Below are 48,569 nucleotides of genomic sequence, written 5' to 3'. Positions count from 1 at the left end.
TTTCCGTGACCCGGAGCGCAGCCTACTCAAAGTAGGTGAGCACCGGAAGCACGGAAAAGCGTCATTTGCAGGCCGTCAGGGCTGAATGTCGATTGGCTCTAAGCCATGCCCGCCGAAGTCTCGCACAGAGCCTTGAACTGCTCGGCCATCTGGTCCCAGCCGGGGTGGAATCCCATCTCCTCATGCTTCGCCATCGCTCCGGCATCCCAATGCCGGGCCGTCGCGGTGAAGCGCGTCCCCTCCCCCTCCACGGCAAAGCTCCAGATCGCCGTCATGAAGGGCGTCTGCGGTATCCAGCCGGAGGCATAGGCGTCGGTCGTCACCACCTTCTCCTGCGGCACCACCTCCAGCACGATGCCTTCCATCGGCCCCGTGTCCTCGCCATTCGGGCCGAACATCCGCACCGCGCTCCGCCCGCCGGGCCGCAGATCCTCCTCGATCACCTCGGCGCGCCAGGGCTTCGGGCAGAACCATTGGTCCTTGAGGTCCGTCCATACCTTCCACACGATTTCGCGCGGGGCGGCGATGTGACAGGTCACCGATAGTTCGAATTCCGCCGCGCTCATGCCGGCCTCCCCTCGAACGCCGCCTTCATCCGGGCGGTATCCAGCTTCTGCATGGTCATCATCTCGTTCATCATCCGCTGGATGCCCGGCCGGTCGCCGGTCTTGTAAAGGTCCATGATCTCCTGCGTCACCAGCTGCCAGGACAGGCCATATTTGTCCTTCAGCCAGCCGCACGGGCCCGGCGAACCGCCATCCGCGGTCAGGGCATCGAAATAACGATCGATCTCCGCCTGATCCCGACAGGCGACGGACAGCGAGACCGCCTCCGTGAAAGGAAATTTCGGCCCGCCGTTCAGCGCCTGATAGCTTTCCCCGAACAGGGTGAATTCCACCAGCAGCACATCCCCGCCCTTGAACGGACTGGGGCTGGGATTATCGTCGGGATAGCGGCTGATGAAATCCACCGATCCCCCGAACAGGGATGTGTAGAAGCGCGCGGCCTCCTCCGCCTGCCCGTTATACCACAGGCAGGGTGAAATCTTCGACATGATTCCTCTCCTTATGCCGTGCCGGATCGCATGCCCACCAGCGCGAACATCGCATCCTGGGGGTCGGTCGCCTGGATGATCCAGGCCCCGCCCGGCACCTCCATCGGGCCGTTCAGCACGGTTCCGCCGCCGGCCTTCACCTTCTCCGTCGCGATGTCGATGTCCGGCACGACGAAGTAGAAGAGCCAGACCGGCACCGGCACCTCCGGGGGACGGGCCATGATGCCGCCCGTCATGCTCTGGAAATCAGTGCCGCCGGTCTGGGAGACGAGCTGATAGCTGCCCATTTCCCCCATATCCATGGCCTCGCCCTTCGCCCAGCCGAACTGCCCGGTGTAGAAGGCCAGGTCGGCGTCGAAAGCGCCGCTGTAAAGTTCATGCCAGCCGACATGACCGTTCGCCATCGGTGGCGCGGGCTCCATCCCGTCGGGACTGGACCCCTTGAGCAGCATGAACGCCGCCCCGCCCGGATCGCTCATCACCGCGAAGCGCCCGACGCCCGGAATGTCCTCCGGCGCGCGCTTCACGCTGCCGCCCGCCCCGGCCAGCCGCTTCGCATCCGCATCCACATCGGCCGAACCGACATAGCCGCCCCACCAGGGCGACATGCCGCGATCCTTCGCTTCAGCCGGAATGGACATGATCCCGCCCATCGGCCCGGCGCTGCCCGACACGACATGATAGGGATCATCGGTCCGCTCCCCGCCAAAGGGTTGCGCGGTCCAGCCGACGATGTCGCCATAGAAGGCGATCGCCGCCTGCGGATCGCTGGTCATCAGTTCATACCAGAAGAATTTGCCGTTCAGGTCGGTCATTTCCAGCCTCCCTCAAGCCCAGTTTTCGATCCCCGCCCTCAGGCCCTTGCGTCGAGCAGCACCTCGAACCCGCCATAGATCAGCCGCGCACCGGCGAAAGGCATGTCTTCCCCTTCCTTCGGCTCCATCCGCGGATCGTTCATGACCTTCTCCGCCCCTGCATCGCGAGTCGCCTTGTCGGGCCATTCGATCCAGGAAAAGACGACCTCCTCATCCTCCTCCGCGATCACGGCGGTGCGGAAATCGTTGACCTTGCCTAGCTTGACGTCGTTCGCCCAGCATTCCACGACCCGCAGCGCGCCATGTTCGATGAAGATCGGCGCGGCATAGGCCGCCACTTCCCTGTACCGCTCCTTGTTGCCCTTGGGCACGGGGATCACGAAACCGTCCATATAGCTCATCGTTTCTCTCCTTAAGGAAAGGCGGAGTTCAGGCAGCGGCTTCCTTGTTCACCGCCAGCGCCGCTTCCATATCCATCCACGCCACTTCCCAGATATGGCCGTCCAGGTCGGCAAAGCTGCGGCCGTACATGAAGCCATGGTCCTGCCGGGGATTGGGCTCCGCACCGCCCGCCGCCAACGCCTTCTCCGTCGTCCGGTCGACATCGGCGCGGCTCGCCTCGCTAAGGGCAAGCAGCACCTGCGCCGTTTCATGCGCGTCCGGAATGCGACGCGGCGTGAAGCCGGCAAACCGCTCCCGCGTCAGCAGCATCACGTGGATATTGTCGGAAAAGCTCAGCATCTGCGCGCTGTCGTCCGCAAAATCATTGTTCCGGACCGCGCCCACCGCCTCGTAAAAGGCGATCGAGGCAGCCAGATCCTTCACCGGCAGGTTGACGAAAATCATTTTCGGAGCGGGGGCGTTCGGCATCACACATCTCCTTGGGATCATCCTGGCCTGTGGCCTTTTCCCGACTCACCGGCTTGAACTTTATGCACTGGTAGATTATATTATACAATCTATAAGTTAGGAAAAATAACTAAGGATTTCCTCTCGTGAAAAAGCGGGCCTATCAGGATGGTTGTGCAACGGCCCATGCGCTGGACCTGATCGGGGATCGCTGGGCCATGCTGATCATGCGGGAATTGATGCTCGGCCCCAAGCGTTTCACCGATTTGCGCGCCAGCCTGCCCGGAATCAGCGCCAATGTGCTGACGCAAAGGCTGGAGGAGCTGGAAGCGGCCAGCATCCTCATCCGCCGCCGCCTGCCCCCGCCCGCCGCCAGCCAGATTTATGAGCTGACGGAATGGGGCCGCGAGTCGGAGATATTGTTCCAGGTGCTGGGACGCTGGGCATCCCGCTCTCCCACGATGCAGCCCGGCATGCCGATGAGCAATGCGTCGGTGATCCTGTCGATGCGCACGATGATCGACCGCGACCGCATAGGCGATCTGGACGCCACCATCGGCCTGCGCTTCGGGGAGGAGGAGTTCCGCCTGACCCTGAAGGATGGCGATTTCACCGCCGTGCGCGGCGAAGCGGGCGGTGCGGACGCGATCTTCTGCGGCGACCAGAATGGGCTGGCCGCCGTGATCTATGGCGGCCTGACGTTCGAGGACGTGGCCGACTCGCTTCAGGTGGAGGGGGACATGGCCCTTGCGGCACGCTTCGTCCGCCTCTTCCCCTTGCCGCCCAAGGCGCCTTCGACCACGCCAGCTTCATGAGGCCAGATGAATCCTCCCCATGCCGGGCATGGGGAGGATTCATCTCCGCTCAATGCCCGGCGTTCAAAATCCCGAACACCTGCTCAAACTCCCCGCACCGCTCCGCTTCGCGCAGGAACTTCACCCGTTCGACGCAGATTTCCTCCAGCGGCGGCTGCTGCGCCAGCAGCCCCATGACTTCCGCTATGAATTCGTCCAGCGGCATCATCTGCGGATTTTCCGCATGGCCGGGCATCAGGTCGGTCTGCACTCCCGGCGGCGCCAGTTCGATCACCTCGACATTGCTGCCCCTGAGCTGATGCCGCATCGACTGCGACCAGCTATGGAGCGCCGCCTTGGTTGCGCTGTAGGTGGGAGTGGCCGCCAGCGGGACGAAGGCCAGACCCGACGTCACCGTCATCAGCGTCGCCGCCTCCAGCCCCAGCAGATGCGGCAGCAACGCATGGGTCAGGCGGATCGGCCCCAACAGGTTCGTGGCGACGGTGGCCTCCGCTATGGCAAGGTCGATCCGCTCCTCCACAACCATGATCCCGGCATTATGGATCACGACATTGAGCGCGGGGAAGTCCGCGACCAGCTTTCCGGCGAAGGCCGCGATCGCCGCCGCGTCCTCCATGTCGATGGTCAGGGCTGCCATGCCCGGATGCTCCGCCGCCACGGCGTCCAGCGCCGCCTGCCGCCGCCCGGCGATGATGACCTGATTGCCGGCCGCATGGAATTCATGCGCCAGCGCCGCGCCGATGCCGGAACCGCCGCCGGTGATGAGGATGGTGTTGCCGCTCTTACGCATGGTCTTCTCCTTTTGCGATGGTGTGACCGGCAATCTAGAGCTACACTCTCTTTTTGAAAGAAGGCACCGAAAAGTGCCATACGCACCAAGAAGTGAGAAATGGAAAATCCGTTGCAAAAACGTTTTGCCCCGGCTGAAATCGCCGAAGCGGAAGCCTTTATCGACACCAATCCCGAAGCGCCGCTAGACCCTCGGATCGAACGACTCGTCAACGATCTGATCGGCCGGGTCGCGGATAAATGGACGCTGCTGGTCCTCGAACTGCTGGAGGAAAGGGGCACGCTCCGCTTCACCCGCATTGCCGAACAGGTGGAAGGCATCAGCCAAAAGATGCTGACCCAGACATTGCGTCAGATGGAGCGCGACGGCCTCGTCATCCGCACCGTCCATCCCGTGGTGCCGCCGCGCGTCGAATATGCGCTGACGCCGCTCGGCAACAGCCTCAGCGCCGCCTTTTGCGGCGTCTGGGTCTGGGCGGAGCGCAATCTGGAAGCGGTGGAGGAAGCCCGACGCCGTTTCGACACGCGCGACTGAGGGATTATTGCGCGGGAATGAAGGTTTCCCGCATGGGCGTCAGCGGGAATGTCGGCACCTCTACCCGTACCGGAGCGCCGGGCACCAGAGCCGATGGCGGCGTCCCCGGCGCACCGGGCGCAAAACCGGCCGCGATCTCCCTGGGCGGGGTCGGCGGGGGCGGTAGCGGCGTTGGCGACACCACCACACTCACCGTCCCGCCGAAGCGCGACTGCCATTCGGCCAACCGCCGCAGATAATCGGCATAGGCGGCGTAAAATTCCTGGAACGGCTTTTCCAATTGGGTGAGCGCTTCGGGCGCATAGGCCAGCAGCTGGTTCGACGGCATGGCCAGTATCTTCGCCCCCACCTCTATGGCCACGGGGCAGAAGCTCTTCGTCACCGGCGGCAGCGCAAAGAAATTATAGACGACGGTGTTGAGCAGTTCCCGCGCCTTCAGCCCGCCCTGACCGTAAGCGACATAATAATTGCGGTCGACCGCCGCGTTCGCTTCGCGCAGGGCCGCCTCATGCACATGCAATATCCGGTTATACTGGATGCGCGCCGGCTCGTTCACGCCATGACAGGAAAGCGCCGCGACGTTCAGCGCCATGCGCACGTGCCACAGCGCCGTATTGGCCGTCACGCCGCGATTGGGCGTCAGATATTTGCCGTCCTCGCCCACTTCCGGAATGCCCATTTCCTCGACCGCCCCCATCGGCGGCAGGGGCTTTATCGTCGGCACCACCGGGGGTGGCGGCGTGGGCGGCGCCTTCTTCTCGGGCGTGGAACAGCCTGCGATCAGCGCGAGCGCGGTGACAGATGCAAACTCACAGAAACGGCGAACGACGGTACGCGGCGGCACCCTGGCATCCCTTTGATCATTATCCGGACGTCACAACTCATCGCAGAGCGAAGCGTTCCTGACGACCAAAGCGGGCTCGGCTCGTCCGGGGAGGGATTCGGTTCGTCCGATTTGCCCCCGACGCGCACCTGCGAAGGGAATGCGGTATGCCCCGGGCCGCTGCGTCAAAATCGGACGCTGGTCGCGCGCTCCAAGTTTTTGTTGCGTATCCTTTGAAGCAGAAAACCGGTCCCGCTTTTCTGCACGATATCCTAGATGCGCCGTTCCAGCGCCGCCGCCGCTTCGTCCATCAATTGCGCGATGATGTCGGCCACCGGCTCCTCCTTCGACACCATGCCCACCGACTGCCCGGCCATCAGCGAACCGCCCTCGACATCGCCGTCGATCACGGCGCGGCGAAGCGCACCCGCCCAATAATGTTCGATCTGGAGCTGCGCCTCGCCCATGTCGACCACGCCGCTGTCGAGCAGATTGGCGACCTCCCGCTGCTTGGCCGTAAAGGCCTCGGTTCCCGCATTTTTCAGCGCCCGCACGGGGATGACCGGCAGGCGTGGGTCGATCTGCACGCTGGCGATCGCATCGCGGGCCGATGCACGGAAAAAGGCCTTCTTGAAGTTCGGATGGGCGATGCTCTCGACCGCGCAGGCAAAGCGGGTGCCCAGCTGCACGCCCGCCGCACCCATTTCCAGATAGCCGGCGATCAGTTCACCACGCCCGATGCCGCCGGCGACGAAGACGGGAAGCTGCGACGCCATTTCCGGCAGGATTTCCTGCGCCAGCACGCTGGTCGACACCGGGCCGATATGTCCGCCCGCCTCCATGCCCTCGATCACCAGCGCATCCACCCCGGAACGCGCCAGCTTCTTGGCCAGCGCCAGCGCGGGAGCGAAGCAGATCAGCTTCGCGCCCTTCTCCTTGATCGCCTCGATACTGCCCTTGGGCGGCAGGCCGCCGGCGAGGACGACATGTCCGACCTCATGTTTCGCGCAAACCTCGATCAGCTCGAAAAGCTGCGGGTGCATGGTGATGAGGTTGACGCCGAAGGGCTTGCCCGTCAGCGCCTTGGTCGCCGCGATCTCCCTGTCGAGCAGCTCGGGAGTCATGGCCCCGCAGGCGATCACGCCGAAGCCGCCCGCATTGGAGATGGCCGCAACCAGATTGCGCTCCGACACCCAGCTCATCGCCCCGCACAGGATCGCGACCTCGCAACCCAGAAATTCAGTGCCGCGGGCCATCAGGGAAGCGAGTTTGGCGTTGGTCATGTTCAAGCCCTTAGAATCATAAAGCCCCTCCCCTTCAGGGGAGGGGTTGGGGTGGGGGTTCTCCCCACGCGCTATTTTGTGGGGCAGTCCCCCACCTCCGGCCCTTCAAACGAGTCACGTGCCTCGTTTGAACCTGAAGGGCAGGGAAGGAAAGGTCAAGCGACCGGCGCGTCCAGGCCATAGGCCGTGTGCAGCACACGCACCGCCAGTTCGGTCTCATCCTCGTCGATCAGCACCGAAACCTTGATCTCGCTGGTCGAGATGGCGAGGATATTGATGCCGCGATCGGCCAGCGACTTGAACATGGTGCTGGCGACGCCCGCATGGCTCTTCATGCCGACGCCGACGACCGACACCTTCGCCACCTTCGTATCCGGGATCACCCGGTTGAAGCCGATCACGTCCTTCTGGCTTTCCAGCACGTCCAGCGCCCGTGCAAGATCCGCGCCCGGCACGGTGAAGGTCACGTCCGTCTCGCCCTTGTCGCGGCCGACATTCTGGATGATCATGTCCACGTTGATCGCGGCATCGGCCAGCGGCCCGAAGATGTGCGCCACCGCGCCCGGACGGTCCGGCACGCGGGTCAGGGTGATCTTCGCCTCATTCTTGTCATGGGCGATGCCGGTGATGAGCTGACGTTCCATCTTGTCTTCCTTGAGCTTGGCTTCCAGTTCCTCTTCGCTGACGATCAGCGTGCCGGGGAGGTCGTCCTGGGTGGGATCATCGAAGGAGGAAAGCACCTGCACGACCACGCCTTCCTTCATGGCGAGGCCGACCGAGCGGGTCTGGAGCACCTTGGCGCCGACCGAGGCCAGTTCCAGCATTTCCTCATAGGTAACGAGGTCGAGCTTGCGCGCCCGCGCCACGATGCGCGGATCGGTGGTATAGACGCCGTCGACGTCGGTATAGATGTCGCAGCGGTCCGCCTTCACCGCCGCCGCGACGGCAACGGCCGAGGTATCCGACCCGCCGCGGCCGAGGGTGGAGATGCGGCCATCCTCCATCATGCCCTGAAAGCCGGGGATGACCGCCACCGTGCCCGACCGCATCGACGCCAGCAGGTCGATCGTGTCGATGTCCCCGATGCGCGCCTTGGCATGGGCTTCATTGGTGCGGATCGGAAGCTGCCAGCCGAGCCAGCTCCGCGCATCCACGCCCATCGCCTTCAGCGTCATGGCGAGCAGGCCGCTCGTCACCTGTTCGCCGGAAGCAACGACGACATCATATTCCGCCGGATCGTAGAGCGGCGAGGCTTCCTTGCAGAAACCCACCAGCCGGTCGGTCTCCCCCGCCATGGCGGATACGACGACGGCAACCTCATGCCCCTGTTCGACGACATGTTTGACCCGTGCGGCCACGTTGCGAATTCGCTCCATCCCCGCCATGGAGGTGCCGCCGAATTTCATCACGATGCGCGCCATTTGCCTGTCGAACCCGCCTGCTGAAAAGAAATAAAATGCCCCGGAGGGGCGCGAAAACGGCGCTCCTATTAGCAGCAGCGGCGAATATGGCAAGCAAAGCGACAGAGTCGCGGGAGCAGCGGAAGGAACCGACCCGCCTGCCGGTCATTGCCCGTCCGGGGACCAGGAACGGAGGATGCGATGGAAAGCAGCTTATGGGCGATGGTGACGATCGGCGGGCCGATCCTGCTCGGGATCGTGCTGATCTTCGTGATGCTCAGCAACCGCAGGCACCGGACGCCGGAAGAGATGCGCCGCACCGAGGATGCGACGCGGGACCTCTACCGTCGCCTCGACCAGGAGGACAAGGCGCGCGAATCCGGATCGGCGGCGCCGGGCAATGCAAGACAGGCCGAAAAACAGCCATAGCCTGCACCCCCGGACACTGGTAGCAGGAGGCCATGGAGAATATTGCGTCCAGCACCATCGACCCGCGCGAAGCCGCCCATTTCGGCACCATGGCCGCCGACTGGTGGAATCCCCATGGCAGCAGCGCCATGCTGCACAAGCTCAATCCGGTCCGGCTGCGCTATATTCGCGATGCCGTCGACCGGCATTGGCCGGGGCGGAGCCATGATTTCCGCCCGCTGGCGGGCCGCCGCGCCCTGGACGTCGGCTGCGGCGCCGGCCTGCTGGCCGAACCGCTGGCGCGCCTGGGCGCTAGCCTGACCGCGCTGGACGCGGCGGAGGAGAATATCGCCGTGGCGCGCAACCATGCCGCGGGGCAAGGCCTCGCCATCGACTATCGCGCCACGCCGGTGGAACGACTGGAGGAAACAGGTTTCGACCTCGTCACCTGCATGGAGGTGATCGAACATGTGGCGGACCCGGCAGCCTTCGTCGCCGCGCTGGCGGAAAAGATGGCCCCGGACGGCCTGCTGATCCTTTCGACGCCCAACCGCACCCCCCTCTCCCGCCTTGCCATGATCACCATCGGGGAAAGCATCGGCGGCATCCCCAAGGGCACGCATGACTGGCACAAATTCCTCAATCCCGAGGAACTTGCGAAGCTGCTGGAGAATGCGGGACTGGAGGTGATCGACAGCAGCGGGCTCAGCTTCTCACCGGCCAGGGGCTTCATCCTTTCGCCCAACAAGGCGATCAACTATCTGCTGACCGCCCGGCACCGGCAGGGCTGATGGCGATGGCGGTCGATCCCCGCATCGACGCCTACATCGCCCGGCAGGCCGATTTCGCACAGCCGATCCTCCGCCATTTGCGCGGTCTGATCCACGCGGCATCGCCGGACATTGCGGAAACCGTCAAATGGGGCATGCCCTTCTTCACCTATCGGGACAAAAACCTCTGCAACATGGCCGGCTTCCAGGGGCATGTCGCCTTCGGCTTCTGGCATGACAAGGTTGCGCCGGACGGCAGCCGTGGCGAAGCCATGGGCCAGTTCGGCCGGATTCGAAGCCTGCACGATCTGCCGGACGATGCCACGATCGCAGCTCTTTTGAGGAAAGCCATGGCGTTGATAGAGGCCGGCGACGAGCCACGCAGCGGCGTGAAGACGCCTCGCGCACCGCTTCCCCTGCATCCCGCTTTCTCAGCGGCCCTCGACGCCGATCCTGCTGCCGCGGCAACATGGGCAGGCTTCCCGCCCGGCAAGGTGCGCGACTATTGCGAGTGGATCAACGATGCGCGAACGGATGCCACCCGCGACAGGCGCATCGCACAGGCGGTCGAATGGATCGCGGCGGGCAAGGGCCGCAACTGGAGATATGAAAAACGCTGAGAAGCGGTGGGCCGGGGATGGAGACCGGAGGAACGCAGCGGGGACTGAAAAAGCGTTCCGGGGCTCGCATTTCCCCGTGCCGCGCTCCCCAAAGGCGCGGCACCCATGACACCCTCAACTCACCGGCTTCGCCACAGCCACCATCGTCGGCTGGGCATCCGACACGGCATCCTTCGGCGCCACATCGGCAGCCGGAGTCTTGAGGCTCGCAGCAGCCGATTGTAGCGCAATGGCCGCCGCCTCCAGCGCTGCGGCCGCCGATTGCGGCGTGACGGCGGGCGGTGCCGCTTCCGCCACGGCAACCGGCGTCGCGGGTTCCGCTACCGGCGGCGTCGCGGCCAAAGGCGCCGCAGCAGCCGTCTTCAGTTCACAGACATCGCCCACGCCAGCCGGCTTTTCCGAAAAATTCCGCGCCAACACAGGCAGTTCGTCCTGACCGGCGTTGGTGGCCAACGTCATCAGCGTGTCGGCCATTTGACAGAAACCCGCCGATTGCACGCCATCCGTATGACTGTTGGCCATTTTCGTGATGAAGTCGTCATAGGCACGTTGCCCGTCGGCAATGCCGTTTTCACGCATGAAACGCAGTTTCAATGCATTATTATATTTGTCCGCATTTCCCATCCTCTCATAGAATTTATCGTATTTCGCGGTGATTTCGCTATTGGTCGATCGGCATTTCAGCGATCCCAGCATCAACATGATCTGAAGATCTCTGACACGCGCCGCCTCTATTTCATAAGGCTGCCAGCACTGTACCTCCCCCGCGGACGCAGCGCCGCCGAAAAAGAGCGCAACGATACAACTGGCGGCACTCGCCGCCATCCTCAACCTGGACATGATGGACCTCGCAGAATCTCCGACCCCGCAAATCAAACATTAACATTTTGCCATAAAAATGCCATTAATTTTTATTTGACAGTGACATTTATGACGCATCCGGAAACATCGCGGATTCACGCCCTTTCCCTGATTTTATGACCGTTGCACCTGGTTATCCATGCGGATATTTCAGTTCCGGCATCGGCTATGCCGTCACGGCGTCGGCCCGCGCGATCAGCGCCCTCGCCTCCTCGACGTGCATGCTTTCGATCATTCGCCCCTCGAACCGCTCGGCCCCGCCCGTCGCCGCCTCGACCAGCCGTCGTGCATCGGCGACGGCCTGGGGGTCGGGACCGAACACCTGATTGGCGACCGGCACCTGGCTCGGATGGATCAGCGTCTTGCCGTCGAAGCCCAGCGCATGTCCCGCCGCGCACTCGCTTTCGAAACCCGCTTCATCGTCCAGCCGGTTGAAGACGCCATCGAACACGGCGATCCCCGCCGCTCGCGCCGCAAGGATGACGGATTGCAGGGACAGGGCCAGCCCTTCCCGCCCGGCCGACGGCGGTATCCCCAAATCCTGCCGCAGATCGTTATTCCCCATGAACAGCCCCGCGCAGCCCTCCGCCGCCGCGATCGCCTGCGCCGCCAGCACGCCCGTCGCGCTCTCGATCATCGCGATCACCGGCTTGTGGCAGACGCTGAACACATCCTTCACCTGACGGGGATTTTCCACCTTGGGCAGCACCACATAATCCGCGGCCGATGCCTTGAGCGCGACCATCTCCCGCCCATGAGAGGGCGCGCCCTCGACATTGATGCGCACTGCCGAGAGACGACTGCCAAATCCCTCCGCAACCGCTTCGACCGCATTGGCCAGCGCTTCTTCCTTGCGGCCGTCGGGCACCGCATCCTCCAGATCCAGTATCACCATGTCGCAGGACAGCGTCCGCGCCTTGGCAATGGCGCGCGGGTTGGACGCGGGAAGGAACAGCAGCGATCGGGCGTGGCGCAACAACATGATGGAACTCCTATCACTTTGCCTTTTCCCATTCATGATTTCGCGTCATAGTCCAAGCGGATTTCGGGGGAGAGGCAGAGATGCTGACGACATTCGCGCTGACGGTGACATTATTGGTGCTGTTCTACCTGGCGGTGAGCGTCAAGGTCGTGCGCCAGGGCTATCAATATACCATCGAACGCTTCGGCCGCTTCACCGAAGTCGCGCGCCCCGGCCTGAATTTCTACCCTGCCTTCTTCTACGCCGTCGGGCGGAAGATCAACATGATGGAACAGGTGGTCGACATTCCGGGGCAGGAGATCATCACCAAGGACAACGCCATGGTCTCGGTCGACGGCGTCGTGTTCTTCCAGGTGCTGGACGCGGCCAAGGCGGCCTATGAAGTGTCGGAACTCTATGTCGCGATCATGCAGCTCGCGACCACCAACCTGCGCACGGTCATGGGGTCGATGGACCTGGACGAAACCCTGTCCAAGCGCGACGAGATCAACGCCCGCCTGCTCTCGGTGGTCGACCATGCCACCAATGCATGGGGCATCAAGATCACCCGCGTGGAACTCAAGGACATCCGCCCGCCCGCCGACATCGTCAACGCCATGGGCCGCCAGATGAAGGCCGAACGCGAGAAGCGCGCCCTGATCCTCGAATCGGAGGGGCTGCGCGCATCGGAAATCCTGAAGGCCGAAGGGCAGAAGCAAAGCCAGATCCTGGAAGCGGAGGGCCGCCGCGAAGCCGCCTTCCGCGACGCCGAAGCCCGCGAGCGCGAGGCGGAGGCCGAAGCCAAGGCAACGCAGATGGTTTCCGAAGCGATCGCCAGCGGCAACGCGCAGGCGATCAACTATTTCGTCGCCCAGAAATATGTCGAGGCGGTGAGCCAGTTCGCCACCTCCCCCAACGCCAAGACGATCCTTTTTCCGGTGGAGGCGACTCAGCTGATCGGCACATTGGGCGGCATCGGCGCGCTGGCCAGGGAGGCTCTGGGAGACGCCGCGCCTCCACCGCCGCCCCCTGCCCCGTCGCGGCGCGGGCCGTTCGGACAGGGGCAGGCATGACCGACTGGCTCGCCATGCTGGACGACCATTGGGGCTGGCTGGTCTTCGCCGCGCTGCTCGCCATGGGTGAAGTGGTGATACCGGGCGTATTCCTGATCTGGGTCGCGCTGGCCGCCGCGCTGACCGGTCTGGTCGCTCTCGCGTTTCCGGTCTCCATCCCCCTTCAGTTGCTGCTTTTCGCGGGCCTTTGCCTGCTGTCGGTCTGGGGCGGGCGACGCTGGTACACCGCCAATCCGGTGGACTCGCAAGACCCGCTCCTCAACGACCGCACCGCCCGGCTGGTGGGAGAGGTCGTCACCGTCGTCGAACCCATCGACAATGGCCGGGGCCGGGTGAAGGTGGGCGACAGCGTCTGGTCGTGCAGAGGCCCCGACTCGCCAGTCGGTGCAAGAATGAGAGTGACGGGCGCGGAAGCTGCGGTGCTGACCGTGGAACCGGCTTGATGGCGATGACCCAAGTTGCGGATCGCATCGAGGATGTTCTGAAGGCGAACCATCCCGGCGGTTGAGATCACCGATGACAAGCTTGGTCGCCGCGCGGGAAACAGATGTTCAGCCACGAAGCCCCAAGATGAAGCGCTTCTCTCTTCCCAAAACCCGACCTCTGAAAAGCCATGGCTCCACGCCGTTCAGGCGGATCTCCGACAGAGGACGACAATATCGACAGCAAGCGAATGCTGATCCGGGTCGAACAGGGCAAGGGCGGCATGGACCGCAAGGCCATGCTCTCGCCGCAGTCGCCCGAACCGCTTCGGCATTTGGCGCCGTTGCGGAAAAGCGCTCGATCATTTCTGCCTTGACATTCGGGCCGCCGCTGCGCGCTTATTTGGGGGCCATCCTGATCGCTCCGTCCAGGCGAATGACCTCTCCGTTCAACATCGGGTTGGTTATGATGCTTTCGACCAATTGCGCATATTCGCCGGGCTGCCCCAACCGGCTGGGGAACGGCACCTGCTTTCCGAGGGAGTCCTGGGCCTCCTGGGGCAGCCCAGCAAGCAGCGGCGTCCAGAAGATGCCCGGTGCGATCGCCATGACCCTTATGCCATAACGCGCAAGCTCTCGCGCTATCGGCAGTGTCATTCCAACGATTCCACTCTTCGACGCGGCATAGCCGGCTTGACCGATCTGCCCATCATAGGCGGCAACCGACGCCGTGTTGACGATGACACCGCGCTCCTCGCCAACAGGTTCGGCGGTGTGAAGCCGCGCGGCGAAGGCGGAGAGCACATTGAACGAACCTATGAGATTGATCGTCACGATCCTGGAGAAGTCGGCAAGCGGCATCGGACTGCCGTCGCGATCTATCACCTTGCGCGGCGTGGCGATGCCGGCGCAATTGACAAGGATGCGAGCGACGCCGTGCCGCGCCTCAGCTTCCGTGATCGCCGCGTGAACGGCGACTTCGTCCGTCACATCCACAGCCAGGAAATGTCCTCCCAACTCCTCAGCCTGTGCGGAGCCGAGCTTCGAATTGAGGTCGAAGATCGTGACCCTGGCTCCTAAGCGGGCAAGGCGCAGTGCCGTGCCAGCCCCGAGCCCCGATGCGCCTCCCGTGACGATTGCCGCAACGCCATCGATGTTCATCGCTTGTCTCTCCCTCAAATCAGTTCAATTGCCATTGCGGTCGCTTCGCCGCCGCCGATGCACAGGGCCGCAACGCCGCGCCGACCGCCACGGCGTTGAAGCGCCGCAAGCAAGGTCGCCAGAATGCGCGCGCCCGACGCGCCGATCGGATGGCCCAGCGCTGTCGCTCCGCCATTTACATTGAGGCGGTCATCGGGGATTGCCAAATCGCGCGCCGCGATCATCGCTACCGCGGCAAAGGCTTCGTTCACCTCGAACAGGTCGACATCCTCAACCGACCAGCCTGTTCTGCCGAGCAACGTCCGGATGGCGTGAACGGGAGCGGTGGTGAAGAGCGCGGGAGCATGCGCATGCGCCGCGGACCCGCTCAAGCGCGCTATTACCGGCATTTTGAGCCGCTCGGCAACGCTCCGCCGAGTCAATATAATGGCCGCCGCGCCATCGGAGATCGATGCCGAACTCGCCGCAGTGATCGTGCCGTTTGACGCGAATGCAGGCTTTAACGTCGGTATTTTCTCCGGCCGCGCCCTCCCCGGCTGCTCGTCCGTTGCGATGAATTGCGAGCCTGACCGCGTCCTTACAGGCACCGGCACGATTTCTTCGGCGAAGGCGCCCGTTTCGATTGCCGCCCGCGCGCGCTCCAGCGACCGAAGCGCATAGGCATCCTGCATCTCGCGCGTGAACCGATAGGCATCCGCCGTATCCTGCGCGAACGCGCCCATCGGCTTGCCCACGCTATAGGCATCCTCGAGACCGTCCATCATCATTGTGTCGATGACGCGGTCATGTCCGATCCGAGCGCCAGAGCGATGTTTGGGAAGGGCGTAGGGCGCATTGGTCATGCTTTCCATGCCTCCGGCGACGATGACGTCGGCGGCGGCCGCTCGCAGCGCTTCGGCCGCCATGATGATTGCCTGCATGCCAGAGCCGCACATTTTGTTCACTGTCGTGGCCTGAACGCTCTCCGGAAGCCCGGCGCCAAGAGCGGCCTGTCGGGCCGGCGCCTGGCCCAGCGCCGCCGGCAGCACGCATCCCATGTAGATGCGGTCGATTGCTTCGCCCGGCACCTTGGCCCGTTCGACTGCCGCGCGGACGGCGATAGCGCCAAGCTCCGTTGCGGTTACCGATGAAAACGCGCCTTGAAAGCCGCCCATCGGAGTGCGGGCATAACTGGCAATCACGATAGGGTCGGTCTGCATAAATTTCCTTCAGCTTCAGGCGGAAACGTCCGCTCCTGCTCCACGGATCTGGACAGCGCCTTCCTCGAATGATTTGAGGAAGAACAAGCGCCCCCGGCACTTGTCATGATCAACTGCACAGCAGGATCGGCGTTTCGACAAGGCCGCGGAATGACTGCATGAACCGGGCCGCCAGGGCGCCGTCGATTGCGCGATGATCGAAGCTCGCCGTCGTCGCCATGATCGTCGCGAGCCCCACGGCACCATCGACCTTCCACGGCTGCTCAACCCCTGCGGCCGTCCCCAGAATGAGAGCCTGGGGCGGATTGATCACCGGAAACATCTCATCGATCCCGAACATGCCGAGATTGGAGATCGAGCAGGTGCCGCCCTGATATTCCTCGGGCAGCAGCTTGCCATCGCGCGCCTTCGCGGCGAGCGCCTTCGTCTGCGTCGCTATGGCGGAAAGCGACAGCGCCTCAGCGCCCTTGATCACCGGAGTGATGAGGCCGCCGTCGATCGCCACCGCCATCGATATGTCGACGCGCCCGAAGCGATGCAGCTCCTCGCCGCCGAACTGGACGTTCGCGTCCGGCACTTCGACGAGCGCGAGCGCCAGGGCCTTGATCAGCATGTCGTTGACGCTGAGCTTGATGCTGCGCGGCGCGAGAGAGGCGTTCAGTTCTCTGCGCAGCTTCAACAGCGGATCGAGGTTGCAGCGTGCCGTCAGGTAGAAGTGCGGCACCGTCTGCTTGGATTCGGTGAGGCGCCGCGCGATGGTCTTTCGCATCGAGCTGAGCTTGACCGTCTCGACAGGAACGCCGGAAGGCGGTGGGGCGATGGTCGCGACAGGGAACGGCACGGCGTCGATCGACCGTGCGACCGGGTCGTGGCGCGGGGTGACCAATGGCCCGATGCCAAGATCGGCGCGAACGATGCGGCCGTTGGGGCCGGTACCGGCGATGCCGCCAAGGTCAATGCCTTTCGCCTCCGCAATGCGCAATGCAAGCGGGCTAACCTTCACCCGCTCGGCGGGCGACACACGGGCGCGCGGCGCCGGCACCTCTGGCGCGGGCTTTGGCCGGACCGACTCTGGAGCGGATGGAGCGGGCGCTTGCGCGGCCTCGACAGGTCGGACGATCATCGGCTCCGCGCCCGCCAGCACCGGCCTGGGCGCGGTCTCGCCATTCTCCGCCATGACGGCAATGACCGTGCCGACCGCGACGTCTGCCGTTCCTTCGGGAACCACGAGGTTCGTTATCCTCCCCTCGTCCACGGCTTCGAATTCCATCGTGGCCTTGTCGGTCTCGATCTCGGCGAGGAGATCGCCGGCCTTCACCAGATCGCCCTCGGCGACCAGCCATTTTGCCAGCGTGCCCTTTTCCATCGTCGGCGACAGCGCCGGCATCTTCAGTTCGATGGCCATGTCAGTTTCCCAGGAACAGTTCGGCGGCGGCTTCGATGATGGCGTCGCTGTCCAGCCGATAGGCGTGATAGAGATCGGGCAGGTCCCCGGTCTGGCCGAAACGGTCGGTCCCGAGCGGGCTCACCCGCATGCCCTTGACGCCGCCGAGCCAGGACAGCGCGGCGGGCGAGCCGTCGAGCACCGTCACCAGGCCCGCGCCCGGTGCCAGCGCGGATAGCAACGTCTCAGCATGGCAGGGCGCGGCCGTTTCATCGGTCCAGCGCGCGGCGCGACGGGCCGACCAGCCGCGATGGAGCAGGTCAGGTGAGGTGACATTGAGCAGGCCGAGGCCAGGAATGTCGTCGACAAGCTTTTCCCACGCCGCCAACGCTTCGGGCGCGACGACGCCGGTGAAGGCAATCGCGGCTTCAGCCCCTTCGGAAGGACGACGCAGCCAGTATCCGCCCTTCAACAGGTCGGCTTGCCAACTGGCATCATCGCGTGCGACCTGCGGGATCGATCGGGTCGTCAGGCGCAGATAGACGGAGCTGCCGTCGGGCTGCTGCATATGGTCGAAGGCATAAGCCATCATCACGGCCAGCTCGTCGGCATAGGCCGGCTCGAAATAGGTGAGATTGGGCTGACCCATGCCGATCAGCGGGGTGTTGATCGACTGGTGCGCGCCGCCTTCCGCTGCCAGCGTGATTCCCGACGGCGTGCCCACCAGGAGGAAGCGGGAGTCCGAATAGCAGCCATAGTTCAGCGCATCGAGACCGCGCGCGATGAACGGGTCGTAGACGGTGCCGACCGGCAGCAGCCGTGTACCGAAATGTGGTGCGGCAAGGCCCAGCGAGGCCAGCATGAGGAAGAAGTTGTTCTCTGCAATGCCCAGCTCGATATGCTGACCCGCCGCATGCTGCGCCCATTTCTGTGCCGAGGGAATCTTCGCCTTGTGGAACACGTCGGCCAGCTCCTGCCGGCGAAACAGGCCGCGCTGGTTGACGAAGGCGCCGAGATTGGTGGTCTGGGTGACGTCAGGCGCGGTGGTGACAATGCGATCGGCCAGCTCCTCGCCCGATTTGGCGAGGTCGAGGAGGATGCGTCCGAAAGCGGCCTGGGTGGATTGTTCGGCGCCCTCGGGCGCGCGGATCGCCGGAACGGCGACTGCGGGCGCCAGCGGTTCCGTCTTGACCTTCGCGATCGGGCTGTCGGCGATGAAAGCCTTCAGCTCTGTTGCGGCATTGTCGCCAAGGCCGCCCCAGGGTTCCCACTCCTCGCCTTCCCTGATGCCCAGGCCGGTGCGGAACTGCTCCATCTGGGCCGGGTTCATCATGCCCGAGTGATTGTCCTTGTGGCCCGCGAGCGGCAACCCGTGGCCCTTGACCGTATAGGCGATGAACAGGGTCGGCCGGTCGTCCTGCGCGCTGTCGAACGCGTTGACCAGCGTTTCGATGCAATGGCCGCCCAGATTGGTCATGAGCCGCGCCAGAGCCTCGTCGTCATAGCTGTCGAGCAGCTTCCGGGCGTTCGGTTTCTGGCCGATGTCGGCCATCAGCCTTTCGCGCCAGGCAGCGCCGCCCTGATAGGTGAGCGCCGCGAACTCGGCATTGGGGCAGCTGTCGATCCATTCTTCAAGCGCCTTGCCGCCGGGGCGCGCAAAGGCCGCGAGCTGCATCTTGCCATATTTGAGGGTGACAACGCGCCAGCCACATGTCTCGAAGATATCGTCGAAGCGCCGGAACATGCGATCCGCCGTGGTCGCATCCAGCGACTGGCGATTATAGTCGACGATCCACCAGCAGTTGCGCAGATCGTGCTTGTAACCCTCGATCAGGCATTCGTAGATATTGCCCTCGTCGAGTTCCGCATCGCCCATCAGCGCGATCATGCGGCCCGCATCCTCCTCCCGCACTTGGCCGTGCGCGATAAGATAGTCCTGGACGAGTGAAGAGAAAGCCGTGACCGCGACGCCCAGACCGACCGAGCCCGTGGAGAAGTCGACGGGGATAGTGTCCTTGGTACGGGAAGGATAGCTTTGCACACCCCCCAGACCGCGGAATTTCTGCATGCGATCGAGGGTCTGGTTGCCGAGCAGGTAATGGATGGCATGCAGCACCGGCCCCGCATGCGGCTTGACCGCCACTTTGTCCTGCGGACGAAGGGCATGGAAGTAGAGCGCCGCCATGATCGCGGTCATCGACGAACAACTGGCCTGATGGCCGCCGACCTTCAGGCCATCACGTTTCGGCCGAAGATGATTGGCGTTGTGAATCATCCAGGAGGAAAGCCATAATAATCGCGCATCGAGATGCTCGAGCGCGTTGACGATGTCGCGTCGCGACTGGCTGCTCGCGGCTTCCATGCACTTGATCCTTCGAATTCGATCGGCGGTCGATAAATTGAGGAGGGCCGCTGCGGGTGTCACACCCTCCGCGGCTTCTTGCGCGATCAGATGAGCGTCCGGTCGGCGCCCTTCAGGCCCAGCATTTCGCGCGCTTCGGCGGGTGTCGCGGGCTCATGGCCGAGTTCGGCCAGGATGCGCTTGATCTTCTCGACCTGCTGGGCGTTCGATGCGGCGAGTTCGCCACGTCCGATATAAAGACTGTCCTCAAGCCCGACGCGAACATGCCCGCCCAGCAGCGCCGCCTGGGTTATGAACGGCATCTGGTGGCGGCCCGCCGCCAGCACCGACCATTTATAGCTCTCCTTGCCGAAAAGCCGGTCCGCGGTTTCCTTCATGAACACGAGGTTTTCGAGGTGCGCGCCCACTCCACCCAGAATCCCGAAGACCATCTGGACGAAGAATGGCGGCTTGATCAGGCCACGATCGATGAAATGCGCCAGCGTGTAGAGATGCGAAAGGTCATAGCATTCATGTTCATATTTGGTGCCCATGCCGCCCAGCGTCTCGAACATATAGGCGATGTCACGGAAGCTGTTGCGGAAGACATAATCGTCCGAATTGGCAATATAGTCCTTTTCCCACGGATATTTCCATTCCGTGATCTTGCCCGCCACGGGAAATAGCGCGAAGTTCATGCTCCCCATGTTGAGCGAGCATATCTCGGGCTGGAACCGGAGCGCGGCCGCGATGCGCTCCTGGACGGGCATGGTCAGACTGCCGCCAGTGGTAAGGTTGATGACCGCGTCGGTGCGCTGCTTGATCACCGGCAGGAAACGCGCGAACACCTCCGGATCGCCGGTCGGGTGGCCATCCTCGGGCCGACGTGCGTGCAGGTGGATGATCGCGGCCCCTGCTTCGGCGGCGGCAATCGACTCCTCAGCGATCTGTTCGGGGGTAATCGGCAGCGCATCGGACATGGTCGGCGTATGGATGCCTCCCGTGATTGCGCATGAAATGATGACTTTGGCCATGAAGCTCTCCATTAATAGGCCACCGCGCAAACCTCTCGGATCGCTTGGATTATTGCCTCGCCTAGCGGACGGCATGAGCCTCCCAATAGGCGCGCCCCCATGGCATGGGCAGATGGCGCATCCCGCCCTGAGATGCGTGGCAGGCATCGCTCAGGTCCTTCGATTGCGCTTGCTGCGGATGTGCGGATGACAGGCAGCCGATAGGTGCCAGCTATCGCCGGCAAGTTTCTGCCATATCGGTTTTATAGCTTTGGGCGACTAAACTCCCGCGATGCGGAGCGCGCAATCCTGCGGGTTTGTTCGGCGAAGGACGGCACCCGAAGGAAACAAGGCGCGCAAATGATGGGCGGGGTGGCCGTCCCGACGGGAAAAGAGAGACTAAGGAGAAGACAATGCAGATGCTTGATGAACGCCGATCCGAGATCGCGGCGAAAATTGTTCCGCCTTCGAAACTCGCTCATTTTGTTCTCCGCACGTCCCGCTTCGCGGAGATGGTGGATTGGTACAAGCTCGTGATGCATGCGACGGCCGCCTACGAAAATCCGGGCTTGTCTTTCCTGTCCTACGATGAAGAGCATCATCGCATCGCGATCGTGGCCGTTCCCGATCTGCTCGACCAGGACAGTTCCGATGTCGGCCTGCATCATATCGCCTTCACCTATGACTCGCTTCACGACCTGCTGGAAAATTATCAGCGCCTGAAAGATCTTGGGATCGCGCCTGCATGGGCGATCAATCATGGCCCCACCACCTCGCTCTATTATCGCGACCCGGACGGCAATCATCTCGAATTCCAGGTCGAGAATTTCGAGACTGTCGAAGAATCGACGAAGTTCTTCTTTACGGAAGAGTTCAACGTCAATCCCATCGGCGTCGAGTTCGACCCGGACATGTTGCGTCAGCGGATGCTTGCGGGTGAGGACGAGGCGGAACTCAAACGGCGTCCTGCAAGCGGACCGGTGGGACTGGACGCAGTCAAGATTTGACGAGGCCGGGATTCCATCGGGAACCGCGTGCCGGGCCTGAACAGGGTCGAGGGATTCCGTCGGCCCAGGGCTGCTCGTAACTTGCGGCTGGCGCACGCGCGGCGCCGGCTGCTTCATCCGCTTCATCGAACCGACGGCCCTGATGCCCGCTGCCTATCATGGGACAGAAACCGCCATCGTTTCCTTGAATAGCTAATCTTCAATAATACAACAAAGCCGGTGAATGTCGGCAGATCATAGATAAATGTCGGGAGGAAAAGATGCGTGTATGGCTGGTGACGACCGTTGCGTCCGTTTGTTTGATGCCGGGGATCGCCCTCTCGCAAGGCGCGCCGGCGGAGTCGGCCGTGCAGGAACCCGCATCGGCGGAGAAAACCACCGCCAATGGAACGGGTCTGGAAGAAATCATCGTAACCGCCCAGCGCCGGGTCGAAAGCTCGCAGCGCGCGGCGGTTGCGATAAATGTCGTCGACGGCGCCGCGCTGCTGAAGGCCGGCGTGACGCAGGCGGATCGGCTCAACGAACAGGTTCCTGCGCTCTCCATCCAGCCGACGAGCACCGGCAATCTGATTTTCATCCGGGGCGTCGGCAATTTCACGCTTACCCAGAACAGCGATCCGGCCTCTGCGTTCAACTATGACGGCGTTTATGTGGGCCGCCCGACCGGCACGGTCGGCGTTTTCTACGATCTCGAACGGGTCGAGGTGTTGAAAGGTCCGCAAGGAACGCTGTACGGCCGCAACGCGACGGGCGGCGCGATCAACGTCATCCCCGTGCAGCCGAAGCCTGGCGATTTTTCCGGCCATGGCTCCCTGAGCTATGGCAATTACGATGCCCTCATCGCGGAAGCAGCGGTCAACATACCCATGGGCGATGACGGGGCGCTCCGCATATCGGGCATGCGCTCGAAGCGGGATGGCTATAATCGCGATGGAACATCTGACGAGGATATCGCCGCATTGCGCGTGCAGTTGAAGGCACGCCTGACGCCCAACCTGACCGTTCGCCTCGCCGCCGACCATGCGGATCTGGGCGGCGTGGGTACGAGCGTCGGTTATGACGGGCACTATGTCTATAATCCTCTGGCCGGCCGATACGCCTTTGCGCCGGCGAGCGTGCCTGCCTCCGATGGCGTGCTCACGCCTTTGGCGCAGGCCTATCGCGTCACCGTCAACGCCGGCCCGGCAGGCCGCAAGCTGGACCCGCTGGCCATCGCGCCCTATCAGAACAATCGGTTTTACGGCGCCAACGGGCTGATCGAGTGGACGACGCCCATCGGCACGCTCTCGGTCATTCCCGCATGGCGCTACAACAAGCTCGACTATCTGGCGACCAGCGGCGCCTTCGGGGCGCTCCAGCGCGAGACCGATGAGCAATACAGCCTTGAGGCACGTTTCGCCGGCAACCGCGTCGGCAGCATCGACTATACGATAGGCGCGCTTTACTATCATGAGGACATCTCTGCCGATGTCGCGCTGAGCACCTCGGCTTCGGCAGCATTCTCCAACGCGCGCTACGTCACGGAATCGATCGCGCCCTTCGGCCGGCTGACACTCCATCTGAACGACCGCGTCAGACTTGTCGGCGGTATCCGCTATACCGAGGATCGCAAGCGGTTCGCCGGCACGAGCATCTCAGGCGCGATCGTCTGCCAGCTACGGGTCGCGGGCGTGCCCACCTGTCCCAACGCTCCGCTGTTTCCCGTTGTGGAGACGCCGGCGCAGTTTCCCTTCGCCTTCCCCGCGGCGGGATCACCGCCGGTGCCGCTCCGCGTTGGCGGCGTGCCGACAGGGGCCCTCCTCATCCGCGGCGACCGAAGCGACGATCAGCGCCTGACCAACCGCCGCGTGACATATCGCGGCGCGGTCGAGTTCGATCTGGCCCCGCAATCGATGCTCTATGCGAGCGTGGAAACCGGCTATCGGTCGGGCGGCTTTTCAGCCGCCACCGGTTTCGAGACATATGATCCCGAATTTATCACGGCCTATACGGTCGGATCGAAGAACCGGTTTTTCGACAACCGGGTGCAGCTCAACATCGAGGGTTTCTGGTGGGAATATAAGGACCAGCAGGTGTCGTCCGTCCGTCCCGACCTTGCCGGACGCATCACCAATATCACCCAGAATATCGGGCAGTCGCGCATTCGGGGTATCGAGGTGGAGGCGCGGGTGTTGGCCACTCCGACGACTTTGATCAGTGGCGACGTCCAGTATCTCGACAGCCGCAACAAGTCGTTCACCTACGTGAACCAGAATAGCGGCGTGCCGCCATTGACCGGCTGCATCGCCACTCTGGATACCGCGGCGAACCGTTATAATGTGGATTGCGCGGGCAAGCCGGGCTTCAACTCGCCGAAATGGACGCTGAACATCGCTGCCCAACAGACAATTCATGTCGGCGGTTTCGACCTCGTCGCCAGTGCCGATACGCAGTATCGCAGTTCCCGGTATCTGGGTTTCCTCTATCTCCCCGAACAGCGCGCTTCGGGCGTCTGGCGCAGCAATGCGCAGTATTCCGATCCGATTGCATCGGCTCGACTGCTCTAAGTTTTTGTTTTGTCGCGTTTTCCGAGTCAGCAGATGATTCCATCTGCTTGGAAAACGCTCTAGCTGGGAAATGTCCGTGCATAAGAGAAACCAAGTCAAATCCTTCGCAACGGCCTTGCTGTCGATAGTCGCCGCCGCGCCGCTGGCCGCCGCGCCGCGCGTGGACATGGTGCGCCAGGGCGTGGTCCTTGACGGCGTGACCGTCATCGATACGCGCACCGGCGCGGCGAGACCCAACAGCGCCGTGTGGATACAGGGCGAACGGATCGTCAAGGTTGCGCCGGCGCACAGCTTCAAGGTCGCTCGCACAGCACGCCGCGTGTCGCTGCCGGGCAGGTTTGTCGTGCCTGGCTACAACGACATGCATGCGCACAACCTGAATAGCGCAAGTCCCGCGACGAGCCTGCCGCTCATGCTGGCGAGCGGAATTACGGGGTTCCGCCAGATGGCAGGCTCTCCGGAACTGCTGGCGGCGCGTGCATCGGGGAAGCCTATCCTGCCGCCACAGTCTCCGGCCCTGTTGGCTATGCCCGGCGCGATACTCATACCCGGAGCAAGCGCCACTGCCGAGTGGATGCGTGCCGAAGTCCGCCGGCAGAAGCAACAGGGCGCCGATTTCATCAAGATAGCGGATGCCGGCCGCGAAGCCTATCTGGCGGCGATTGACGAAGCGCGTCTCAACGGGCTTCCGATCGCAGGCCATCTTGTCCCGTCGGTCACGATCAGGGAGGCCGCCGGGCATGGGATGACGTCGGTTGAGCATCTTGGCCCAGGCATCAGCGTCCTGCTGAGTTGCTCGCGCGATGAGGACGCGCTGCGGCGAATCCTGTCTTCGGCACCGGAACCGGCGGAGGCTCCGGCGAATGCCGCGCCGGAGGAGTGGAAGCGGCTTTTGGCCAATCCCATGGCGCAGCTTCCGCCGCCCGCCATCAGGCTGATCGCGCGGACGGTAGCGACGTTCGACGAAGCGAAATGCCGCACGCTCGCCCGCGATCTCGCGGCCGGGACCATGTGGCAGGTTCCGACTCTGGCGCGACTGGAAGCGATGGAGATAGGCGACGGCCCATCCCTGCGCGACAATCCGGACAATAAATATGTGCCCGCGGAATCGCGCGCGCTCTGGAACTCGGTCGGTGATGCGTTCAGCCGCCGAATGGCCGCGGGCGACCGGGAGACGCTTCGGAATTTGTTCGAACTCCAGTTGAAGGTGACGAAGCTGTTCGACGAAGCGGGCGTCAAGATGCTGGCTGGAACGGACTTCGGCGGAGGGTGGCTGCCCCCAGCTTCATTGCATCATGAGTTCGACCTGCTCGCGCGAGCCGGCATTCCTCCCTTGCGCATCTTGCAGATGACGACGATCGACGCGGCGCGCTTTCTCGGACGGGAACGGACGATGGGCGCGGTGGAGCCGGGGATGGCCGCCGATCTGGTCGTCCTCAATGCCAATCCACTGGCGGCGGCTGGAAATCTTCACGGCATTGCCGCCGTGATGCGCGCCGGACGCCTCTACATGCGTGCAGAACTCAATGCACTGAAGCGGCGGTCGACGCCGCGATGAGGTTTTTTTTCGACGGTCGCGGCGCCAGTGCACTTCTCTGAACCGGGCAAGCATAAAGGACGAGCATATGAATCACTCGGTCGAGGACATCATCCGGGAGTTGGAGAATCGGAGGATCGCCGCTCTCGTGTCAACGGACCTGGCTGCCCTCAACAATCTCCTTGCCGATGATCTCGTGCATGTGCACGGAAACGGGAAAATCGACGATAAGGAAGAGTATCTGCAAGGTGTGGCCAGCAAATATCGTTACCATTCCATCCAGCGAGGCGATCTCAACATACGCGTTTTCGGGAATGTGGCGATCGTAGTAGGTCGCCTGTCGCAAACGGTCTCGTTTCAGGGAGACGACAAGCGGATCGACATGAATGCAGTGGTCACCCAGACGTGGACCCGCGACGCGGACAATTGGAGGCAAAATAGCTGCCATACCGGTGTTGTTTCAACCTGAAATATGCCGCCGGTTCGTTGAACCGACAGCATCTTTCGTAATTCACGCCAGGCCGAAATCCAGCACGATCTTTCCGACGACATCTCCCCGTTGCAGGGCCTCCATCGCCGCGCCGGCCTCCTCCCAAGGCAGAACGCGGCCGACGACGGGATGGATACTGTGCTGAACAAGCGCACGGTTCATCGCCTCGAACATCTCTCGCGAACCGACCGTGACGCCGCGAATCCGGGCATTCCTGCCATAGATGTGCCGCACATCGATCGGCTCGACCGCGCCGCTCAACATGCCGACCACGGAAATCGCGCCGCCCAGCCGAATGGCCTTCAGGCTCTCCGTAAACGTGCCGGCTCCGCCCACCTCCACGACGAGGTCTACGCCGCGGCCGTCCGTCATTGAAAGCGCAGGCGCGCTCCATTGGGGATCGTCTCGATAGTTGATGCCGCCATCGGCGCCCAGCGCACGCATCTGCTGCAATTTGGCGTCGGACGAGCTGGTCGCCAGAACCGCCGCGCCAGCCATCTTCGCGAATTGCAGGGCGAAGAGGGAAACGCCTCCCGTGCCCTGGACGAGCACGACCGATCCCGGCTTCGCCGCGCCGGAGTGCATGACGGCGTTCCAGGCCGTCAAGGCCGCACAGGGCAAGGTTGCCGCCTCTGCCGCCGAAAGATGCGATGGAGCCGCAACCAGCGCCTGCTCGGCCGCCGTGAACATCGTCTGCCCAACGCCGTCACGCGCGGCCCCAAGCGGGCGGCGGCTTTCAGGAGAGAGTGCGCCAGCGATCCATTCCGGGAAAAAGAGCGAGCAGACGCGATCCCCCGGCCGCCATCGCGTGACGCCGTCGCCGACCGCCTCCACGATCCCGCAGGCATCCGAGAACGGGATATAGGCCCGGCCCGGTCGATCGATCGACTTTCCCGAGATCATGGCAATATCGCGATAGTTCAGCGCGACGGCCGCTGTTCGCACCCGCACTTCATGCGCGGCGAGCGGCGGCAAAGCGACGTCGGTCATGAAGAGCCGGGCTTCGCCATCTTCGACGCACACTGTCAGAGCTCTTCCCTGGCTGCTTCCCGGCATGAATATTCTCCCGATGATGATGCTGGCGCGGTTCGGTCGGGCCGCCGCGTTGGCCGGTCCCTGTTCAGCGGGGACCGAGGCGTACCGCGCCGTCGAGGCGGACCGTCTCTCCGTTCAGCATGGGGTTGCTCGCGATCGCGAGCACGAATTGCGCATATTCCCTCGGCTGGCCCAGGCGGCGCGGATGGGGCACCTGTGCCGCAAGGCTGCTCTGTACCTGCGGACTGAAACCCTCCACCATCGGGGTCAGAAATACGCCGGGAGCGATGGACACGACGCGGATGCGATGCTCCGCCAGATCGCGCGCCAGCGATAGGGTCATGCCCGCGACGCCCGCCTTGGACGCGGTATAGGCCGCCGTCCCGATCTGCCCGTCGAACGCGGCGATGGACGCCGTGTTGACGATGAGTCCCTTGTCCTCATCGGCAATGTCGGCCGCGACCAGGCGCGCTGCGAATTTCGAACTTGTGTTGAACGTGCCGACAAGGTTGACGTCGATGGTCCTGCGGAACCGATCCAAGTCGTGCGCCAGCCCGTCCCGGTCCACCGTGCGCGCCGGAAGCGCCACGCCCGCGCAATTCACCAGCAGGCGCGCGGTACCGTCCCGGGCCGCCGCGGCCTCCATTGCCCGCGCGACGCTGAGATCGTCGGATACATCGACCTGATGGAAAGACGCGCCGATCTCAGCGGCTCGGGAGACACCTTGACCTTCCTTGAGGTCGAAGATCGCGACTTTGGCCCCCTGCTCCCGGAGCATTCGCGCGGTCGCCAGGCCAAGCCCCGATGCGCCCCCGGTCACGATAGCGGGCAATCCCTGCAGATCCATTGCCTTTATTCCTCCCCAATTCGTTCGCATCTCGTCCGCTTCATCAGCGGCAAACCGGGCGAATCCCGACGGTCCTGACGGCCCGTGACGGGACCGGGTGTCGCCGGGACCGGACGGCGCCAGCCCCGCCTGTTACAGCCAACGCTTAAATGGCGTTGGCCAAGCCACAAAATCGCTGTGAATGATGCGGCACATAAATATCGATGATGGATTTGTCAGCCGCGCCCCCCTCGATAGGACACCGCTTGTATCGCGGTAACTGATAATGCCTATCAGCGCCGCCGATTGGCCCGCCGTTCCATGTTCCAATAGAGTGCCGGCATTTCAGAACCCATGGTGCATGAAGGCAATGATGTCCGATACGAGCGATGCAGAGGTGCAGGCGGTATATGATGCCGAGCGTCGCCGGCGCGAAGCCTTGGTGAAGCGCGACCATGACGCGCTGACCCGGCTTCTGTCGCCCACCTTGTCCCACACGCATACGCCAGGACATAGCGAGACACTGGAAGAGTATTTGCGCTTCGTCAGGGAAGATGTCTTCTTCCTCGACATAAGGCGGGACAAGCTGGCCGTTCGGCTCTTCGGCACGGTCGCGGTCATGACGGGTTCGATGGACAGTGTGATTCAGATACGGGCGAACGACCAGACCGTCTCGTTGCGCGCCCAGGTCCTGCAGGTCTGGGTCCAGCAGGACGGACAGTGGCGGCTAGAGGCGTTTCAAGCGACCGCGATTGCCTCCTGACGCGGCAGCGCCTGGCGTTTCCCGCTGCCTCGCTTCTCGCCTGCTGCGGATGTCCGCGCTGATTTCCTGGAGCAGCCCCCGCAGCCAGACATGGCCCGGATCGCTGTTGTTGCGAGCATGCCAGAATGCCGCCTCCGTGATCGGATCGACGGCGAATGGCGGCTCCATGATGCGCAGATGGAGCATCGGCGCGAGCATCGCCGCCAATTCATAGGGCGCGATGGCGATCATGTCGGTTCCGGGGAGCTGGAAAAGCTGGCTGGTGAAGCTGCCGATCATGACGCGGTCATGGGTGGCGACCCCCGCGAGCCGATGAGCGACATCGGGCACGGTGGGAATGTCATGGTTGGAGCTTGCATGGGGAAAGCGGGTATATTCGGCCAGCGTCAACGGCGACGACACCGGATGATCGGCGGAGACGACGCAGACGAAACGGTCCTCGATCAGCGGCATCCGGTTCATCGCCTGAAACTGATCGTCGTCGGCGAAGACCCTCTGATCGTCGAGGGTGATCTGCATGTCGAGGTCGCCAAGTTGAAGCGGATCGAAATCCTTGGTGAACCGCTCAGCCACCGCAATCCTGACGTTGGGCGCCTCGATGCTGATCCGCTGCATCAGGCCTGGCAGGATCGTATGGGTGCAATAATCCGACATGGCGAAGCGGAACGTGCGCTGCGACGTTCGCGGATGGAAGCTGGGGCCGACCTGCAGCAGCCGCTCAATGACCAGGATCGCCTCATGGACCGGATCGACCAACGCCTGCCCCTGCGGCGTCAGTTCCATCCCACGGCCGACGCGGATAAGCAGCGGATCCTGGAAAATCTCCCGCAGCCGCTGCAGGGATCCGCTCGCCGCCGGCTGGGTCACGAAGAGCCTGCGGGCCGCCCGCGTCACGCTTTTCTCCTGCAACAGCACGTCCAGGGCGCGTAGCAGGTTGATGTCGAACTGGGTCAGCTCCATCCTATCCCCTCCAGCCGGAATCCTGTTGCTGGCGGTTCAGGTCCCGATCGAAATCCCTTCAGCGCACCCCGCCGCGATTCCCATGCTGGAAGGCCTGGGCGCGGACGGTGGGCCGCCGAATAGGCATTCGATCATGGCGCGCGCGCCGAAAGGGTGCAAGCGTGGTTTTGCCGTGGGCCGACGACTCCAGAGCCCAGATGCCCAAAGCCCCAAAGCCCGGGAGGATGCCAGCGGAGAAGCCGTTGGCGCGGATGCGTGACGACTACTTCCGCGCTTCCAGGATGCTGACATAGTTGACGACCGCCGAGCCGCCCATGTTGAACAGCCCGACTAGGTCGGCGCCGGGAAGCTGGAAATCGCCCGCCTCGCCCTGCAACTGCATGGCCGCCAGAACATGCATGGATACGCCCGTCGCGCCGATCGGGTGGCCCTTGGCCTTCAGGCCGCCTGAGGGATTGACGGGCAGCTTGCCGTCCTTTTCGGTCCAGCCTTCCAGGATCGCCCGTTCGCCCTGTCCCTGGGGAGTGAGCCCCATGGCCTCATAGGCGAGCAGTTCGGCCGTGGTGAAGCAATCATGCGTCTCGACCAGGCTGAGATCGTCGAGGCCGACGCCCGCATCGGCCAGCGCCTGCCGCCAGGCACGGCTCGGTCCGGGCATGGCGATGATGTCCCGTCTGGACACGGGCAGGAAATCGCTGACGTGCACCGCGCTCCGAAACGCGATCGCCTTCGCCGCGGCGGCGGCCGTATCGGCGTCGGCCAGCACCAGCGCGGCGGCTCCGTCGGAGATCATGGAGCAATCGGTCCGCCGCAGGCGGCCCGCAACGAGCGGGTTCCTGTCGTTGCCGCGACAGAATTCATAGCCAAGATCCTTCCGCACATGGGCGTAGGGGTTGGCGACGCCGTTGCGGTGGTTCTTGGCGGCGATGCGGGCAAGCACGTCCGACTTGTCGCCGTAGCGCTGGAAATAGGCGTCCGTGATGCCCGCGAACACACCGGCGAAGCCGCCCTGCGTTTCGCCTTCCTCCGGCAGATAGGATGCCTTGATCAGGCAATCGCCGACCGCCGCGCTGCCAAGCTCTGTCATCTTTTCCGCCCCGATCACCAGCACGCGCCGCGCTGCGCCTGCCGCGATCGCATTCCGGGCCTGGTAGACGGCGGCGCTGCCGGTCGCGCAGGCATTCTCGACCCGCGTCGCAGGCTTGAAGCGGAGATCGTCGCTGATGGCCAGTGGCAGCGAGGATACGAACTCCTGCCGCGTCATGCCGGCATTCATGGTCCCGACGAAAATCGCGTCGATATCGCCGGGCTCCAGACCTGCATCGGCGATCGCGCTGGCCCCAGCCTCGACAATCAGACTCTCGATCGTCTCATTGGCAAGATTTCCGAATTTCGAGTGCGACCAGCCGATGATATATGCGGTCATGCTTAGTCCTTTATAGCTGTTGAGCGAACATAGCGGCTTGGCCATATCCCGTGAAATCACTGAGGCTGATACCGTCCATAAGCCTGGATGACCTTCGCGGGGCCATGTCAGAAGTTCCATTCCAGCGATCCGCCGAATATACGCGGCGGATTGGTATAGTCGCCAATGTAGGAAATCCCGGCGACGGTCGAAAACTGGCTGACGACGGCCTTGTTCAATATGTTGTTGATGTAGAGACGCGCCGTGAACGCCTTGCTGGGCGAGGTCCAGGCAATGGAGGCGTTCAGGAAATGGTAGCTGTCCTGCCGCAACCGGTTGTCCGCCTCCGCCATGAAACCGCTATTGTAGCTGTCCGTCGCATTGAGCGCGAATTCGCCGACCGAACTGGGGATCCTGTAGGTTGCGCCGAAGGTATAGGTGAGCTTGGGCGAATAGGGAATGGTGTTCCCGCTCGCGTCGCCGGGGAAGCCGGAGTTCGGCTGGCCGTTCGGCAGAGGCGTCGTGAACGTCGCCCCCGGAAAGGACTTGAACCTGGCATGCAGCAAATTGGCGCCGGCGTTCAGCGTCAAATTGTCGCCCAGCTTCGCCGTGAGTTCGGCATCGAGGCCGTAAAGTTCCGCCGATGCGCCATTGACGATGATCAGGACGGTCGAGAACGCCGGAACCTGGATATTCTTGTAATTATAGTAGAAGCCGGAAACATTCAGCCGAACCCGGCGCTGGAACAATTCGCTTTTCAGGCCCCCTTCGTAGGAGTCGAGCTGTTCCGGCAGGTACACGGGATTGATCGGCGTACTGATATTGTACCCTCCGCTCTTCACGCCGCGATTATAGGACACGAAGCCCGTGACGTTCGGCGCGAAATCATGATCGAGCGCCAGACGCCAGGTCGGCTTCCTGAAGCTGCTCTTCTCGCCGGCAATATCCGCCACCGTCACCGTGCCTCCGCCCGGCAGCGTGAAGACATCGGTGCCGTGGAATTTCGTCCACTGCCAGGTGTAGCGGAAGCCGGCCGTGAACCGCGTCGAATCGGTGATCCTGTAGGTCGCCTGCGCATAGGCCGCAGCCGAATCCACCCGCTGCGTTCCATCGACATTCTCTCCGTCGAAGGGAAAGATCGTCGGTCCGACAGCTGGATCGCCCGCGACCTGCAGACCGAGGTTGGCGGCGAATCCCGGCCGGAAGAAAAGCGCCTGCTTCCGATTGGCCTTGTTGTAGAAATAATAGAAGCCCGTCTGCCACGTCAGACGCCCGGAGTCGGACGAAGCGAGCTGGATCTCTTGCGTCACCTGCTCGGAATGATCGGTGGAATCAATGTCCAGAACGGGGGTCGTCGTCACCGATGGCGACAGGCGGAAGAAGTTCCTCGACTTGCGATATGCGCTGATCATCGTCAGTTTCAGGTCGCCAAGGTCCTGGTCGAGCGTGACCGAGACTCCACCGCCGCTATAGTCATTCTGGGCGTCGACATAGCTTTTGGTGTCCCATGGCCGCGTCGGCTGGGGGGTGGGAAATGCGATGCCCGTTCCCGGCAGCGCGCGGAAGTTCATGGCCATGGGCCCGTGGCGATCCGAATAGTCGGCCGACAGGCGGATGACGGTCGTGTCGCTGAGATCGGCCTCCACCTTTCCGCGCACGCTGGCGATATGATCCGCCTTGTAGGTGTCGTGCCCGGTGAAGACATTGCGTCCCCAGCCCTGCCCTTGATGGCTGAACGTTCCGGCAAGGCTTGCCCGAACCGTTTCCGACAGGGGCCCCGCCACGAAACCGTCGGCTCTCAGCGTTTCATACTCGTCGAAGCCGATCCGGGCGCGGCCGCCGAATGTCACGCTCGGCTCCCGCGTGGTGATCTGAAGGACGCCGCCTGTCGCATTGCGCCCGAAAAGCGTGCCCTGCGGTCCCTTGATCACGGATACCTGTTCGATGTCGAACAGATCCATATTCACGTCGGCCGGATTGGCGTAATAGACGCCATCGACATAGGTAGCGACCGGGCTTTCCAGACCGGCGGCAGCGAAACCGCTGCCCACGCCGCGTACATAGGGGGTCACGTTCCCGCCGATATTCAGCAGTTGCAGCCCGGGCAGCGCGGCGGCAAGACCCTGGGTGCTCTGTATGCCGGAATTGGTAAGTTGCTGAGGAGTGACGGCGGCGATGGCGATCGGGACTTTCTGCAGGCTTTCCGACCGCTTCTGCGCCGTCACGATGATCTCCTCCAGTCCTCCGGGCTGCGCGCTCGCGTCAGCGGTCGCGGAGCCGGGCGCCTGCTGCGCCCAAAGCGGTTGCGCGACTACAAGTGCGGCGAGACAAACGCCTGCGGTCAAATATCGGTGCGCCATATTCTCCTCCCCATTTTTGTTCGTTGGTTATCGATCGGGACCCAGGCCGCCCAAGCTGGAACACTGTCCCGGCGCCGACAGGCTAGCGTTTTACCGGACATCGAAGAGACGAGAAAAACCTCGTCGCGATGCATTCCGGTCATCATATCCGGGCGGGCCAGGGCACTGCGCGGACTGCTTCACCGGCGAAGACACAGCCTAGACCTTGGCATGCTTGCGCAGAAAACCTTCGAGCGCGAGCGATGTCGCCTCCGGTTGGTCGACATTCACATGATGCCCGGCATTCTTGATGATCACCAAGCTTACGTGACTCGAACACGTGACCCTCGCATTACGAAGGCCTCTGACGCATTTCTGGAATAGTCAGGTTTTCCGCCAATTTTTGGACGAAATGGGGAAGCACTTCCGCCTCATCCCACGGCAGACCCAAGCGCAGCGGAAATCCGGTTCGGGTGGCTTCCTAGTGAAAGCATTTTGGTAGGAAGCGATCCCGAAATTCGACCTGCGCTATACCTGCAAATGCTCTTCTCAGAAGCCGATGATCAGCATGTCCAGCGCGGCGCTTATTGCATCCTGCTCCGAACTAAGGGATTGTACGACCTCGCCCAATTCACGAATTGGAACGCTGGCAGCAAACTGCGTCACCATCACCAGCCGTTCGCCCTCCACATCGAAAATAGGGTTCAATCGGATGGCAGGTTTCGGTGCTTCGTCAACCGACATTAGCGGGACGACCAAGCGGGTATTAAGATCGCTCAACAGGTCCGCTTGGCAATCAAGCACATGGCAGCCGCCCTGCTTCTGCCGACACACATCGAACTTGGCCATTAAAACCGACGATACTGACCCAAGGGCAAGCCCCGACGATCCACATAGCTGTTCGAGCTTTCCAGCGCGGACGCATTTTCCTCTTTCCAAAGGCGGCCACGTTCTTTGGCGATCTGCTCGGTCAGCCCGACCTCGCAAGCGCGGGAAATGTTGATACCCAATCGCTTAGCTTCCGCTACCAACACTATGTCGAGCGATACGTTGGTAGGCTTGCGGGCCTGCGTCGCCAAATCATACTCGTGCCTGCCCATCAGAGCCTCCTCGAATTCATGCGCACATATATGCGCATTTGCAGCAGATCCGTCAACCTTAACCGACCGCGAAACATAACCGCAGTTATCAAACTTTAGGACAAGCGGGGGTGCGATACCGATGCACCCAATAGAATGCCTGAGTCGTTGCGAAATAGGTATATTTCGTTATCAAGAAGCAATGAATGCGAAAGTCCAACATATCGGCTCCCGGCGCTCCCAAGCTTGGTGGGAACCCACCTTTAAGCCTGAGATAGATGGGAAGCTCACTCCATGTGACTGGGATTTTCAAACCAACACAGGACCAAAGCGAGCATTTCTATCTGGCGAGCATTTGCCTGACCTTGCAAAGGTTGGCGAAATTCAACGGTTTAATAATGTCACATTCGAAGACTGTGACATTCAAGGTTATTTCGAACACAAGCCCTCCATACTTTTCGACAATTGCCGATTCCATGGATGTGACTTCAGTTATTCGGAATGGAGGCGAGCAACATTTCGAAATTGTGAATTCAAAAACTGTTCATTAGCTTTGACTACATTTGAAGAATGCGAGTTTCGAGATTGCGATTGGGACACAATAGGCCTTCAAGGCAGCAAGACTGACTTTATCAGAACTTTTATAACGAATCCCAGCAATCTCATAAAATCTGGTTTTAGCGGCCGAAATAAGCAGGCAGAAAACACCTTGGAACACGCCTGCCATCAAATGTTTCGCCTTGAAGGGACAAAGGCTCATTTAGCAAGAACTCTGCTCTATAGCCATGAAGAAGTAGGCGATGATGAGACATATTACCAGACTGCGAAACTACATGACTTGCAGCAGATGCGGGCAAAAATAGCAAAAGACTTCTATTTACTGATATTTGGCAAGAATTTTTGGCAACGCCTGTCAGGAATTTTGATTATTCCTCATATAGCTGAAATGATTCTTCTCGTTATTTTTGGCCTGACCAACGGGTGGGGATCAACCATTCTCCGACCAGTTTTGGGATTGGTAGGCTCTTTTTTCATTTTTGGCTGCATATACTCCTATTGGGATGTTAAGGAAGCCGACCAATATTTTTGGCAGAAGTCATTCGACATCGCAACACTTGCGGGATACGGAAATCAAGTCAATATCAATCAAAGTGCGCATCTTCGTATGGTTGAGGGAACCCAACTACTTGTATCCATCCTGTTTTATACCGTATTCTTCGCAACAGCCGTGGCGCGAAATAGTAGGTCGCGATGATTAAAGCTGTCATCCTGTACGGTAGCAAAGCCCGCAGCGATCATGATCGCTTCTCTGACACCGACCTAATCGGCGTCAGTAACTCAGACGAAATAGAAAAGCCTTTCGATCAACTCGGTGTAAGCCTGCATCTCTATCCTCATGAGTGGTTGACTCGGGAGGCAAAAGGCGGCTCCCTGTTCCTCCTCCATATCGTGACCGAAGCCGTCGCGATGTTTGACCCCTTCGATGTATTAAGTGGGCTCCGATCCGATTTCCAGTATCGGGACAGCTATCACGCTGATGCCGAAATTGGATCACGAATTGTCTCTGCTGTGATGGAATTGGAGGATAGAGAGTTCACGCCCATTATGCGCAAACGATATTTTTGGGGGTTAAGGACGGCGCTGATGGCTGACGCAGCGGAAAAGCGCCTGCCTAAATTCTCGGCAAAGGCATTGGAAAGCGCCTCGAAAATTTCAGGTCTGAGCCTCCATATCCAAACACGCACTGATGCCACGCTGGCAGAATGCCGACGCTTCGGCGCACAGGTTCTGGAGCGGCTGGGGGTATTCCAAGCCCCTGTCGATAACGAGGCTAGAGAAGAAAACCTTCGATTTCTCTTCGGCCTTGGCGGCGTTGGAACGGCCACAGCAGCAGAAATCATCTACAGCTTCAAACCAGATCTACATCGCTGATTTGTCAGGCTTCTTCGGGTTAGATGGACTCAGTTCGATGGTAAGCCGCCAGTTCTCATCATAGGCATTCCAAACACAATGGCCGTTGCCGCCCCGACCAGCCGGTGGACGCCTGACAGTTCAGAATTTGGATACCAACAACCGTTAGTGCCATTGAGGCATTACGTTTTGGGGGAAGGCACCATGATCCGATCAGTAGCGATCTTTATTGCCGGAGCGCTGGTAACAGGCACCGCCACAGCGGCCCCGCTACACCTTGTCTGCATAGGCAATGGCTCTGCGAACAGGATCACCAGCACTTATGGCTCCGCGTGGTCCAGCAATGGAACGTCGGCTTGGGGGCAGGCGATCGGCAATCGAGATGTGCCTTTTGATGATCAGGTAAACATCGAACTGGGCGACGATGGCCTTGGCCGCATCAGAATGCCGCGCGCCATGTTGCCTCCGATCCGGGGCGGCAAGGATGGCTGGTTTGAAGTCAAGGGTGTCGTGAAGGGTCAGGACGAGATCACGGGCACCGTCCAGGTCAACGTCTTCAACTCCCCGAAAATGCGGATCGACCGGATTCGTGGCCACATCAGCATCAGCGGCAAGGCGGGAGACTATGCAGGAATTTGCCAGCCCTACGATCCCGCCACTGTCGAGCGAGCCTTTTAACCCGGCGCAACCTTCATCTGAATACCGACAGGCCACAATCTCATGCAAAAGAACGATCTTTCCGCTCAAATTGAGAATGCAAAGAATAATTTCATTCTCGGATTAGCGGGCGCGTCATTGCTGACCAATCCGAATTCCGTACCGCTGCTCCAACAAGCCAGTTGTTCATTTGGTGGCATGAGCGTCAATTTCGGACAGGTCGCTACGATGATGCAGAATGCGGTTGACCGAAATATCGCTATCAAAGAATATATAATGTCTCATTTTCGTGCAGCTATTAAAGAAACATTCGAGTTAATAAAATCCTATTGCACAATAACAAATCAATCAGAAAAATTTAAGAGCGCTAATAACTACCATATTTGGCGATTAGTGAGGAACTCCATTTCTCATGATGCGCGTTGGGAATTTAACAATAATGACCTACAAAGACTCCCTCTATCGTGGAATGGGGTCAAATTAGATGCATCTCTCCAAGGCAAACATTTTGAGATAAATCTGTTTGGCTACGAAGGGTTATACGCACTCCGCGCTGAAATGGACGATTTCGCCGCCACGGCCTTAGCGTAGCACGCAACAACTTTCCGGGCATCATGTCCGAAAAAATATAGCAAATAGCCCCATCCACGCACCAGCCGCTGGGCCAGAACGTGGATGGGGTGAGGCCGGTTAGGCCCGATTGAGTTGCATCTTCTTCGCTCCAGCCTCTACGGCGGCCAGCAGCGTGTCATGGGCCAAATGCGAATAGCGCATCGTGCTCTTGTGATCGGCATGACCCAGCACCCGCCCGACGGCAAACAGGTCGATACCCGCATTGACCATCGCGGAGGCCGCACTGTGACGCAAATCATGCAGCCTTAGCCCCGGCAGCTTCGCTTCATCCCGCGCCGTCTGCCACGCGTGCTTGATCGACACGAAGGGCAGCTTAGTTTCAGGGTTCGGCAAGACATAGAGGCATTTGTCAAAGCGAGGCACGGCCTCCAGAATGGCGAGCGCTGGCTGAGATAATGGCACATGCCTAGCCTTGCCCGTCTTGGACGTGGGGATCAGCCACTGCCGCTTTTCCAGGTCGATATGCTTCCATTGCGCGTTCAGCAGCTCCGATAACCGTGCGCCGGTCAGGAGGAGCAGGCCCACGATATGCTTGAGCTGCGGATTCAGAGACGCCTCACAGGCCGTCATAAGCCGCTTCGTCTCGGCGGCGTTAAGGTAGCGTTCGCGGGCATTGTTGATCGGCTTACGGGGAATGCCCTTGACCGGATTCTTGGTGATGCCGGGCATGTCCCAGCGTAGGGCCAGTTCGAACGATCGGCTGAATATCACCCTAATCTTTTCGACGGTCGCGGGTGCAAGGCCTTCCGCCGCCTTCTCAGCCAGCCATTTCGCCACATCCTGTTGCGTGATTTCCGACAACCGTAGCTTGCCCCAGCGAGGCGTAATGTGGTTATCGACGTAGCCCTTAATCGTGTTGTAGCTGCGAACATAGGTCTTGGCATGTTCGAGATGCTGCTGGGCGAGCGTGGCATAGGTGGGCACCGCCCGCTTCTCTTCCTTCTCGGCAGCAGGGTCGCCGCCCAATCTTGACTCTGCAAGCAGCTTTTGAGCTTTTTTTCGGATCTTGTCGAAGGGGGCGTCGCCATGCCGGGCAACCTTGGGCTGGCGCTGTTTACCATATTGGTTTGTGTACTTCACATAAAAGGTTTTGCCGCCGGAGGGCCGACACTCAAGGATGAAGCCGGTGAGCGAGGTGTCATAATAGACGACCTTCTTCTCGCCGGTCGGGCAGTAGGCGAGGTCACAGAATTGGGCGGTCAGTTTTTCATTGGGCATAGATGGCTCCATTTCATGAAGGGAAGGTTTGAGGCACCGCCAGCGCGCAACAAGAGCCGGGCAGTGGTTGGATATCGGCAGGTGCGGATCGGCGTTTCTGGATTAGCCCGATCGGCAAATTGGCCTGCTGCGATAGCGGGGGGTGTCCGGTAGCATCGACCACCGGACACGGTTGTTCTGGGCACAGCCGCTATTTTCGCGCCGCTAGGCCGCCAAAAGGGGTGAAACGGGTGTCAGCGCTTCCGGCCGGACGGCGACCTTCGCCACGCACCATGCGTTTCGCTCGGAGCAATCGGCCGGGCGAATTTCCATGCCGTTGACGATCCGATGGGCGTGCTTCTTCAGATACCAGCCGAGCTTCCCACGATTGATGTAGCCACGCTCGGTCACCGGCAAGTCTTCCAGCGCGTCCCTCAACTCGACCTTGTTGTCCGCACAATCGACCACCTTCCGCACGGTCATGGGCTTGTCGGCAAAGCAATTCCACCAAGCGGAGACGAAATGGCCCAGCGCCTCCTGTGCGGGATCATCACGCAATTGGTCGATGATGCTGGATGCGGGGTCAGGCTCACCGAGCCATAGCAGCGGGTAGCGGCAATGATCGGTCCACTGCTCGAAACTACCAATGTTCGGCACATCGACCTTCGGCCTGCCTGCTGCCTCCCACGCCCGGATGATGGTCAACGCGGCAGCGACATATTCACCGCGCTTTGCCTTCACCAGATCGACCGGCCTGCCCTCATAACGTAGCGTTCCGGGCGCTTCTGACCGAGGCGTAAGGCGGATCGTGATAACCCGGCGGCACATATCGTTCACCGGTCTGACATTGTTGCCGGTCCCCAGGATAAGGCAGCGCGTACTCACCGTGGCGGATTTGCTGACGCCCAATATCCGATCAGTGATGGTGGAACTGGTCAACATCCGGTTCATCGTGCCGAACGCCCGCCAGTCGGTCTGCATGTCATCGAACACGGCGACGGCCGGTGCCTGCAAGAGCATCGACAGGATGGACTTCGTCGCTTCGTCTGCGGATGTCGGATAGCTGAGGTTCAGCGGAACTCCAGGCCCAGCGAACGGCGTGATTGCGGACGCCAGATAACTCTTGCCACTGCCGGGCGTGGAGGCGGTCACGTTGAAGGCAGGAGCAGTCTGCAAGCGCGTTCGCACAGCCCCGGTCAACATCGCGCTGATGCTGGCGGCACGATCTATCTCGCTGCCAAAGTGGAACTCGGTCAGCAGCTCCTTTAGCTTGGCCAGCGCCGCATGCGCAGCTTCCTTGGTCGGTTCAGGCAGCGGGAAGGCCGCAGGATCGAATGACGCATAGATGCCCGACGCCGCGTCATAGCCCGGTGCCGTAACCAATTGTCCGTCGCCCTCCCTGACGAACGGCTGTCGGGCAAGCCCTTGCAGATGAGGCAGATGATCATAGCCCTGCGCCCGATGTAAAAGCTGGACCGTGCGGACGGGTGGATCGCATCGCACCCATTTTTGCGACCGGCCATCGTACTTTTCCCAATCCGCCGCCTCAGCCAAGGCGGAAGTCAGTTCCTGTTCGCTGACCTGAACCATGGAAATATCGCCCGTCAGCGGATGGGTTTTGATCGATACGATGGCTCCTCCCGCCTGATAATAGCCGCCTTGCAAGGCCAGCACGATTTCAGCCGCCCGCCGGACACGGGGGATTTCACCCGCGATCACACGGATTCTCGCTGTCCAGCGCGCCTCTCCGGGTTGAAGCCCAAGATGCTCAGTCAGATGGCTGATATGATAGCTGTCGCCGTGCGAATGCTGGCAGCAGAAGCCGCCAGATGGATATTCCCGGCTTGGCTCGAAATAGGCTGCCCCGGTGTCCAGCCCATCCGTATGCTCGCTGGCCCACGGACAGGTGATGTCATGCTTCCCGTGGGAGATTGCCCGCTTGTAAAGGCCACGCTCATGCAACGCCCGCAAAACCGGGTTTTCGATGGCGCGTGGCGTATAGACGTCATCGCCCCGCTGCGCCGCAGTTAGAAGTTGACGATTTTCACGAACGGGTCGGATCAAAAGGGGTGAAACAGGAAAAAGGGTAAGCCCGAGTGCCTTCGCCAGCTCAGCGACCGTATAGATCGCGTCGGGCTTCCAGGCCAGCAGCCGACAGTGGAAAGGTTTGCCCTGTTCATCTGCGTGTTTTGCTTTGCCGTTGATCGCCTCCGGCAGCCTTGCCCAACGCGCAATACCTGAAGCGCCTCGATCCCCTAGTCCTGCCCGAAGGGCGGCATCCTGCAAGGCTTTAACGGTCGCCTCTTGGGAAATCGGCTCCTTCAGGCAGAAACCAAGCTGACTATTGCCGGGACTGGTTTCGATCTCCCAGCTAGGCGTGCAACCGTTCAGTCCGGCTCGATCAGCCTTCGTGCCGATGTCATCAAGCATGAGGAAGTGAAAGGCAGCGACCTGTTCCTTGCGGGCATTGATTTCGCCATCGTCGCCGGGCACGAAACTGGAGCAGTTGACGTAGTTGTTGCGGTCGGATGGACATTGGCGATCCACATCGCCCGCCGCTTCAGCCAGCCAACCGCCCGTCTCGGGGTCGCCCGCCTTTGAACAGACTATGGGCCGCGCACCGTCCGGCAGATGGCGGAAGACATGCGCGACAAATTCGGCATTCGAAAGGGGTAAAGAGGGCGCTCCTCCCCCTTCCCCACTTTTACCCCCTTTTTCTGGCCCTTCATCGGAAATTGTCGCTGTCGGAGCGGATCGCTGGACGGGGAAAATCTCAATGTCCGCAGCGGAAATAGCTTTCTTGTGGGTGCCCGGTTCGTCGGCCACCGCGTCATTCATATCTTGCATTTATTTTATCGCATTAAATCGGTTGTGATCTGCCGCGTGCACTGACACGGCGCTTGTCGTCCGGCGGATGGCCCGGACACCGAAGACAAGATGAGAAGCCGCCCCCAGTCTTCCCGCCAAGGGCGGCGACGACGTGTTAGGGTCTGCCCATTAGCTCAAGCTGCCAACGGTTTTCACGCTGGTTAAATGTCCAGGAGAAGACCCAACCCTCATAGACGAATTGCGGACGGTTTCTCCAATTCCCCGGATTTTTCGGGATGGAAGGGCGCGGAAGGAACGCCAGGTTCCGTAGCTTTTCCTCAGCGTCCAGGCGCTCTTCCTCCGTCCAGAAGGGGCTTTGTCGAACGGTCTGCTCGCAATCGCGTGAGTCGTAGTCGCCGCACACCTTGACGTCCCAGACTTTGGTTATCGGGCTGAACTCCCAATAGCAGGTGTCGTCGTTCACATGGTACGCGCCGAAGACCTCGGGATAATATCGCTGCAAGTTTTCCGGCAGGCCGAACGCCTCAACCATTTCCACATGCCGGGCTGCGGCGTTCACATTTACAAACATAATCTGTCCTCTGTTCAATCAATCCAACGTCCGTTCCGAGGGTCACACCACCCGTTCGGGCATCCGTAAGGCTCAAACAATCAGTGGCTCGGCCCCATCGTCCGCGTTGCAAGAATAGACAATTATTCCTTTTTTCTCAATGCTATGCGCAATATTGTGCAATTCCCGCACGTTCCAAAAGTTAAGCATCATTGACAGGGACCGTGCAATTGTTGCACGATTTTCGGCCAAATTATTTTGGGGACGCGATGCGCAAAAAAGTGCCCGAAGCGCCGAATCCGCGACCGCCGATTCGCCAGTTCAACGCGGGCTGGCTGGAGTCATTTTTGAAGGTCGCCGAAACAAGGCACTTCACCCAAGCGAGCGAAGCGCTGGGCTGGCATCGGTCGAACGTTAAGCGAGATATTATGGCACTTGAGAAATGGTTGGGGCGCGTCCTTTTCTATGACCATGTTAGCCTGCGCCTCACCGATGACGGCAAAATCTTCCAATCCGACGCCGTGAAGATGCTGGATCTCCTGAAGCAAAGTCGCGCGCCAATCCGCACCCCGGCCAAGTGACCTATTTCCCGATGGCCGTGACCATCGCCGTTGCCGAGAATCCGACCAGCGCGATCCACGGATGCGCCTCGATCAGCGACATGGTGGCCAGCATCAGCATGAATCCCAATGCCTCACGCGGATGCTTGAGCGTCGCCACCAGCAGCCGGATGCCCAGAGCGATCAGCAGAGCCATGACCGCCAGCTTCATCACCGCGAAGACCATGCAGATGACAAGAAGGGTGCCGATCAGCCGCATGGGATAAGTTCCCGGCACATGGCGCGCAGCCTCGGGTCGACCCCCTCACTATCCGGCACCAGCACGATAAAGGCGAACCCGTCATTGCCAACGGTGCGGATGAACTCCCACCCCCAGCCGTCCAACCGTTCAGCCCAGTCCCAAGGCGGAATATGGGCTGGATCGCTATAGCGGGTTTCGGACAGCGGGTTCCAGAACGGCGAGAATGCCCCTTCACGGATGAAATCAGCTTCCCCATCGCCGGGTTCGACGACAATGATATAGGTCAATCCTTCCAGCCCGCAGGCAATGGCATCCTGAATGCGATCGGACAGCAGGCGGCGAAGGGCCGGATCGAGGGGCAGCAACAAGGCGGCTTTCATGGTAGCGGCATCGTAAAGTGAAATCATGATGATCAGCTCCGGACAAAAAATAAGGCGCCGAAGATCGACGCCGCTTTGGTTCGCTGAGTTTGCGCTTCGAGAGGGTGGCCGGACGGCCTTGGCTCAATTACCCTCTGCTCTGTCAGTTGAATCGCCATTCGGCTGATCGGCATAGGCCCGGCACAGATCGAGCAAGGTAGGGTCGATGCCTTCTGCGTCAGGTACGATCAACACATGCCCTGCACCTGAATCGGACAGCACAAACGGCATTTCAAAAATGGTGCCATGCCGCTGCACCCACTCGAATGTCGGCGTGCCTTCCATCAGAATCGGCCAGCCGGTTGCATCTTCTATTGCAGCCATGGTGTCGCCGGGCGCGATGATGGCGAAAATGCCCAGTTCCGAGAGATCGCCATATTCCATCAATTGGTCACGGCGTGTTTGCAGAAGGCATTTCAGATCGGAGGGAATGGGACTGTCGAGATATGCAGCCAGTTCCTGCCACGTGTGGATAATGTGCATAAGGTAGCTCCAATAAAAAAGCCCCCGACCGTGAGGCCGAGGGCAGGTTAATTCGATAGTGATGATGCGGATTATCGGTGCGGGTCAGGCTTGAGCAAAACGATGCAGATGCCTACCAACAGGACGACGCCGACTGGTATTCCCGCCGCGACGGGATAGCGACCGACCAGGTTGATGAGGAAGATCGCCACTAAGACCGAGATTGTCTCTTTTGGCCATCGCAGTAGGCAAACGATCACGGCGACGAGGATGGCCGCCTTGATCGCGAGATACGCAAGGCCGAGAAGGAAGAAGAAGGCGACAACCCGAACCATGAAAGTCAGAATTTCCGTTGTGGTGCCTGAGCAACCTGACAGGCCCCACTTGATTTACTGACCATCTCTTTCATTGAGTTGGGGAAGGCCAGCGCATGATAGCTCGTCAATTTTCCTGTCGTTCTACCTATTTTCATCCAGCCATTGCGGATCAGCGGGTGTTTATCTCTCGGATCAGCCGCAAGATCGGTGGCAGTGGATATTTCTGATTGCGTAATCTTGACCGTACAACCGACATCACGCGTGCAATTATCTTCGAATTTTCCGCCCTCATCATTCCACCACTCTAGCTGGGGCTTCGTCAGATTAATCCGGTACAGATTTTCCACGGTTCGGGTCCGGCTATTCTCAGCTCCGCCAGTTAGATGACGCTCCTCTGTGTCGATCGTCTCTTTGCAGGAAAGGTAGATCTCCTGCGGCTCCATTTTCTTGGGTTGCTCCGCTTCATTCGCGCAGGCTGTTGCAAGCGCAAGCGAAATTAGGACGATGAACTTTCTCATCGACAGTTTCCTTATGCATGAGGTGATGGAACCGAACCCGGACGGGCACGGCTGAACAGGCAGCATCGCTATGGCTGTTGATGTTTCACTGCTCGCCCCCTCACGCCTTGGAAGAGCGACCTTCGGCTTCAACCGCGTGTCACCCCTGAATCACGATCGAGGCGTAAATGACACGATTAGTATACAGACGCTAGCCCAAGCTTTCGGCCACATCGCTGGATGGATGTTGTCGTGGTCCTAGGCAAAAATGTCCGGAAATACCGGAAGCTTAGGGGCCTGACCCAAGAACAACTGGCATTGGATGCGGAGATGGAGCGCAGCTATGTCAGTGATCTTGAACGCGGCACCCGCAACCCGTCCGTCAAAGCGGTAGGTCGCCTTGCAGAGGCGCTAAATGTCGAACCGCATTTGCTTCTGATGTCGATCGGCAAATAGGTTCGCGCCCCACCCTCCGGCTTTCACGGAAGGCAGAGCTTTTCTGGCGGGATTAGAGCAGCTTCGCAACAGGCATTTGCTGCGGCCTATTCATTATAAGTTACCCCCAGGCGCGCAAATGCAGAAGCAGAAAAGCAATATCGGATATATGCAAATTCACAAAAGGCGTTAGATCAGGGCGTATGGCATCAGAACCCATTGAAGCGAGCGAAGCAACTGAGACGGCAGAGCGGCTACGTCCCTCTCTCTCTTTTGAATCTGTCACTTTTTCAGATGGGAGCACATTGTCTTTTGATGAGCATGACATCGTAGTATTTGTCGGCCCAAATAATGCGGGCAAAAGTGCGACACTGAGGGAGCTTGAGGGATGGGTTTCCCGTTCTCGCCCCGGAGTTATCGTGACAGCGGCATCTTTACGAAAAGTCGGAACCTCGGAAGACCTAAAAAATTTCCTCGAACATAATTCACAAAAATCGGGCGATAGCGCCAATATTCATTACGGTGGTATTGGTTACAATATTCATCATAGCCACGTTAATTATTTTGAACGTCAAGATGATAGACACCCTGTCGCACCATTTTTCGCCAAAAGACTTCCAACTGAAACAAGAATACAGGACTCTAGTGCCGCACCTGCACTCGCCCTGTTTCAAAATCCGCCCAACCATCCTATCCACATGCTGCTCATGGACGAGGATCTCGCAGCGGACATTAGCACGATGTTTCGCCACGCGTTTGGCCGAGATCTCACTCCGTTTCGCGCAGGCGGGAGCAGCTTCCCTCTATACGTTGGCGACAAGCCGCTTCTGAAAGCTGGCAAGGATGAGTTGTCACGGGAATTTGTTGAGGAATTGCAGCGAACAAACATCCCCCTCGATAGCCAAGGAGATGGGATGCGTAGCTTCGCGGCCGTGCTACTACATGTCCTTGCTGCCAAGACCCACTCCATTCAATTCTTGGACGAACCAGAAGCGTTCCTTCATCCACCGCAAGCACGCCTGCTAGGTAGATACATAGCAAATAGTCGCAGGGAGAAATCCCAGTTATTTATTGCGACACACAGCACTGACATTTTAGAAGGCTTGATAGAGGGAGGGTCGAACAACGTCCGGATCGTTCGGATCAGGCGCGACGGCGATACAAATAGAGTTAAAGAACTAAGCAAAGAACAAACATGCACAATCTCTAAGGATACTCTAACTAGATTTTCTCGTGTTTTCGATGGAATATTTTTCGAACGTGTTATCATATGCGAGTCAGACGCTGATTGCATGTTTTATCAATCCATTCTTAATCTTCCTTCCATCTCTGGTGATCGAAGGCCTGATGTCTTATTTGTTCACACTTCAGGCAAGCATCGCATGGCGAAGTTGGCTGATACCCTGTGCGCACTAGATGTTCCGGTATCAGTCATTGCCGATATCGATGTACTGAGTGAAGGCAACACACTCAGAACCTTGATCGAGAAGCTGGGAGGTGATTGGGCTGCTATTCAACCTCACTGGAAGGCAGTGGCAGACACTGTAGCTGCCCAGCGGCCGCCGCTTAATGCTTCCCAGATTGCGAGCATGATTGCATCGGAGATCGAAGGAATCGCTGGGACAGGTGAATTTCCTCAAGAAACAGAGCGAGCGATCAAGCGCATTTTCAAAACCATCGCCCCATGGAGTGCTGTTAAACAAAGCGGCCGGATGGCATTGCCAGGGGGCGAGACAACAAAGCAGTTTGACCAACTACTCGAAAAATGCGCATCGATCGGGCTTTGGATTGTGCCCGTAGGCGAGATTGAAGGGTTCTGTCGCAGCATTGGATCACACGGCCCCGGCTTTGTCGAAAAAGTCCTTGAGGAGCGCGACCTGGAAGCAGACGAGGAGTTGAAGGAGGCTCGGCACTTTGTGAAGACGGTCTGGGAGCAGGCACATCCAAACACCGCGACACAGACGCCGTGAAGGAACGATCCTAGGATAAGCAGTGGGCTTGCCTCCACCGAATCATAAGCCCAAAGCGCTTTCAGTAGGGAAAATCCGGCCGATAAGGCCAACGTATCGACGCCGCTTATCGGTGGCGGACCGGCTAGCCGCAAGGTAGAACGGCGTGCATGGACAATTACCTGGACGAGCTTGACGACCTGCTGCTGAACCAGTTTGACGAGGGCATGCTGCTGTCGGAATTGGATGGCTTTCTGACCGGCATCATTGTCAGCCCCGACATGGTGCCGCCTTCGGTTTGGCTGAAGCAGGTGTGGGGTTCGGAAACGCCTAAATTCGACGCTCCAGAGAATCTACAACGCTTCTTCGATCTCGTGATGCGGCATCACAATGAAATCCTTGCGAGCCTCGACGAGCCGGATGGCTTTGCACCGATTTTGGAAGTCGACACCAGAAGCAACGAAACCCTGTGGGAGCTCTGGATCGAAGGCTTCTCCAAAGCCATGAAACTCGCATCTCGCGGCTGGAACCGCATAAGGGCAAGCGACGACGAAGGGCCAAAAGCAGCGATTGCGGGGATCACCGAGCTTGCAGCATTCGCGGACGGTCGACATGAGCTGACCGAGGAGGAAGAGGATCGCTGGGACCGCGAAGCACCGGACCTGATCCCGATCTGGGTTTTGATGCTGCACGAATGGCGGCTGGAAAATGACCAAAATCGGCCCATGTCGGCGACGGGGGGAAAGGTCGGTCGGAATGACCCCTGCCCTTGCGGATCAGGCAAGAAATACAAGAAATGCTGCGGACTGAACTGAGGGGTCTTTCCTTCAGTATCGCTGATTCAGAAGCCCAAAGCGATCCTCAGAACACCTACGCTTCACCCATTGGGTTGCCGTGGGATCAAGCCAAAGGTACATAAACAAGGCAACCTCTCAGCCATAAGCCGAAAGACACTTTCACTAGGTTTTTCAGGAAGTTCCTACGGAAGGACTGGTGCCGCTTACGTGACTCGAACACGTGACCCTCGCATTACGAAGGCCTCTGACGCATTTCCGAAATAGCCAAGTTTTCTGCCGATTTTTGGGTGAAATCGGGAGGCAATTTCGCCTTATCCCACGGCCTACCCAAACGCAGCGGAAATCCGGTTTGGGCAGCTTCCTACTGAAAGCATTTTGGCAGGAAGCGAGGCCGAAATTCGACCTGCGCTATACCTGCGGCGTGACCGTCATGTCGGGAAACGCTCGGTTAGCCTCTCTTATTCACGACGCTCGGTTTCGGGTCCGCTCTGGGCATTTGCTGCGGCTGGCTGTATTGCGCGGACGACCGGCATCGCTGGCGTTTGTTTCACC

The 48,569-nt window shown here is 60.6% G+C and carries 51 protein-coding genes and 1 pseudogene; 21 read left to right on the top strand and 31 right to left on the bottom strand.

Annotated elements, in window-relative coordinates; all coding sequences use genetic code 11:
* Window positions 1–98: 98 nt before the first annotated feature.
* The 5 genes from A0J57_RS21260 to A0J57_RS21240 are packed head-to-tail and all read right to left on the bottom strand — an operon-like array spanning window position 99 to window position 2,739.
* Window positions 99–566 (bottom strand): SRPBCC domain-containing protein, encoded by a 468-nt coding sequence (locus A0J57_RS21260; RefSeq protein WP_044660048.1) that lies wholly within the window; start codon window positions 564–566, stop codon window positions 99–101.
* Window positions 563–1,054 (bottom strand): VOC family protein, encoded by a 492-nt coding sequence (locus A0J57_RS21255; RefSeq protein WP_025552101.1) that lies wholly within the window; start codon window positions 1,052–1,054, stop codon window positions 563–565. The genes A0J57_RS21260 and A0J57_RS21255 overlap by 4 nt, the downstream gene beginning before the upstream one ends.
* Before the next feature lie 11 nt (window positions 1,055–1,065).
* Window positions 1,066–1,869: a VOC family protein gene (locus tag A0J57_RS21250; protein ID WP_061939475.1), complete on the bottom strand. Its 804-nt coding sequence runs from the start codon at window positions 1,867–1,869 to the stop codon at window positions 1,066–1,068.
* Window positions 1,870–1,907: 38 nt separating this feature from the next.
* On the bottom strand, window positions 1,908–2,270 hold the full coding sequence (locus A0J57_RS21245; RefSeq protein WP_025552097.1) for a DUF1428 domain-containing protein: 363 nt from the start codon (window positions 2,268–2,270) through the stop codon (window positions 1,908–1,910).
* A 28-nt stretch (window positions 2,271–2,298) separates the two neighbouring features.
* A complete protein-coding gene (locus A0J57_RS21240; RefSeq protein ID WP_025552095.1) occupies window positions 2,299–2,739 on the bottom strand; it encodes a VOC family protein in 441 nt (146 codons plus the stop codon).
* A 125-nt stretch (window positions 2,740–2,864) separates the two neighbouring features.
* Between A0J57_RS21240 and A0J57_RS21235 the strand changes: the two genes are divergently transcribed.
* Window positions 2,865–3,533 carry a helix-turn-helix domain-containing protein gene (locus A0J57_RS21235; protein ID WP_061939474.1) on the top strand — a complete coding sequence of 223 codons (669 nt, stop codon included), beginning with the start codon at window positions 2,865–2,867 and terminating at the stop codon, window positions 3,531–3,533.
* Between the two features lie 49 nt (window positions 3,534–3,582).
* On the opposite strand, the gene A0J57_RS21230 is transcribed toward A0J57_RS21235, so the two are convergent.
* Window positions 3,583–4,323: an SDR family oxidoreductase gene (locus A0J57_RS21230; RefSeq protein ID WP_061939472.1), complete on the bottom strand. Its 741-nt coding sequence runs from the start codon at window positions 4,321–4,323 to the stop codon at window positions 3,583–3,585.
* Between the two features lie 99 nt (window positions 4,324–4,422).
* Here A0J57_RS21230 and A0J57_RS21225 point away from each other — a divergent pair, with 99 nt between their 5' ends.
* Complete coding sequence (locus A0J57_RS21225; RefSeq protein ID WP_025552091.1) at window positions 4,423–4,857, top strand: helix-turn-helix domain-containing protein; 435 nt, start codon at window positions 4,423–4,425, stop codon at window positions 4,855–4,857.
* Window positions 4,858–4,861: 4 nt separating this feature from the next.
* On the opposite strand, the gene A0J57_RS21220 is transcribed toward A0J57_RS21225, so the two are convergent.
* From A0J57_RS21220 to A0J57_RS21210, 3 genes are all read right to left on the bottom strand, one after another.
* The gene (locus A0J57_RS21220; protein ID WP_061939470.1) at window positions 4,862–5,701 is read right to left on the bottom strand and encodes a hypothetical protein; all 840 of its coding nucleotides are present in this window, start codon (window positions 5,699–5,701) and stop codon (window positions 4,862–4,864) included.
* 251 nt (window positions 5,702–5,952) lie between these two features.
* Entirely contained in the window at window positions 5,953–6,963 is a 1,011-nt protein-coding gene (locus A0J57_RS21215; RefSeq protein WP_061939468.1) for a nitronate monooxygenase family protein, read from the bottom strand.
* Between the two features lie 155 nt (window positions 6,964–7,118).
* Window positions 7,119–8,384, bottom strand: a complete 1,266-nt coding sequence (locus A0J57_RS21210; protein ID WP_025551431.1) for an aspartate kinase — start codon at window positions 8,382–8,384, stop codon at window positions 7,119–7,121.
* A 180-nt stretch (window positions 8,385–8,564) separates the two neighbouring features.
* On the opposite strand from A0J57_RS21210, the gene A0J57_RS21205 reads away from it, so the two are divergent.
* The 3 genes from A0J57_RS21205 to A0J57_RS21195 are packed head-to-tail and all read left to right on the top strand — an operon-like array spanning window position 8,565 to window position 10,161.
* On the top strand, window positions 8,565–8,792 hold the full coding sequence (locus tag A0J57_RS21205; protein WP_048577366.1) for a hypothetical protein: 228 nt from the start codon (window positions 8,565–8,567) through the stop codon (window positions 8,790–8,792).
* Between the two features lie 32 nt (window positions 8,793–8,824).
* Window positions 8,825–9,562 carry a bifunctional 2-polyprenyl-6-hydroxyphenol methylase/3-demethylubiquinol 3-O-methyltransferase UbiG gene (gene ubiG, locus A0J57_RS21200; protein ID WP_044660056.1) on the top strand — a complete coding sequence of 246 codons (738 nt, stop codon included), beginning with the start codon at window positions 8,825–8,827 and terminating at the stop codon, window positions 9,560–9,562.
* A gap of 5 nt (window positions 9,563–9,567) precedes the next feature.
* Complete coding sequence (locus A0J57_RS21195) at window positions 9,568–10,161, top strand: YdeI/OmpD-associated family protein (protein WP_061939479.1); 594 nt, start codon at window positions 9,568–9,570, stop codon at window positions 10,159–10,161.
* Between the two features lie 114 nt (window positions 10,162–10,275).
* Here A0J57_RS21195 and A0J57_RS21190 read toward each other — a convergent pair whose 3' ends face one another.
* Window positions 10,276–10,863, bottom strand: a complete 588-nt coding sequence (locus A0J57_RS21190; protein ID WP_061939466.1) for a hypothetical protein — start codon at window positions 10,861–10,863, stop codon at window positions 10,276–10,278.
* Between the two features lie 325 nt (window positions 10,864–11,188).
* Complete coding sequence (locus A0J57_RS21185; RefSeq protein ID WP_044660058.1) at window positions 11,189–12,004, bottom strand: CoA ester lyase; 816 nt, start codon at window positions 12,002–12,004, stop codon at window positions 11,189–11,191.
* A gap of 80 nt (window positions 12,005–12,084) precedes the next feature.
* Here A0J57_RS21185 and A0J57_RS21180 point away from each other — a divergent pair, with 80 nt between their 5' ends.
* Window positions 12,085–13,056 carry an SPFH domain-containing protein gene (locus tag A0J57_RS21180; RefSeq protein ID WP_044660059.1) on the top strand — a complete coding sequence of 324 codons (972 nt, stop codon included), beginning with the start codon at window positions 12,085–12,087 and terminating at the stop codon, window positions 13,054–13,056.
* Window positions 13,053–13,499 (top strand): NfeD family protein, encoded by a 447-nt coding sequence (locus A0J57_RS21175; RefSeq protein ID WP_025551422.1) that lies wholly within the window; start codon window positions 13,053–13,055, stop codon window positions 13,497–13,499. The genes A0J57_RS21180 and A0J57_RS21175 overlap by 4 nt, the downstream gene beginning before the upstream one ends.
* A gap of 378 nt (window positions 13,500–13,877) precedes the next feature.
* Here the strand turns inward: A0J57_RS21175 and A0J57_RS21170 are convergent, their stop codons facing one another.
* The 5 genes from A0J57_RS21170 to A0J57_RS21150 all read right to left on the bottom strand — a co-directional run bounded on the left by A0J57_RS21170 (window position 13,878) and on the right by A0J57_RS21150 (window position 20,597).
* The gene (locus A0J57_RS21170) at window positions 13,878–14,639 is read right to left on the bottom strand and encodes an SDR family NAD(P)-dependent oxidoreductase (protein WP_061939464.1); all 762 of its coding nucleotides are present in this window, start codon (window positions 14,637–14,639) and stop codon (window positions 13,878–13,880) included.
* Window positions 14,640–14,653: 14 nt separating this feature from the next.
* On the bottom strand, window positions 14,654–15,838 hold the full coding sequence (locus tag A0J57_RS21165; protein ID WP_061939463.1) for an acetyl-CoA C-acyltransferase: 1,185 nt from the start codon (window positions 15,836–15,838) through the stop codon (window positions 14,654–14,656).
* A 109-nt stretch (window positions 15,839–15,947) separates the two neighbouring features.
* Window positions 15,948–17,243, bottom strand: coding sequence for a pyruvate dehydrogenase complex dihydrolipoamide acetyltransferase (locus tag A0J57_RS21160; protein WP_061939461.1), 1,296 nt, complete (start codon window positions 17,241–17,243; stop codon window positions 15,948–15,950).
* A 1-nt stretch (window position 17,244) separates the two neighbouring features.
* Window positions 17,245–19,584: a transketolase gene (locus A0J57_RS21155; RefSeq protein ID WP_061939459.1), complete on the bottom strand. Its 2,340-nt coding sequence runs from the start codon at window positions 19,582–19,584 to the stop codon at window positions 17,245–17,247.
* Between the two features lie 86 nt (window positions 19,585–19,670).
* A complete protein-coding gene (locus A0J57_RS21150; RefSeq protein WP_037483882.1) occupies window positions 19,671–20,597 on the bottom strand; it encodes a 3-keto-5-aminohexanoate cleavage protein in 927 nt (308 codons plus the stop codon).
* A 392-nt stretch (window positions 20,598–20,989) separates the two neighbouring features.
* Between A0J57_RS21150 and A0J57_RS21145 the strand changes: the two genes are divergently transcribed.
* The 4 genes from A0J57_RS21145 (at window position 20,990) to A0J57_RS21130 (ending at window position 26,135) form a co-directional block, all read left to right on the top strand.
* Window positions 20,990–21,583 (top strand): VOC family protein, encoded by a 594-nt coding sequence (locus A0J57_RS21145; protein WP_061939457.1) that lies wholly within the window; start codon window positions 20,990–20,992, stop codon window positions 21,581–21,583.
* 260 nt (window positions 21,584–21,843) lie between these two features.
* Window positions 21,844–24,129 carry a TonB-dependent receptor gene (locus A0J57_RS21140; RefSeq protein WP_235600928.1) on the top strand — a complete coding sequence of 762 codons (2,286 nt, stop codon included), beginning with the start codon at window positions 21,844–21,846 and terminating at the stop codon, window positions 24,127–24,129.
* Window positions 24,130–24,205: 76 nt separating this feature from the next.
* Window positions 24,206–25,687: an amidohydrolase family protein gene (locus A0J57_RS21135; protein WP_153017867.1), complete on the top strand. Its 1,482-nt coding sequence runs from the start codon at window positions 24,206–24,208 to the stop codon at window positions 25,685–25,687.
* A 67-nt stretch (window positions 25,688–25,754) separates the two neighbouring features.
* Window positions 25,755–26,135: a nuclear transport factor 2 family protein gene (locus tag A0J57_RS21130; RefSeq protein WP_061939452.1), complete on the top strand. Its 381-nt coding sequence runs from the start codon at window positions 25,755–25,757 to the stop codon at window positions 26,133–26,135.
* A 42-nt stretch (window positions 26,136–26,177) separates the two neighbouring features.
* On the opposite strand, the gene A0J57_RS21125 is transcribed toward A0J57_RS21130, so the two are convergent.
* Together A0J57_RS21125 and A0J57_RS21120 are read right to left on the bottom strand one after the other, a co-directional pair.
* Window positions 26,178–27,179 (bottom strand): NAD(P)-dependent alcohol dehydrogenase, encoded by a 1,002-nt coding sequence (locus A0J57_RS21125; protein WP_158298540.1) that lies wholly within the window; start codon window positions 27,177–27,179, stop codon window positions 26,178–26,180.
* Between the two features lie 97 nt (window positions 27,180–27,276).
* Window positions 27,277–28,038: an SDR family NAD(P)-dependent oxidoreductase gene (locus A0J57_RS21120; protein WP_061939450.1), complete on the bottom strand. Its 762-nt coding sequence runs from the start codon at window positions 28,036–28,038 to the stop codon at window positions 27,277–27,279.
* Between the two features lie 352 nt (window positions 28,039–28,390).
* Here A0J57_RS21120 and A0J57_RS21115 point away from each other — a divergent pair, with 352 nt between their 5' ends.
* Complete coding sequence (locus A0J57_RS21115; protein WP_158298539.1) at window positions 28,391–28,780, top strand: nuclear transport factor 2 family protein; 390 nt, start codon at window positions 28,391–28,393, stop codon at window positions 28,778–28,780.
* Here the strand turns inward: A0J57_RS21115 and A0J57_RS21110 are convergent.
* The 5 genes from A0J57_RS21110 to A0J57_RS21090 form a co-directional block, all read right to left on the bottom strand.
* Entirely contained in the window at window positions 28,745–29,740 is a 996-nt protein-coding gene (locus tag A0J57_RS21110) for a LysR family transcriptional regulator (RefSeq protein WP_061939446.1), read from the bottom strand. The two genes, A0J57_RS21115 and A0J57_RS21110, sit on opposite strands and share 36 nt — an antisense overlap.
* Before the next feature lie 262 nt (window positions 29,741–30,002).
* A complete protein-coding gene (locus A0J57_RS21105; RefSeq protein ID WP_061939444.1) occupies window positions 30,003–31,166 on the bottom strand; it encodes an acetyl-CoA acetyltransferase in 1,164 nt (387 codons plus the stop codon).
* Window positions 31,167–31,273: 107 nt separating this feature from the next.
* Entirely contained in the window at window positions 31,274–33,505 is a 2,232-nt protein-coding gene (locus A0J57_RS21100; protein WP_061939442.1) for a TonB-dependent receptor, read from the bottom strand.
* Between the two features lie 528 nt (window positions 33,506–34,033).
* Window positions 34,034–34,333: a CcdB family protein gene (locus tag A0J57_RS21095; RefSeq protein WP_061939439.1), complete on the bottom strand. Its 300-nt coding sequence runs from the start codon at window positions 34,331–34,333 to the stop codon at window positions 34,034–34,036.
* The gene (locus A0J57_RS21090; RefSeq protein WP_061939437.1) at window positions 34,333–34,584 is read right to left on the bottom strand and encodes a type II toxin-antitoxin system CcdA family antitoxin; all 252 of its coding nucleotides are present in this window, start codon (window positions 34,582–34,584) and stop codon (window positions 34,333–34,335) included. Before A0J57_RS21090 ends, A0J57_RS21095 begins: the two co-directional genes overlap by 1 nt.
* Before the next feature lie 181 nt (window positions 34,585–34,765).
* On the opposite strand from A0J57_RS21090, the gene A0J57_RS25530 reads away from it, so the two are divergent.
* The 4 genes from A0J57_RS25530 (at window position 34,766) to A0J57_RS26150 (ending at window position 37,722) form a co-directional block, all read left to right on the top strand.
* Window positions 34,766–35,818: a pentapeptide repeat-containing protein gene (locus A0J57_RS25530; RefSeq protein ID WP_158298538.1), complete on the top strand. Its 1,053-nt coding sequence runs from the start codon at window positions 34,766–34,768 to the stop codon at window positions 35,816–35,818.
* Complete coding sequence (locus A0J57_RS21085) at window positions 35,815–36,495, top strand: hypothetical protein (RefSeq protein ID WP_061939435.1); 681 nt, start codon at window positions 35,815–35,817, stop codon at window positions 36,493–36,495. The genes A0J57_RS25530 and A0J57_RS21085 overlap by 4 nt, the downstream gene beginning before the upstream one ends.
* A 183-nt stretch (window positions 36,496–36,678) precedes the next feature.
* A complete protein-coding gene (locus A0J57_RS26155; RefSeq protein WP_153017866.1) occupies window positions 36,679–37,152 on the top strand; it encodes a hypothetical protein in 474 nt (157 codons plus the stop codon).
* 42 nt (window positions 37,153–37,194) lie between these two features.
* Complete coding sequence (locus A0J57_RS26150; protein WP_153017865.1) at window positions 37,195–37,722, top strand: hypothetical protein; 528 nt, start codon at window positions 37,195–37,197, stop codon at window positions 37,720–37,722.
* 99 nt (window positions 37,723–37,821) lie between these two features.
* Here the strand turns inward: A0J57_RS26150 and A0J57_RS21075 are convergent, their stop codons facing one another.
* From A0J57_RS21075 to A0J57_RS21060, 3 genes are all read right to left on the bottom strand, one after another.
* The gene (locus A0J57_RS21075) at window positions 37,822–38,982 is read right to left on the bottom strand and encodes a site-specific integrase (protein ID WP_061939431.1); all 1,161 of its coding nucleotides are present in this window, start codon (window positions 38,980–38,982) and stop codon (window positions 37,822–37,824) included.
* A gap of 204 nt (window positions 38,983–39,186) precedes the next feature.
* Window positions 39,187–41,808, bottom strand: coding sequence for a DNA-primase RepB domain-containing protein (locus tag A0J57_RS21070; protein WP_082718783.1), 2,622 nt, complete (start codon window positions 41,806–41,808; stop codon window positions 39,187–39,189).
* Window positions 41,809–41,944: 136 nt separating this feature from the next.
* Complete coding sequence (locus A0J57_RS21060) at window positions 41,945–42,361, bottom strand: hypothetical protein (RefSeq protein ID WP_061939426.1); 417 nt, start codon at window positions 42,359–42,361, stop codon at window positions 41,945–41,947.
* 203 nt (window positions 42,362–42,564) lie between these two features.
* Between A0J57_RS21060 and A0J57_RS21055 the strand changes: the two genes are divergently transcribed.
* Complete coding sequence (locus A0J57_RS21055; RefSeq protein WP_140042409.1) at window positions 42,565–42,921, top strand: LysR family transcriptional regulator; 357 nt, start codon at window positions 42,565–42,567, stop codon at window positions 42,919–42,921.
* 1 nt (window position 42,922) lies between these two features.
* Here A0J57_RS21055 and A0J57_RS21050 read toward each other — a convergent pair whose 3' ends face one another.
* The 5 genes from A0J57_RS21050 to A0J57_RS21030 all read right to left on the bottom strand — a co-directional run bounded on the left by A0J57_RS21050 (window position 42,923) and on the right by A0J57_RS21030 (window position 44,857).
* Window positions 42,923–43,159, bottom strand: a complete 237-nt coding sequence (locus tag A0J57_RS21050; RefSeq protein WP_061939422.1) for a hypothetical protein — start codon at window positions 43,157–43,159, stop codon at window positions 42,923–42,925.
* Complete coding sequence (locus A0J57_RS21045) at window positions 43,150–43,521, bottom strand: hypothetical protein (RefSeq protein ID WP_061939421.1); 372 nt, start codon at window positions 43,519–43,521, stop codon at window positions 43,150–43,152. The genes A0J57_RS21050 and A0J57_RS21045 overlap by 10 nt, the downstream gene beginning before the upstream one ends.
* 123 nt (window positions 43,522–43,644) lie before the next feature.
* Window positions 43,645–44,043 carry a hypothetical protein gene (locus A0J57_RS21040; RefSeq protein WP_140042412.1) on the bottom strand — a complete coding sequence of 133 codons (399 nt, stop codon included), beginning with the start codon at window positions 44,041–44,043 and terminating at the stop codon, window positions 43,645–43,647.
* A gap of 71 nt (window positions 44,044–44,114) precedes the next feature.
* Window positions 44,115–44,357 (bottom strand): hypothetical protein, encoded by a 243-nt coding sequence (locus tag A0J57_RS21035; protein ID WP_061939417.1) that lies wholly within the window; start codon window positions 44,355–44,357, stop codon window positions 44,115–44,117.
* Window positions 44,358–44,362: 5 nt separating this feature from the next.
* Complete coding sequence (locus tag A0J57_RS21030; RefSeq protein WP_061939415.1) at window positions 44,363–44,857, bottom strand: hypothetical protein; 495 nt, start codon at window positions 44,855–44,857, stop codon at window positions 44,363–44,365.
* Window positions 44,858–45,088: 231 nt separating this feature from the next.
* Between A0J57_RS21030 and A0J57_RS21025 the strand changes: the two genes are divergently transcribed.
* The 4 genes and pseudogenes from A0J57_RS21025 to A0J57_RS27015 form a co-directional block, all read left to right on the top strand.
* Complete coding sequence (locus A0J57_RS21025) at window positions 45,089–45,292, top strand: helix-turn-helix domain-containing protein (RefSeq protein ID WP_235600927.1); 204 nt, start codon at window positions 45,089–45,091, stop codon at window positions 45,290–45,292.
* A 182-nt stretch (window positions 45,293–45,474) separates the two neighbouring features.
* Window positions 45,475–47,241 carry an ATP-dependent endonuclease gene (locus A0J57_RS21015; RefSeq protein WP_082718782.1) on the top strand — a complete coding sequence of 589 codons (1,767 nt, stop codon included), beginning with the start codon at window positions 45,475–45,477 and terminating at the stop codon, window positions 47,239–47,241.
* A 149-nt stretch (window positions 47,242–47,390) separates the two neighbouring features.
* Entirely contained in the window at window positions 47,391–48,035 is a 645-nt protein-coding gene (locus A0J57_RS21010) for a UPF0149 family protein (RefSeq protein WP_061939408.1), read from the top strand.
* Window positions 48,036–48,366: 331 nt separating this feature from the next.
* Window positions 48,367–48,569, top strand: a pseudogene (locus tag A0J57_RS27015) (hypothetical protein); the annotation flags it as partial.

This window comes from Sphingobium sp. 22B (genome assembly GCF_001580035.1).
Lineage (GTDB): Bacteria > Pseudomonadota > Alphaproteobacteria > Sphingomonadales > Sphingomonadaceae > Sphingobium > Sphingobium fuliginis.
Note: the sequence above shows the minus strand (reverse complement) of the source record. Positions and strands in the feature narration are given on the sequence as shown.

Coding starts and splice junctions, on each gene's coding strand:
- A0J57_RS21260 (WP_044660048.1), bottom strand. CDS start 566: ATGAGCGCGGCGGAATTCGAACTATCGGTGACCTGTCACATCGCCGCC.
- A0J57_RS21255 (WP_025552101.1), bottom strand. CDS start 1,054: ATGTCGAAGATTTCACCCTGCCTGTGGTATAACGGGCAGGCGGAGGAG.
- A0J57_RS21250 (WP_061939475.1), bottom strand. CDS start 1,869: ATGACCGACCTGAACGGCAAATTCTTCTGGTATGAACTGATGACCAGC.
- A0J57_RS21245 (WP_025552097.1), bottom strand. CDS start 2,270: ATGAGCTATATGGACGGTTTCGTGATCCCCGTGCCCAAGGGCAACAAG.
- A0J57_RS21240 (WP_025552095.1), bottom strand. CDS start 2,739: ATGCCGAACGCCCCCGCTCCGAAAATGATTTTCGTCAACCTGCCGGTG.
- A0J57_RS21230 (WP_061939472.1), bottom strand. CDS start 4,323: ATGCGTAAGAGCGGCAACACCATCCTCATCACCGGCGGCGGTTCCGGC.
- A0J57_RS21225 (WP_025552091.1), top strand. CDS start 4,423: ATGGAAAATCCGTTGCAAAAACGTTTTGCCCCGGCTGAAATCGCCGAA.
- A0J57_RS21215 (WP_061939468.1), bottom strand. CDS start 6,963: ATGACCAACGCCAAACTCGCTTCCCTGATGGCCCGCGGCACTGAATTT.
- A0J57_RS21210 (WP_025551431.1), bottom strand. CDS start 8,384: ATGGCGCGCATCGTGATGAAATTCGGCGGCACCTCCATGGCGGGGATG.
- A0J57_RS21205 (WP_048577366.1), top strand. CDS start 8,565: ATGGAAAGCAGCTTATGGGCGATGGTGACGATCGGCGGGCCGATCCTG.
- ubiG (WP_044660056.1), top strand. CDS start 8,825: ATGGAGAATATTGCGTCCAGCACCATCGACCCGCGCGAAGCCGCCCAT.
- A0J57_RS21195 (WP_061939479.1), top strand. CDS start 9,568: ATGGCGGTCGATCCCCGCATCGACGCCTACATCGCCCGGCAGGCCGAT.
- A0J57_RS21190 (WP_061939466.1), bottom strand. CDS start 10,863: ATGTTGATGCTGGGATCGCTGAAATGCCGATCGACCAATAGCGAAATC.
- A0J57_RS21185 (WP_044660058.1), bottom strand. CDS start 12,004: ATGTTGTTGCGCCACGCCCGATCGCTGCTGTTCCTTCCCGCGTCCAAC.
- A0J57_RS21180 (WP_044660059.1), top strand. CDS start 12,085: ATGCTGACGACATTCGCGCTGACGGTGACATTATTGGTGCTGTTCTAC.
- A0J57_RS21175 (WP_025551422.1), top strand. CDS start 13,053: ATGACCGACTGGCTCGCCATGCTGGACGACCATTGGGGCTGGCTGGTC.
- A0J57_RS21170 (WP_061939464.1), bottom strand. CDS start 14,639: ATGAACATCGATGGCGTTGCGGCAATCGTCACGGGAGGCGCATCGGGG.
- A0J57_RS21165 (WP_061939463.1), bottom strand. CDS start 15,838: ATGCAGACCGACCCTATCGTGATTGCCAGTTATGCCCGCACTCCGATG.
- A0J57_RS21160 (WP_061939461.1), bottom strand. CDS start 17,243: ATGGCCATCGAACTGAAGATGCCGGCGCTGTCGCCGACGATGGAAAAG.
- A0J57_RS21155 (WP_061939459.1), bottom strand. CDS start 19,584: ATGGAAGCCGCGAGCAGCCAGTCGCGACGCGACATCGTCAACGCGCTC.
- A0J57_RS21150 (WP_037483882.1), bottom strand. CDS start 20,597: ATGGCCAAAGTCATCATTTCATGCGCAATCACGGGAGGCATCCATACG.
- A0J57_RS21145 (WP_061939457.1), top strand. CDS start 20,990: ATGCAGATGCTTGATGAACGCCGATCCGAGATCGCGGCGAAAATTGTT.
- A0J57_RS21140 (WP_235600928.1), top strand. CDS start 21,844: ATGCGTGTATGGCTGGTGACGACCGTTGCGTCCGTTTGTTTGATGCCG.
- A0J57_RS21130 (WP_061939452.1), top strand. CDS start 25,755: ATGAATCACTCGGTCGAGGACATCATCCGGGAGTTGGAGAATCGGAGG.
- A0J57_RS21120 (WP_061939450.1), bottom strand. CDS start 28,038: ATGGATCTGCAGGGATTGCCCGCTATCGTGACCGGGGGCGCATCGGGG.
- A0J57_RS21115 (WP_158298539.1), top strand. CDS start 28,391: ATGTCCGATACGAGCGATGCAGAGGTGCAGGCGGTATATGATGCCGAG.
- A0J57_RS21110 (WP_061939446.1), bottom strand. CDS start 29,740: ATGGAGCTGACCCAGTTCGACATCAACCTGCTACGCGCCCTGGACGTG.
- A0J57_RS21105 (WP_061939444.1), bottom strand. CDS start 31,166: ATGACCGCATATATCATCGGCTGGTCGCACTCGAAATTCGGAAATCTT.
- A0J57_RS21100 (WP_061939442.1), bottom strand. CDS start 33,505: ATGGCGCACCGATATTTGACCGCAGGCGTTTGTCTCGCCGCACTTGTA.
- A0J57_RS21095 (WP_061939439.1), bottom strand. CDS start 34,333: ATGGCCAAGTTCGATGTGTGTCGGCAGAAGCAGGGCGGCTGCCATGTG.
- A0J57_RS21090 (WP_061939437.1), bottom strand. CDS start 34,584: ATGGGCAGGCACGAGTATGATTTGGCGACGCAGGCCCGCAAGCCTACC.
- A0J57_RS25530 (WP_158298538.1), top strand. CDS start 34,766: ATGAATGCGAAAGTCCAACATATCGGCTCCCGGCGCTCCCAAGCTTGG.
- A0J57_RS21085 (WP_061939435.1), top strand. CDS start 35,815: ATGATTAAAGCTGTCATCCTGTACGGTAGCAAAGCCCGCAGCGATCAT.
- A0J57_RS26155 (WP_153017866.1), top strand. CDS start 36,679: ATGATCCGATCAGTAGCGATCTTTATTGCCGGAGCGCTGGTAACAGGC.
- A0J57_RS26150 (WP_153017865.1), top strand. CDS start 37,195: ATGCAAAAGAACGATCTTTCCGCTCAAATTGAGAATGCAAAGAATAAT.
- A0J57_RS21075 (WP_061939431.1), bottom strand. CDS start 38,982: ATGCCCAATGAAAAACTGACCGCCCAATTCTGTGACCTCGCCTACTGC.
- A0J57_RS21070 (WP_082718783.1), bottom strand. CDS start 41,808: ATGCAAGATATGAATGACGCGGTGGCCGACGAACCGGGCACCCACAAG.
- A0J57_RS21060 (WP_061939426.1), bottom strand. CDS start 42,361: ATGTTTGTAAATGTGAACGCCGCAGCCCGGCATGTGGAAATGGTTGAG.
- A0J57_RS21050 (WP_061939422.1), bottom strand. CDS start 43,159: ATGCGGCTGATCGGCACCCTTCTTGTCATCTGCATGGTCTTCGCGGTG.
- A0J57_RS21045 (WP_061939421.1), bottom strand. CDS start 43,521: ATGAAAGCCGCCTTGTTGCTGCCCCTCGATCCGGCCCTTCGCCGCCTG.
- A0J57_RS21040 (WP_140042412.1), bottom strand. CDS start 44,043: ATGCACATTATCCACACGTGGCAGGAACTGGCTGCATATCTCGACAGT.
- A0J57_RS21035 (WP_061939417.1), bottom strand. CDS start 44,357: ATGGTTCGGGTTGTCGCCTTCTTCTTCCTTCTCGGCCTTGCGTATCTC.
- A0J57_RS21030 (WP_061939415.1), bottom strand. CDS start 44,857: ATGAGAAAGTTCATCGTCCTAATTTCGCTTGCGCTTGCAACAGCCTGC.
- A0J57_RS21015 (WP_082718782.1), top strand. CDS start 45,475: ATGGCATCAGAACCCATTGAAGCGAGCGAAGCAACTGAGACGGCAGAG.
- A0J57_RS21010 (WP_061939408.1), top strand. CDS start 47,391: ATGGACAATTACCTGGACGAGCTTGACGACCTGCTGCTGAACCAGTTT.